The organism is Pandoraea bronchicola (genome assembly GCF_902459805.1).
Lineage (GTDB): Bacteria > Pseudomonadota > Gammaproteobacteria > Burkholderiales > Burkholderiaceae > Pandoraea > Pandoraea bronchicola.
In genome coordinates this window covers 115343-169925 of record NZ_CABPST010000014.1, presented here as the reverse complement: position 1 = coordinate 169925, position 54583 = coordinate 115343, and the positions used below count along the sequence as shown (strand labels likewise).

Below are 54583 nucleotides of genomic sequence, written 5' to 3'. Positions count from 1 at the left end.
CGGGGCCCCTTTCTGAATCGAGTTGGGTTTATGTCTGAGAGGCGGAAAGGGGCTCCGGTCCGTCTGGAGGGCGGTGTCAGGGAGTGCGCGGCACGGCGCGGCGCCGCCTGACCTCAGTGACCACTCACAAACAAAAAGGCCTCAAGCGGCGGGCACGACGGCTGTCACTTCGATCTCCACCTTGGCTTCGTCCTCGATCAGATCGGCCACTTCGACGGCGGTCATTGAGGGAAAGTGTCGTCCGATGATGGCACGGTAGTGTTCACCGATGGCGCGATAGCTCTCCACGTACTCGCGTTTGTTCTTGACGTACCAGGTCATGCGCACGATATGTTCTGGCTTGGCATTGCCTTCGGCGAGAATCGCCACGATGTTCTCGAGCGTCTGGCGCACCTGGAGTGCGAAATCATCTGTTTCGAAACGTTGCTGTGCGTTCCAGCCAATTTGACCGCCGACAAACACGATGCGGCTGCCTGCCGTCATCTCGAAAGCCATGCCGTTCGCGTAGCCGCGCGGTTTCGCCCATTCGGGTGGTTGCAGAACTTGCAGCATCAGGACACTCCTTCAATTACAGAATCGGGTGCGGCAAAGCGCACGATTGCCTCGCGTTGGGCCGGGGGTATGGCGATCGGGGCGGGCTTGCCGCCCTTGCCTTTCGCGACCCAGACCAGTACCAGCGTGGCTTGTAGACGCGTCTCGTCGTTCGCACCGGCGAACCGGATACGCAGCGTCATTGACGAGCGGCCGAGACGCGTAACTTCCAGCGAGCGCAGAAGCGTCTCGCCCAAAAAACTGGGTGCGCTGAAGCGACATTCGATGTTCGCTGTCGGCACGCCCATGCCATCGCGCAGATGCATCTCGCCGAACGACAGGTTGAGCCCTTCGGCGCACCAGTCTTCGACCAGATCGTTGATCATCTCGAAATAGCGGGGATAAAACACGATGCCCGCTGGATCGCAATGTTTGAAGCGCACCAGCAGCGGCTTCACGAATGCGTGCGCGGGCACATCGGCCTCCGACATAGTTCTTTCTCCCCTGCGTGCAGGATCGTGTCAACGTGAGTGGGCGCCCACTGGAGCGCCCCCCCCTCCTATCTCACTGCCCCAATTGCCGGAGCTTGAAGCGTTGCAGTTTGCCTGTTTCCGTTCGCGGTAGTGCGTCGACAAACTCAATCGACCGCGGATACTTATAGGGGGCGATGTTAGCCTTCACATACTCCTGAAGCGCCTTCACCATCGCGTCGTCGCGCGCTTCGCCGGCCTTCAGCACTACATACGCCTTCACGATCTGACCGCGTGCCTCATCGCTCGCGCCCACCACGCCGCACTCTGCCACTGCCGGGTGCTTCAACAGCGCCGACTCGACTTCCGGGCCAGCGATGTTGTACCCGGCCGAGACAATCATGTCGTCCGAGCGGGCCTGATAGTAGTAATTGCCCGCTTCGTCGCACATGAACGTGTCGCCCGGCAGATTCCAGCCGTTCTTCACGTAATTCGTCTGACGGGAGTCCGCGAGATACCGGCATCCGGTCGGTCCCTTCACTGCCAGCTTGCCCACCTTGCCCGGCGGCAGCGGCTGCATGTTCTCGTCCACGATCATTGCGATGTAGCCGGGCACCGGTTTGCCGATCGCGCCGGGAACCACGTCACCGTTCGCCGCCGAGATGAAAATGTGGATCATCTCCGTGCCGCCAATGCCGTCGATCATCTCGATGCCGGAAGCCTGCTTCCATAGCTGACGCGTCGCATCGGGCAATGCCTCGCCTGCCGACACCGTCTTCTTCAGGCTCGACAAATCGTACTTGCCCACAAGCGCCGCCATCTGACGATAAAACGTCGGCGCCGTAAAACAGATCGTCGCGCGATATTGCTCGATCGCCTGCAACAAACTGTCCGGCGTGAGTTTCTCGAGCAACACCGTCGCCGCCCCGACGCGCAACGGGAACGTCAACAAGCCGCCCGTGCCGAAAGTGAACGCTAACGGGGGTGTGCCGCAGAAGATGTCATCCGGGCCTGGCTTGAGCACATGGCGAGGGAACAGATCGCACATCGCGAGCACGTCACGATGAAAATGCATCGTGCCCTTCGGCTGGCCCGTCGTGCCGCTCGTGAACGCGATCAGACATACGTCGTCCACCGCCGTGTCACAGGCGTCGAAACTCGCCGGCTGACGCGCCATGCGCGCCTCCAGTGAGTCCTCACCCACATCGTGGAAATACACCACCTGCGTCAACGCCGGACAGAAATACTCGTGGCTCGACTGACGATTGAACTCCAGCTCCTCCTTCAGTCGGCCATCGCACAACGCCGCACCGACCTCCGCCTTGTCGACGATCTGCTTGAGTTCCTTCGCACGGAGCAGCGGCATCGTCGGCACCCCGACGAGTCCCGCCTTGATCACCGCCAGCCACGCGGCGGCCATGAACAGATTGTTCGGGCCGCGCAGCAACACACGATTGCCGGGCACCAACGCCATGTCATTGCGAAGCACATGAGCGATGCGATCCACCATCTCGCGCAAACCGAGATACGTCGTGACCGTCGGCGTGCCGTTCTCGACCGAATAAATCGCGGGTGCATCGCCACGCCCCTGCTCGATCACACGATCCAGCAGTTCGGCGGCGCAATTGATGCGCGCCGGGTATGCCACATCCGGATTGTCCAGCAGAAACTCGGGCCACTGCTCGGCGGGCGGCAGATTGTCGCGCGCGAAAGTGTCGAGATGTCCAGATCGTTCCATGTGCTTCTCCTTGCCCCCGGTAAGTCAATGACAGCGCTCAGCCGTCCTTGAGCAGTTCTCGCGCGATGATCAGCTTTTGCACTTCCGTCGCCCCTTCATAAATCCGAAGTGAGCGAATCTCCCGATACAGACGTTCCACGATGGCGCCCGACACCACGCCAGCGCCGCCGAACATCTGCAATGCGCGGTCGATGACCTGCTGCGCCGATTCCGTCGCAAACATCTTCGCCATCGCCGCCTCACGCGTCGTGCGCTGGCCCTGCACATCGCGTTGCCAGGCTGCGCGATACGTCAGCAAGGCAGCCGCGTCCACCGACGTCGCCATATCGCCCAGCGCGGCCTGCGTGATCTGGAAGTCGGCGAGCGTGTGGCCGAACATTTCGCGCGACTTCGCGCGCGCCAATCCTTCGTCGAGTGCACGGCGAGCGAAACCCAGCGCCGCCGCCGCCACCGACGCGCGGAAAATATCCAGCGTCATCATCGCGACCTTGAAGCCCTGCCCTGCCTCGCCCAGACGCTGCGACGCCGGCACGCGGCAGTTCTCGAACTTCAGGCGCGCAAGCGGGTGCGGTGCGCTCACATCGATGCGCTCTGCAATCGTCAGCCCGGGTGTATTCGCGTCCACCACGAACGCGCTGATGCCGCGCGCCCCCGGCGCTTCCCCCGTGCGCACGAAAACACAGTAGAAGTCCGCAATACCGCCATTCGAAATCCACGTCTTCTCGCCGTTGAGCACATAGTCGTCGCCATCCGGCGTAGCCGAGCAGGCCATCGCGGCAACGTCCGACCCGGCGTTTGGCTCAGACAGCGCGAACGCCGCAATCGCCTCACCCGATGCCACGCGCGGCAGATAACGCTGCTTGAGCGCGTCGCTGCCCGCGAGCGTAATCGCACCGCTGCCCAGCCCCTGCATCGCGAAGGCGAAGTCGGCGAGGCCGTCGTGGCGTGCGAGCGTCTCGCGCAGCACACACAGTGCCCGCGAATCGAGCTTGTCGAGCGCGCCGCCGTGAATTGCCGGCACGCAATACTTCAGCCAGCCCGCACGGCCCAGTTGCCGCACCAGCGACACACACGTTGCGTCGGTGTCCGCGTGGTGATCGACCTTCAACTCTTGCGAGCACCAGGCGTCGAGCGCTGCGCCCAGACGGCGATGCGCGTCGTCGAAAAACGGCCACGCCAGAAAGTCGGCGTTGCGCGCATTGTGGGGAGTGATATCGCTCATCGTCTCGCTCGCGTCAGTCGCCCTTGAATACCGGTTTCTGCTTCGCGACGAAAGCGTCGTAGGCACGACGGAAATCCTTCGTTTGCATGCAGATCGCCTGCGCTTCGGCTTCGGCCTCGATGGCTTCGTCCACGCCCATATTCCACTCCTGATGCAGCAGCTTCTTTGTCACACCGTGCGCGAACGTCGGGCCGCAGGCGATCTGATCGGCCAGCGCCTGCGCTGCCGAGAGCACCGCGCCACCGTCGTGCAGCGCATTGAAGAAGCCCCATTGCTGGCCCTCCTCGGCTGTCATCACACGACCGGTATAGAGCAGCTCGGAAGCACGTCCCTGCCCGATCATGCGCGGCAGCAGCGTGCAAGCGCCCATATCGGCGCCCGCCAGCCCAACGCGCACGAACAGGAACGCCGTCTTCGTCTGCGGCGTGCCCAGACGCATATCCGACGCAAGCGCCACCATCGCCCCCGCACCGGCGCAAATGCCGTCGATGGCACTGATGATCGGCTGCGGACAGGCGCGCATCGCCTTGACCAGATCGCCCGTCATGCGCGTGAAGTCGAGCAGCTCCGGCATGCTCATCTGCGTGAGCGGGCCGATGATTTCGTGGACGTCGCCGCCCGAGCAGAAATTGCCGCCCGCGCCGGTCACGACCACCGTCTTGATGTCCGTTGCATAGACCAGACCGCGGAACAGATCGCGCAGTTCGGCATACGAGTCGAACGTCAGCGGATTCTTCTTGTCGGGACGGTTCAGCGTGATCGTGCCGATGCTCGGACGCCCTTGCGCGTCGTTCGACACCGACCACAGAAAGTGCTTGGCTTCATAGTTCGCGAACGGGCGCTTGTGATGCGCCATCGTCAGTTTCACGTCACTCATTGGCCGATCTCCTTGGATGGGTTTTGCATGCGCGCTCAGCCGACGGTGACTTCACCGCCGGCGACCGCGATCGACTGTCCTGTTACGGCACCGGCGCCCGGCTGGCAAAGCCACAGCACAGTGTCGGCGACCTCTTGCGGCTGCACGAGACGCCCTTGCGGGTTGCGCTTGGCCAGCTCCGCGCGGGCCTCGTCTTCGCTGCGGCCCGTCTTGGCGACGATGTTCGCCACGGCGTCGCGCACGATGTCCGTCTCCGTGTAGCCCGGGCAGACGGCATTGACCGTCACCCCCTTCTTCGCCACTTCCAGCGCCAGCGCGCGCGTCAACCCGACGACACCGTGCTTGGCCGCGCAATACGCCGTGACATACGGATAACCGATCAGCCCGGCGGTACTCGCAACGTTCACGATGCGGCCCCAGCCTGCGGCCAGCATGGCGGGCAGCGCCGCAGAAATGCAGTGGAACGTCCCCGTCAGGTTGACGTCGATCATCTGCTGCCACAGTGCGCTGTCCGTCTTGCCGAACGGCGCGCTCACGGCTTGCCCTGCGTTGTTGACGAGCACCTGCACCGGGCCGAAACGCCCGGCCGCACGGGCGAAGGCCGCTTCGACCGCTGCGGCGTCGGAGATGTCAGCGCTGACCCAGGCAACTTCGCCATATGCGGCCAGTGCCTGCGCGCCGCTGGCGAGCGTCGCTTCGCTGCGCCCGAGCAGCGTCACACGTGCGCCCTGTGCCAGCAGCGACCGGGCCACGGCTTCACCGATGCCGCGCGCGCCGCCGGTGACGAGGGCGTGGACGCCTCGCAGCGATACCGGCAATACCGGTGACATGCCAGTCGAGGTTGTCGTTGACGTCATGAACTGTCCTTATTTACCGATCTGTTGAGCGTAGGCGGCAGCACGCTCCAGATTGGTCTCGTACTGCCGTTTGCCCGCATAGTACTGCGCCGGCCACGGCAAATCTTTGTAGCCGATTTTGGCAGCTTCATGCAGCGTCCAGAACGGATCGGCCAGATGCGGGCGCGCCAGCGCGCACAGATCGGCGCGGCCCGACGCGATGATGCTGTTCACGTGATCCGCCTCGAAGATCGCGCCGACGGCAATCGTCGGAATGCCGGCTTCGTTGCGCACGCGATCAGCGAACGGCGTCTGGAACATGCGGCCGTAGACCGGCTTCTCGGCCTTGCTGACCTGTCCCGACGAGCAGTCGATCAGATCCGCGCCAGCGTCCTTGAAAGCGCGGGCGATAGCAACGGCATCGTCAGGCGTGATACCGCCCTCGACCCAATCGTGCGCCGAGATACGCACCGACATCGGCTTGGCCGACGGCCAGACATCGCGCACGGCTTGGAACACTTCCAGCGGATAACGCAGGCGGTTCTCCAGCGAGCCGCCATACTCGTCGGTGCGCTGGTTCGTGAGGGGCGAGATGAAGCTCGAGAGCAGATAACCGTGAGCGCAGTGCAGCTCGAGCCAGTCGAACCCAGCTTCGGCGGCGCGACGCGCGGCTTGCACGAAGTCGTCCTTGACGCGATCCATGTCGGCACGCGTCATCTCGCGCGGCGTTTGCGACACATCCTCGATATACGGCAGCGGCGAGGCGGAGATCAGCGGCCAGTTGCCGTCGGCAAGGGGCAGATCGATACCGTCCCATGCCAGACGCGTCGAGCCCTTGCGACCGGCGTGACCGATCTGCATGGCGATCTTGGCATCGCTGCCCGCGTGTACGAAGTCGACGATGCGCTTCCACGCGTCGCGCTGCGTATCGTTCCACAGACCGGGGCATCCCGGCGTGATGCGCGCGTCCGGCGACACGCAGGTCATCTCCGCCACGATCATGCCTGCACCGCCCAGCGCGCGGCTGCCGAGGTGCACGAGGTGGAAATCGCCCGGCACGCCATCGACGGCCGAATACATCGCCATCGGCGACATTACGATGCGGTTCTTGAGCGTGAGCTCGCGCGCACGGAACGGGGTGAACATCGGCGGAATCGCATGCTGCCCTTCGGCACGTTTCACCCCCGCTTGCGCGGCAAGCCAGTCTTCATAGCCTTCAACGTAACCGGCGTCGCGCACGCGCAGGTTCTCGTGCGAGATGCGTTGCGAACGCGTGAGCAGGGAATAGGCGAACTGCTCCGGGGAAAAGCGCGCGTAGCGCTCGACCGTTTCGAACCACTCGGTCGAGTTGCGTGCGGCGTTCTGAATCTTGAGTACTTCGACGCTGCGTGCTGCTTCGTAATCGGTCAGCACGGCCGGCAGGGCATCAATACCTTGGGTGCCAAGGCCGTCGGCGAGTGCGATGGAGTCTTCCAGCGCGAGCTTGGTGCCCGAACCGATGGAGAAGTGCGCCGTGTGCGCGGCGTCGCCCATGAGCACGACCGGGACGCGTTTGCCGTCGATATCGCTCCAGTGAACCCAGTGCTCGCAGATCACGCGCGGGAAGCGAATCCAGATGGCCGAGCCGCGAAGGTGCTTGGCGTTGCTCATGAGTTCATGGCCACCGAGGTACTTCGCGAAGAGGTTCTCGCAGAACTTCACCCCCTCTTCCTGACTCATCTGATCGATGCCGTGGGCGCGCCAGACTTCCTCGGGCGTCTCGACGATGAACGTCGACGTGTCGGCATCGAACTGATAGGCGTGCGCCTGAAACCAGCCGTGCTCCGTCTTCTCAAAGGCGAACGTGAAGGCATCGAAGCGCTGATGCGTGCCGAGCCAGACGAAGCGATTCTGGCGCGTATCGATATCCGGACGGTACGTGTCGGCGTAACGGGTGCGGATGCGGCTGTTGAGGCCGTCGGAGGCAATCACCAGATCGGCCTGATAGCGGCGCGCGATTTCCTGATCGTCGGAGACGTCCGTCTCGAAGACCAGTTCGACGCCAAGCGCTTCGCAGCGTGCTTGCAGAATGTTGAGCAGCTTCTTGCGGCCGATGCCGATGAATCCGTGGCCGCCGGAGGTGATGGTGCGGCCTTGGAAGTGGATGTCGATATCGTCCCAGTGATTGAAAGCGTCGTTGATCTGCGCGGCGCTCACGGGATCGGCTTCCTGAAGGTTGTCCATGGTGGCGTCGGAGAACACCACGCCCCAGCCGAACGTGTCGTAGGGCCGGTTGCGCTCGACCACCACAACACGATGGGAAGGCTCGCGCAGCTTCATCAACAACCCGAAATACAGGCCCGCAGGACCGCCGCCGATACAGACGATATTCATCTCCAACCTCCGGATTCACAGATCGCTTCGCGCTAGCCGACCTTTGTTAAATCGTAAATAGTTTATGCCTAAAATACTAGCGAAAAAAATTCCCGGCAGCAAGGCCGGCAAGCCCCACCGCAGGAGGGGGAGGGAAAGTACTTAGTCAGCGGATATCGCCGCCTGCCGGCGAATGTCTCCGGAAACGCGAGTACCCGATTTAAGGCTCCCGGAAACCCGAGTGTCGGGTTCAAATTCCAAAACCCTCACGCCACCGATCCGACAGAATCGCCGCCGTCTCGTCATTTGCGTTTCGATTCGACCTCTGGCCTGACGCCAGGGTGTAAGCCCCCCCGGCTGTTGCATGTCCGCCGTGCTCACTGTTGCGCCCTTTTGCCGCATTCGCGCTCGCGTCCGCACCGATCCCCGCAATCGCGGACTCCGTTGTGGACGTGATTGCGCGATGCATCGTTTCGATCATCAACAAGGGCCGTGCAACCCGTGGCATATCGTGACCCTCAGGTCTCCCCCGCCTCTATCCCCCACCGCGTTGGCCGAGTCGCGCGTGACGTCCGCCACACCCGCCACGCGCGTCAGGCGCCGTGCATGCCGTACCTGCCGGCGATGCTGCGATCGGGCACGTTCGCGTGCGGGCTCGCTCTCGCTTGCACCACAGCCATAGCGCAAGAACACACCCGGCCGGCGGTCAGAGAGATCACCCGGCAAGGCGTCCAGGATGAACAGCTAGAGCGCCAGCGCCGGGAAGCCGGGGAGCGCGAACGTCGAGCAGACGCGCCGGACATTCGGCTGCCATCCGCGGCTGCAGCCGCATCGGGTGTCGATAACAACACCCTGCCAGTCGAATCGCCTTGCGTCGTGTTGCGCAGCGTGAGCGTGACCGGGCTCGACGGCACCCCGCCTGCGGCGTCGTTCGCGTTCGTCGAACCGACGCTTGCCCCGTTTGTCGGGCAATGCGCGGGCGCCGACGGGGTTGCGCAGATCGCCGCCGTGGCGACCGAGGCCATCCTCGCCCGCGGCTGGGTCACGACACGCGTGACCGTTCCCGAACAGGAATTGGCAGACGGGAACCTGAGGCTGCAACTCATTCCGGGGACCGTCTCGTCGGTCCGCTTCGCCGATCCTTCCGTGCGCGGTAGCTGGCGTTCTGCCGTGCCGCTGCGTGCCGGCGACGTGCTCTCGCTGACGGCACTGGAGCAGGGGCTTGAGCAACTCAAACGGATGCCGAGCCAGGACGCCGATATTCGTATCGAGCCCGGTGACGCACCGGGCTCGAGCGACGTCGTGATCGACGTGAAGCGGCAACGTCCGTGGCGCCTGCTGGCCTCCGTCGACAACAGCGGCACGCGCGATACCGGACGCCTGCAAGGACAGTTGGCCATCGGCATCGACAACCCGCTCGGGTTGAACGACCTTCTGGATGTCGCCGTTCAGCACGACCTGTCGACCGGCGACGACCGGTTCGGCACCAAGGGGGGCAGCGCCAGCTATTCAGTGCCATGGGGTTACAACACCGTCTCGGTCTTCGGGAGCACGCGCGCTTACTTTCAACGCATTGCGGGCGCCAACGAGTCGTTCGTGTCGAGCGGTCGCAATCAGACAGCAGAACTCCGGATCGAGCGGGTCGTCCATCGCGACAGCGTTGGCAAGACAGCGATCGATGCGCGGCTCGGACGCCGCTTCGGCAAGAGCTTCATCGAAGACTTCGAAATCTCGCAGCAGTATCGGAACAACACCTACCTTCAGGCCGGCGTCACCCACCGGCAATACCTCGGCACCGCGCAAGCCGACATCGCGCTGAACTACCGGCAAGGCGTGCCGTGGTTCGGCGCACAAGACGATCTGCGCGACCCCGTCACTCGCCAGCCGACGCGGCAAACCTATCGGTACCGCATGTTCACGGCAGATGTGCAGTGGTCCGTGCCATTACGGATATCGGCGTTCACCGCCACATACGTCGGCACGTTCCACGGCCAGACCACGGCGAATGCGTTATGGGCGGTCGACCAGATAGCCATCGGCGGACGCTACAGCGTACGCGGCTTTACCGGCGATCAGACCTTGAGCGCAGAGCGCGGGTTCTTCCTTCGCAACGAGTTACATGTCCCGATCGGCGCCAGTGCACACGCGGTGTATGCCGGCGTGGATTACGGCCGCGTGTTCGGTCCAAGCGCCCGCTTTCTTCCGGGCACCCAACTCGCTGGCGCGGTCATCGGCCTGCGCGGACAAATCGGGGCATACGGCGGCCCCTGGGGTAATGCCAGTTACGACGTCTTCATCGCCCGCCCCCTCTCCTCCCCCTCCCGGTTCCCGACCTATGCCGCTGTTGCTGGCATCTCGCTCGCCCTTCGCTACTGAGTCCCACCCATGAATACACGTTGCTTTCGTCTGATCTTCAGCCATGTCCGACGCCAGTGGGTTGCCGTCGGCGAAAACGTTCGCCGCGGGCGGACACCCGGCAGCGGGCGCAGTGCGCGCCGACGGCGGGTGGGTGGCGCGATACCGTCCACACCTCATCAACACCTGTTGCGCCCATTCAGTGCGGCCGTCATGTCCGCGCTGGTCGCCCTCGGCTTCCCGGTCACGGCGTCGTCGCAAATTGTCGCCGCCCCCGGGCCGCACGCGCCCGGTGTCAGTGCGACGCCCAACGGCCTGCCGCTCGTGAACATCACCACGCCCAGCGCGGCGGGGGTCTCGCAGAACCAGTATCAGCAGTTCGACGTGCCGACGCAGGGCGCGATTCTCAACAATTCGCACACCATCGTCCAAACGCAGATGGGCGGACTCGTGCCGGGCAACCCCAATCTCACTGGCGCCCCCGCACGCATCATCGTCAATCAGGTGAGCGGGGCGCTGCCGTCGAGTCTCACCGGCTATCTCGAAGTCGCAGGGCGTCGTGCCGAAGTCATCATCAGCAATCCCAACGGGCTGACGTGCGACGGCTGTGGCTTCATCAACACGTCTCGCGGCGTCCTCACGACCGGCATGCCGGTGTTTGGCGGCAGTGGATCACTCGAAGCCTTTCGTGTCACGGATGGCCTCCTGCGCATTACCGGCGCCGGCCTGAACGCCGGCAATCTGGAGCATGCCGCCCTGCTCGCCCGCGCCGTCGAGGTCAACGCCGCCGTGCATGCGCGGCAGCTGGACGTCATTGCTGGCCTGAACGACATCGACGCCGCATCATTCGATATCCGCGAGAGCCGGGCGTCGTCGAGCGGCGCGCCCGCGTTTGCGCTGGACCTCTCCCGACTCGGTGGCATGTACGCCGGAAAGATCCGACTCATCGGCACGGAAACGGGCGTGGGCGTCAATCTGGATGGGCAAGTCATTGCCCATCAGGGAGCGCTGACGCTTAACGCCGCCGGGCGGCTTCAGATTGGCGGCAAGCTGCAAGCGCCCGAGGACCTCCGCATAGCGTCCGCAGGCGACCTGTCAATCAGCGGCGATGTGGCGACCGACGGTCAATTGACGCTCGGCACCGGGCGGAATCTGTTTAGCGCGGGCAGCGTGCGTGGCGCGCGCGACGTGACGCTCGACGCCGCAGGCACGTGGCACCACACCGGCAAAGCGTCTGCGGGCCAGCATCTCGTCGCCAATGCTGCGGCGCTCGCCTCATCGGGCGTCATCGCGGCAGGCGCCAACGCTGACGGAACACAGGGGGCGACGGGGAACATTTCGCTCACGACGACCGGCTTGCTCCAAGCGGGAGGCAACCATGCCGCCACCGGCGACATCCGGTTGCTTGCAGACGCGATCGATCTGACCGGCTCGACGTCGACCGCGCTGCGCGGGCTCCGCATGAACGCGCGCAGCGGCGCCATCACGATGGCTTACGCAACCACGCAGATCGGCGGGATGACGCAGATCACCGCGCGCCGCGACGTGATTCACGAGGGTGCGACCCTGCGCACCTCCGGCCTCTTCATCGACGGCGCCGGGCTGCGTAACCATAAGGGGCGCATCGAGCAATGGGGAGCGACGTCCCCGCTCCGGATCACCCTCTCCGGTTCGCTGGGCAATCGTGAGGGCCACATACTCGTCAACAGCAACGACTTGTTGCTGAGGTCCGGCCAACTCGACAACACGGCCGGCAAGATCGAGCATGCCGGCACTGGCAAGTTCCATCTCGGCACCGGTACGGTCGAGAACGTGGGCGGAACCTTCGCTACCAACGGCGCCATGTCCATCGAGGCGAACGACTGGCGCAATGATCGAGGCACCCTCTCAGTCAAGCAATCGCTGACAGCAGCACTGCGTGGTGAGTTGACGAACACGGCCGGGCTGATGCAATCCGGCGGGCTGTTTTCGCTAAAGGCCGTCCATATCGAGAACCTCGGCGGGCGCATGCTCGCCCTTGGTAACGCCGACCTCCGCCTATACGCCGACAGAGGCATCGAGAACGGTCGTTTCGACACCGCAGTGGGTGAAATTGCCGGACGTGGCAACGTCCGGCTCGACGCCACATCACTCTTCAATCGCGGTAAATGGACCGCTCAGGAATCGCTCTTCGCAAACGCCGCAGGCGATTTGCTCAACGTGGGCGGACACGTCGTCGCGCGACACCGGGTCGCCGTTGCCGCTCGCGGGGCGTTCGACAACACGCGAGGCATCGTAAGCGCCGGCGAGGCGTTGACCCTTGACGCAGACGCCGTCGACAACTCCCTCGGCGAGCTTCAAGCGAGTTCGCTTGCCGTGTCTGCCCGGGCACTGACAAATCGCTCGGGAAAAATCATCCAGACTGGCACCGGCACCCGCGATCTGGCGCGTTTGCGCATTGCCAATCGCTTGAGCAATCACTCAGGCTCGATTCATCTGGCCACGCGCGACGCCACAATCGACGTCTCCGAATTCGAAAACGAGAAAGGCACGGTGGCGCACGCCGGAGACGGCGTTCTCTCCGTCAACGGGCAAACGGTCGATAACCGAGGCGGGCGCATCGGCACGAATGGCAACTTGCTGCTCGATGCCAAATCGGTGGACAACGCCGACGGGCGCATGACCGCCATGCGGACCCTGAAGTCAACTGTGGCGGAGCACTTGAGCAATGTGTCGGGAGAATTGGCCGCGGCCGCCGTAACGCTGAACGTTCGCGATACGTTCGACAACCGCGCGGGTTCGGTCGAGGCCAGCGACACGTTGCTTTTGCGCGCCGCTCGCCTCGACAACGCCAAAGGCAAGCTGCTGAACAGCGGTCATGCGAAAACGGTGGTCATTGTCCGGAACGCGTTGGACAACACGGGCGGCGGTTCCATTGCGGCGAACGCAAACATCTCGGTCGATGCCGGAAGTCTGGACAACACCGACGGCCGTTTGCATGCCGGTGATGCTCTCGCACTGAAAGTCGGCGCCGATGTCGCCAACCACGCGGGATACCTCGCAGCGGGCAGCCATCTGGACGTCGACATCGGCGGCAGCTTCGCCAACCGCGCCGGTCGGGTGAGCGCCCGCGACGTGTTGCGCATCAACGTTGCCGACCATTTCGACAATACCGACGGCAAGGTCGAGGTCAGCGACGCTCGCGGGCGGATGGACGTGTCTGCGCGAGCCTTGGATAACGCGGGCGGCAGCTTCGCCAATGCGGGAACGGGTGCCATCGACATTGCCGTCATTGAGCGGCTGCGCAATCGCGCGTCCTCGAGGCGCACGCCGGATCATGCGGGCAGCATCGCGGGTAATGGGGCCATCACCCTGCGGGCCAGCGGCATCGACAACATCGACGGCGCGCGAATCGCCGCCGGTACATCGCTCACGCTCACGTCAACCAAGGACGTCGACAACCAGCTTGGGCGGCTGCTGGCCAACGGCGCGCTTGCCATCACTTCGACCGGCGATATGTCGAACATTGACGGCCGCATCCATGCAGGCAAGGCCCTGAAGCTGGCGACGAACGGGAGGCTCGACAACACACGCGGCAGCATCGAAACCGCGGGCGATCCGTCGATTGGCGGGGACAACGACCTCAGCGTGCGCGCCGCAATGCTCGACAACACCGACGGCCGCATCGTCAACGGCACGCGCAGCGGCGGCGATCTGTCCATCACAGCCGAAGCAATTCTGAACGCGCTGACGCTCGACGCCACGCGAAATCGTCCTGTCGGATTGATTGGCGGCAACGGTGGCGTTTCGATTACAACGTTCGCATTGATGAACGGACCGAATGCGTACATCAGTGCCGGGACCGATCTTTTGCTGAGTGTGCGGGACAAGCTCGGCAACGCCGGCACGATGTTCTCCGGCACAGATATCCGCGTCACCTGGCAAGACACCGGACGAACCCGGGCGTTCGAGAACACGGGAAACGTGCAGGCGCGTCGCGACGCGTGCGTCGCAGTCGATGTACTGGACCATCGTTCGGGCGAAATTGCCGTCAATCAGCATCTGAAACTCCGCGCCGGCAGCTTGCTCGGCACCGCACGATTGCGCGCAGGAAATGATCTGAGCATTACGCTGCCGGGCGACTTCACCTATAGCGCCGATCACGGTTGGCAGGCGAACGGCAATCTGACGCTCGACGTCGGCGGCTTGCTACGCGTGCACGGCGCGTTAGGGGCGATCAAGCAACTCACAGTGAACGCCGCCCATCTCGTCAACGCGGAGCAAGGCCGTATGAGAGGCGGATCGGTTCACCTCAACGTGGCCGGCGACATCACCAACGAGACCCGCATCGACGGCGACGACGTCAGGCTGCACAGCGTTCGGTTTGTCAATACCGGGGCCGTTATCGGCGGTCGAATCCGCTTTGACGGCAAGCGCGTGAGCAACACGGGAGATCGTGCTGTGCTGGCGGCGACGCGACAACTCGACCTCTTCGCGACCGGCGATGTTCTCAACGAGAGCGGCGCAACGCTATACAGCCTTGGCGGCCTGCGCGTAGCCGCTGGCGAAGCGCGCGATGCGCAGGGCTTCCTGACACAGCAGTCGGCACGATTCATCAATCGGTCGGCCGTTGTGGAGGCCGGTGCAGACGTCGATATCGCGACACACGAGTTCGTGAACGATCGTAGCTTCGTCAACGTCGTGCGAGGTGCGCAGGAAGAGGAAACCCGGCAGGTCCGCGATCTGTGGATTGCCGGCTATGTGGCCATTCCCGACGCCGACAGCCGCGCCCGATGCGCTGCGGGTGGCGGCACGTGTGAAGAGCTACCGACGGTCCACGTGAGCCACAGTCTGAGCGTCGACGGCGAGCCCCCCATGATCGAGGAGTTCTATACGGAGACCGACGCGCGAGGCCGCAAATTCAAAAGCTCCCGAGAAGTGCCCAATCCCCGCAATCAGGTCTTCACGCAATGGCGTTGGTCCCGGGAAGAACGCGCCGCACTCTCCAGCGAGAAGCTAAATGCGGTTGGCAGCCCCATCAGAGTCACCATTCCGAAGCGCGGACTCACGGCGCTCGACGTCGAGGCCAGAACATTCTCGCTGGCAAAACCCATCGTCGAGGTGCATCTGGCCAATGGCTTCACGAGGGACTATCGCACCCGCAACATCACGCAGCGCGCCGTTCAGCATTTCGAGGCCATTCACGAGGACGACCAAGGCAACTGGGTCATTCAGTTCTGGCCCGACTTCGATCCGGCGGTGCATATCCGCCCGACGGTAGTCGATCAGTCGAGGAACACCATCACCGGTGCGCTCGACGAAGGTGCGCGCATCTTCCGTCGCGGATATGGCATTCCTGACAATCGCGACAACAACGAATTCCGCCGTCACATTACGACCCACAGCAAGACCGATGTCCTGGGCGACGTTGCCGACCCGGCCATCCTCACGTCGCAAGGCACGATTCGTCTGAACGTCGACAACGGCACCGCGTTGAATCATGCAGCGACGATCAGTGCCGGCGGCAACATTCACGTTCGCGGCAATGGCGCTCAGATTACGAGCCGCAGCATCGGGCTGGAGCGCGTGGAACGCATCGGGCAATCGTCCGATCTGTATTGGCACGAAAAGCGCGGAAACAGCAACAGTTCGATAATTTCGGTCAATTTCGATATCGCCGAACGCCGGTCTATCGTGGGCGGTCTTCAAAGCCTGATCTCGTCGAACGGGACAACCCACCTTCGTGGTCGCGACATCACGATTGAAACGGCTACCGTTGACGGGACCGTCATCGGTAGCCGTCAAACGGATAGCGATGTCGGTACGTCGCAACGCGTCGCCGTCGACGCCGGCCGGGCAACCGTCTCCACGGGCAAGCCAGTGCCCGTCGACACGCCGGTCGCCACGCCCGCCGTGCCCGATGTCTCGGGTGCCGTTCAGACCCTCGATACCGCTTCGGGCGGAATTCCTGGTCTGACGCTCCCGCGCAGCGCTCTCTTCAGCGTTGTTGAGACACCCGGCCACCCGTACCTCGTGGAGACTGACTCCCGATTTACCGACCGTGGCACCTTCGTCTCCAGCAACTACATGCTGGATCTTCTCGGCATAGCACCTGCCCATGTCGAGCGCCGCATCGGCGACGGCTTCTACGAAGCGAAGCTGGTGCGCGAGCAGATTCTGGAACTGACCGGGCGCGCCTCACTGAACGGTCGCGACAGCGGCGCATCGGCGGCCATTGACGCGGAATTCCGAACGCTTCTCGCGCAAGGGGCGAGAGCGGGCCGCGATCTGGAACTGCGCGTGGGCATTCGCCTGACGCCCGAGCAACTGCGGGCCCTCACCGACGATATCGTTTGGCTGGTCCGCCAGACGGTGACACTGCCCGACGGCACGTCCGCCACAGTGCTTGTGCCGACGGTATACCTCGCGCATGGCAAACGCGTCGTGATGCAACCCGGCGGTGCGTTGGTGACGGGGCGCGACGTCATCGTCGAGGCAACGAATCAAGTCAGCAACAGCGGCCAGATCGTTGGCGATTCAAGCACGCGAATCCGCGCGTTCGACGTTGAGAATCGCGGTGTGATCGGTAGCTCCGGCGGTCTCGGTGGTTCTGCGGAACAAGGCAACGCTGGCATGGTCGATGTCGTCGCGGAGCGCGATTTCCGGAATATCGGCGGCGAGATCGCGGGCGAGCGGGTTCACGTCACAGCGGGACGCGATGTTGTTGTCACGAGCCAGAGCCGCACCAACGAATGGGTAAAGAACGCCCAGAGCGGCAAGACCACGGCCATCGAATCGCCCGGCCACATCGATGCACGAGATGCCGTGGTGATTACCGCGGGCCGGGACCTCTCGGTCACCGGTGCGGCCATCGACGCCGGGGGCAATGTCGATCTCGCCGCCGGGCGTGACTTGTTGCTGGGAACGATCGCGTCGGGCCGCGAGTTCGGCGGCGGATCGAGCGAGAGTCATAGTCGTACCCAGGTCACGCAAAACGTCTCGTCCGCCATTCATGCGGGAGGCGACGCGACGTTCATGGCCGGACGCGACGTCTCTGGCACTGCTGCCAACGTCGATGCTGGCAAGCGTGTCGTTATCGCCGCGGCGAGAGATGTCGAGATCGGAGCAGCGATCGACACCGTCACCGACACGGGGCGCGTGAACGGCGACACGTACGCGGCGACGGTCGATTCCTATGCGGAAAGCGTACAAGGCAGTCGAATTCACGGGCAAGGCGGCATTGGCATTGCCGCAGGGCAAGCCGAGGCGATTGGGCGACTACTGGATGAGCGCGGTGTCACCGCTTATGTCACGAGCGGCGAAGGCACGCCCGGCGATGTCAGGATTCTCGGCGCCTATCTGAGCGCCGGGGCAAGCGATGACGCGGTGCCCGGCACAAAGCGACCCTCGACCGCGGCGGGCACTTCGGACCTCAAGATCATCGCGACAGGGGACGTGACCGTCGGTGGCGCCTCAGCCCGATATGACGACACACGCTGGTCGCAAAGCACCCGCAACGGCCTGCTCTCGTCCACGACGGAGGAAAGCTATCGCGACAGTCACGGCACCCGCACAACGGGCAGCACGCTCTCAGGCGACGCCGTCACGATTGCCGCAGGCCGCGACGTCACCATCACCGGGTCGCAAGTCGTCGCGGATGGCGACATGACCATCGGCGCGAAACGCAACGTGACGATTGCGTCTGCCGCCGACGAAAGCAACTCACTGAGCGTGACGGAAAAGACGACGACCGGTGTCTTTGGCAGTGGCTTCAGCGTCACGATCGGCAGTCGATCCGAGAAGGATAAACAACGTCGCGAGGAGGTTAGCCAGACGGGCAGTGTCATTGGCTCGGTCAGTGGCGATGTAGCGATTGGCGCAGGCAACGACTATCAGCAGGAAGGCAGCACGGTCGTTGCGCGCGACGGCGACGTGAATATTGCGGGAAAACGCGTTTCGATTGCGGAGAGCGCGGAATCCGAGCAGCGCGTGCATGAGCGGGAGGTGAAGCAGACGGGATTGACGATCGCCGTATCCAATCCGCTGCTGAACGCGGCCCAGACCGTCGCCCAGATGGGTAAGGCCGTGGGCAAGGTCGACGACGCTCGCATGAAGGCCCTCGGTGTCGCGGCGGGCGGACTCGCGGTGAAGAACGCTGCCGATTCGGTCAAGAACCTCAAGGATGCGGCCAGCGTCAACGTCTCGGTCACGGTGGGTGGATCGAAGCAGACGAGCCGCGAGACCAACGACAGCACCGCGTCTAACGGCTCTACCGTCCGCGCTGGCGGCAACGTCACCGTCGCGGCCACCGGGGACGGCGATCAATCGTCGCTGCTCGTTCGCGGCAGTGAGATCGCTGCCGGGCAGGACGTCAAGCTCACGTCCGACGGCACGCTCGACATCCTTGCGGCTACCGACACCTCAGAGCACCACCGCACATCCTCCGGCGTGTCCGGCGGTATCGGGCTGGGTATTTCCCTGGGCGCCAATGGCTCACCGACGATGGGGGTGACGGCCAACGCCAGCGCGTCGCGTGGCAAGGCGGATGGGAAGGACGTGACGCAACGCAACAGCCACATCGTGGCGGGCGGCGTGGCGGAGATCGTGTCTGGTGGCGACACCAATATTCGCGGTGGCACGGTGGTCGGCGAGCGGGTCGTTGCCAACATTGGCGGTGACCTGAACATCGAAAGCCTGCAGGACACGAGTGCGTACGCGTCCAAGGATCAATCGATCAATGGAAGTGCGACGGTCGGGGTTGGCGGCGCGTCCGGCAGCATCAACGTCAGCCATCAGCAGATCAATAGCGATTTCGCGAGCGTGACGGAGCAGTCGGGGATCAAGGCGGGCGATGGGGGTTTCGACGTCACCGTCAAAGGCAACACCGATCTGACCGGCGCCATCATCGCGTCGACCGATAAGGCGGCTGATGAGGATAGGAACCGTCTGAAAACCGGCTCGTTGACGACGCGCGATGTGGAAAACCACGCAGAGTACGACGCCTTCGGCATCAGTCTGGGTGGCGGTTTCAGCACGGGCGGCGGAGAGAACGCCAAGGTTGGGACAGACCAAAAGGGAGACGCGCAGACTGGCGCGAACGCCACGCCCGGCAGCGACCTGCCGAAGACGGGGCCGGTGAGCATCGCCCCCCCGGTTGTGGTGGCGGCGGGCGATAGCGCGTCGAGCACAACGCGCAGCGGCATCAGCGCAGGCGTTATCGAGATTACCAACGAAGCCAGCCAACGCGAGCGAACCGGTCAGACGGCAGAAGAGACGGTCGCTGCCGTCAATCGCGATGTGTCGTCCGACAAGGACGGCAGCGGCGCCCTCGCCAACAAGTTCGACAAGGAGCAAATCGAAACCAGCTTCGAAATCATGCAGACGCTGCAACGCGAGGTCAGCACTTTTGTGGGGAATCGGGCTAAGGAGGCTGAGGCCATCGAGGCCCAGTTGAAGAAAACCACCGACCCCGAGCAACGTGCGCGGTTAAACCAGCAACTCGCCGATGCAAAGAAGTGGGGACCGGGCGGCGACTATCGCTTAATCGTCAGCGCCATCACAGCAGGGATCAGCGGCAACGTCACTGGCGCTGCCGGAGAGATGGCAACGCGCGCAACGGTGAACTACCTGCAAGGTCTCGCTGCCAAGGAGATCAAGGCGCTGGGCGAAAACCTTGATCCGGCATCGAAGGCAGCATTACATGCAGTGACAGGTTGTGCAGGTGGCGCGGCTTCTAGCGGGAACTGCGGCGCGGGCGCGATGGGCGCTGCGGCAGGATCGCTGCTGGGTAGCCTGCTCGCAGCCGGTGACAAGTCCGGACAGGATCTCTCCCAATCCGAGCGCGAGGCAAGAGTCAATCTCATCACCTCCATCGTCGCCGGGGTGACTGCAGGCGTCGGAGGGGACGTTGCCACTGCGTCTATCAGTGCAAAGACAGAGGCCGAGAACAACACCTTGGGGATCAGGGTCGCCCCGCCCCACCCCGTCAGACGGGCGGCGTGCCGAACCCACAAGGCAGTAAGCGCGGCGGGCGTGATGGCGACGAGCTTGATCCAACGTCTGCGGGCGGAGCCACTACGGCCTCTGAAGGCGGCAATGTCGCTGACCAGTTGAAAGACTCGCTGACAAAAGCCGCGTGTGCGATCTCAGGACTCGCTTGCTCGAATCAGTTGATCGTTGAAGGCGTCGCACGAGTGATCGGCGACGGTGCAAACGGCGAAAACGTCATCGGCACGCCCAACGAAGGTCCACGCGGCGTCACCGTCATAGGGACGCCAGACACTGGGGAGAAAGGGCCTAGCATTATTGGCACGCCGGATGAAGGGATGCGCGGGGCCACGGTGGTTTCGACACCGGATATTGGTGAGAAAGGGATAAACGTTATTGCAACACCCAATAACGGCCCCTTGGTATCTGATCCGTTGCTAGACAAACTTCACGTCAAAGATCACTACGCCCACCATAACGAAATGGTCAATGACATAAAAGCACAGCTTGTTGAACTTGGCTACCGGGTTAGTAGAAAAGAAATTTCGTTTGGCGAATCGTGTGGCAGTGGGCGCTGTCGCCCCGACATTGTGGTCGAGTCGCCGGACGGTCAGATGAGAATCATCGAAGTCAAGACCGGAGATGCGGACCTAAGTACTCGACAGTTAGAAATATTTCCACAAATCCAGGACGGAAGCTCAATTCCTCGCGGACGCGTCGCCAGAGCCTTCGGCTTCGACAGCGAGCGCCCATTGAAAGATCAGGGTTACCCAAATGGGATAAGAATTGACGTCATCAGATTCCCAGGAGCAAAGAATGAATGAATCTACGGCAGTTGGAATACTCAAAAATAACGGCTGGAAATTAGAAAAAGACGAGGTTGGCGACAACGTTCTTTTCATTGTGCTTGAAGAAAAGCTAATAAACATAACACCAACAATAAAAAGACTTAAATGCAAATACACAATCTCATTCATTCCAACATTATCAACAATATGCTTTTCAAATATTGCAAACAAAATAAACAAATCAAGCAGCATTTCACCGTTAGCATGCATGCCGGGAGACTTCTACGAAACCATTAACATCGAAGAAGAAACCATAATCTCCATCGCCAACGGAGTCATCAATTGGGCAAAAGGTGTTGACATCAACACTGAGATACATCGGCACGCGCAGTTACCTACGAATTCGAAGGGCGCCATGCCGCTGCGCCACTTGGCTGCACTCGCACTGCTTGGTGACACGGAGAAACTAGAGATGTATAGGACGTCGTTCGAACTAGGAGATCGGCTCGATTTTGTTCCCTACATCTCTATCGAAATGATCGGGCGAGCCTTGGAAATCGCCCATGCGAAGAATGCCCATCTCCCGCGGTAGGTATTTCAGCTTAGTCTGAACCGAGTTGCCCGCGTTAAACAGCCAATCGGGGCAGACCAAAAGGGAGACGCGCAGACCGGCGCGAACGCCACGCCTGGCAGCGACCTGCCGAAGACGGGGCCGGTGAGCATCGCACCACCGGTTGTGGTGGCGGCGGGCGATAGCGCGTCGAGCACAACGCGCAGCGGCATCAGCGCAGGCGTTATCGAGATTACCAACGAAGCTAGCCAACGCGAGCGAACCGGTCAGACGGCAGAAGAGACGGTCGCTGCCGTCAATCGCGATGTGTCGTCCGACAAGGACGGCAGCGGCGCCCTCGCCAACAAGTTCGACAAGGAGCAAATCGAAACCAGCTTCGAAATCATGCAGACGCTGCAACGCGAAGTGGGGACGTTTGTGGGGAATCGGGCTAAGGAATACGAAGCGCTGAAGGCAGCTCGCAAGAACGAGACTGACCCGGTGAAGCTGGCGGAGTTGGATCGGCAACTTGACGATGCGGCCAAGTGGGCACCCGGCGGACGATACCGCCAGATCGTCACCGTGATTGCTGCCGCAGCCGGTGGGAACGTGACTGCTGGCACTGGGGAATTTCTACAGCGTGCCGCTGTGGGCTATTTGCAAACGCTCGCGGTAGAGAAGGTTAAAGAGATCGCGGACGAACTCAAGAGCGAGACCGCTCGCACCGCCCTGCATGGCATCGTGGGCTGTGGCGGCGCCACTGCGCTCGGAAGCAATTGTGGTGCCGGGGCGATGGGCGGTGCTGCCAGTGTGGTTCTTGGCAATCTGCTTAATGCGGTAGCAAACACAAGCAACGAAAACCTCCCGCAACATGAGAAGGAGGCCCGGATAAACCTGATTGAATCGGTCGTCGCGGGCATTACCACTGGAATCGGTGGCGACGCGACTGCGGCAAGCGTCGCCTCGCGACTTGAGTTGGAAAACAATCAAGTCAGCCTACCGCAGGGCGTTGTCAAGATTGGGGCTGCGGCAGCCTCACTTGGCCAGTTCATGGCCGAAAACGGTGCTTCATATGAGGACATTCAACAGGCACAAACGGATCTGATCGAAATGGTGGGGACCGAGGCACGTCAACCCGCGTCGGAGCTTCTGAAAAGTTGGGCAATCGTTATGGGCGCGGCACCTGCGCTAAGTGCAGGGGGGGCTGCGACTGCGGCCAGCATCGCAGCGGGTGGCGTGATCGGCGGAACGTCGAATGCCTTGGTTCAACTGACGCTTAACGGCAAGCAGGAAATGAGTACGACAGACGTGCTCATCGCCATCGCGACGGGCGCAGCAACGCAAGGGCGAGGCATCATCGCGACGACCTCTATAAGTGCAAGCGGAGCCGCTTTAGGTGCGGTAATCAAAGGGGCCGAGACTGATGAAAGTGTCATAGGTGCTGCCATTGGAGCCGCTGCTGGCGCGCGGGCTGGCACCGCTATCGGCGGGTTGGTAAAAAGCGTCGCGACAACCGCCGTATCAGACGCCTTTGGGGTGGTGGCTGGATCGCTAATTTCCGAAGGAACAACTGCAACCATCCAGAAAAAAATGGATGAGGCAAAAGGAAAATGAATGAAAAAAAACGCAATCCAAATAGCGATTTTTGTTACAGGATCCTGCGGAACACTCGCAGCAATGGTGCTAATTCTTCGATTAGTTATTTCGATATACGTATTCACCATCAAAGGAAAATTTATTTTTGGAGTCGAAGATTTAGTTTACTCGTCAAAGGCCGGCTTAGCCGCAGGAATTCCACTCGGAATAGGATCCTGGGTCCTAACAAAAATAGAAGAATACAATAATCAAAAGTGACTCAATGGGCCGCACAATTACAGAATATCAACGAACCAAAACCACCGAATTCCACACAAAAATCAGATGCATACCGCAAAAATACGATGCTTACGACATTTTTAATTATATTAAATTACACAGCTCCGCAACGACTCAATGCGACAAGCGTCGGCCAAACGGGCAAAGCGGTTGGCAAGGTCAGCGCCCCTCGAAAGAAGGCGTTAGGTGTCGCCATAGGCAGACTCACAGTGGCACCAATGCTTGGCGTTATCGAGAATACCAACGAAGCGGCCCAACACGAGCGAACCGGCCAGACGGCAGAAGAGACGATTGCCGCCGCCAATCGCGATGTGTCGTCCGACAAGGACGGCAGCGGCGCCCTCGCCAACAAGTTCGACAAGGAGCAAATCGAAACCCGCTTCGAAATCATGCAGACGTTGCAACGCGAGGTCGGCACTTTTGTGGGGAATCGGGCTAGGGAATACGAAGCGCTGAAGGCAACCCGCAAGAACAAGACTGCCCCCGTGAAGCTGACGGAATTGGACAGGCCACTTGGCGATGCGGCCAAGTGGCACCCGGCGGCCGATGCTTCCAATGTCAGTGTGGTGCGTGTCCAGCCAGCGTTTCCCGCGTCACCCCCCCCAACATCAAGTGCGATTGATCGACACTCCTCCGTCAACCAATAGCGCCGTGCCGGTCATGAATGACGAGGCGTCCGAAGCCATATAGAGGACCGACCGCGCAAGCTCCTCGGGGCTAGCGATGCGTTTGAGAGCGTGCAGTCCAGCCACGTGAGCCATTGCTTCGGGCGACGCACTCATAGCTCGCCCCATGGGCGTGTCCACCCCACCAGGAAGGATGGCATTGACGCGAATGGCCTTCGGTCCAAACTCCGCAGCGAGTGACTGCGTCAACCCGATCAAACCTGCCTTGCTCGCGGCATAGGCTGCGACACCCGGGAAGCCGACCGTATACCCAACAAAGGTCGATGTGAAAATGAGGCTTCCGGAGCCACGAAGCACCATCGCGGGAATCTGATACTTCGCGCCAAGAAAAGCGCTGGTGAGGTTGGTGTCAATGGTCTCGCCCCAACCCGCCGCAGATATTTCCGGGGTGGGACCCATTTCGCCGAGCGTCCCCGCGTTGTTGAACGCAATGTCCAACCCGCCGAAACGGTCCACGGCCGTCTGAACGAGCGCCCGTGCGTATGCTTCCTCTCTGACATCGCCCGCGACGTATGTGGCCGTTCCACCGTTCCCCGTGATTTCCCTCACCAGATCTTCCAACTCAGCCTTGCGACGAGCGGCAACGACCACCGCTGCACCCTCCCGCGCAAAAAGCAGCGCGGTCGCACGTCCAATTCCAGAACTGGCGCCGGTGACGATGGCGACTTTGTTTGCTAGCCCGTTCATGCTTATTCCCTCTGATTCGAATTGACTGGCCGTCAGTCTGCTCGCCTCGCGACGCGCAGAAACTCCGTTTTTTGTCATTGAATTCAGAAGGGATCAGCATGCAGTGGAGTGGCGCCTGAAATGCCCCCAAAATCGGCCCCTCCCCCATCACCACCAAACTGCAACACACCACAATTGCCTCATCGAAGGCCGCACCAGCAAGAAGGCGCCGCGACAGCCTCGCATGTCATCCGCACATGCGACACCGTCGGGCGCCTCTTCGCTCCCCCACCCACCGCCTGTCTCAGCGCGCCCCCATCCGCGCCCTCGCAATCAGCAACGTCGTCAGACTGATCACCGCTCCCACCATCAGATACAGCCCCGGCGCCAGCTTATTGCCCGACGCCGCAATCAGCCATGCCACCGCCAGCGGAGTAAAGCCGCCGAAGATCGTCGTACCGAGGTTGTAGCCGACCGCCATGCCCGTTGCACGCGTGCGCGTGGGAAACAACGACGACATCAGTGCCGGAATCGGCGCAAAGTACACCGCCTTCAGCGTGCCAACCCAGAGCATCACAACCATCATCGTCGCCAGCGACGCATGCGCGTTCATGAACGCAAATGCCGGATACACCGTACACAGGAACAGCACGCCCGCCACCAGCATGATCCGGATACGTCCGACCTTATCCGACCAATGACCGACGAACGGCGTCAGCGTCATGATGACGAAGCCCGTCACCAGCGTCGCAATGAAGCCCTGTGACGGCGGCAACCCAAGCTGTTTCGTCGCATACGTCGGCATGTACAAGATCATGTAGTTTGCCGTCGTCGTCAGGACCAACGCGCCGATGGACACCAGCAAACGCGACTTCTGCGTCGCTAGCACCTCCCACACCGGCGACTTGCCCGCGTCAGCGTCTGCTGCCCGTGCCGCCTTCTTGCGTGCGATGTCGCGCTCGAACGCAGGCGTCTCATCCATATACTTCCGGATGTAAAGCCCGATCGGCCCCACCAGCATCCCGAACAGGAACGGAATACGCCACCCCCACGATTCGAGTTGCGGCTGCGTCAACGCGCCCGTAAGTACCGCCCCAAACGCCGACGCCAGCAGCGTGCTCGCGCCCTGACTCGCAAACTGCCAGCTCGACATGAAGCCAGGACGATTCGGCACGTGCTCGACGAGGAACGCCGTCGAACTGCCAAACTCCCCCCCCGCCGAGAACCCCTGCATCAACCGCGACAGGAAAATACCGATCGGCGCCCACACGCCAATCACCGCATACGTCGGCATGAACGCGATCAGTCCCGTGCCCACGGTCATCATCGCGATCGACAGCATCAGCGAAGCCCGACGCCCACGACGATCCGCATACGCCCCCAGCACAAACGCTCCCAAAGGACGCGCGAGATACGACAGCGCAAATGTCCCCAACGCCATTAGCAGCGACACCGTTTCGTCGTGCGCAGGAAAGAACAACTTCGAAATCGTCACGGCGAAGTAACCGTAGACGATCAGGTCATACCATTCGAGCGCGTTGCCGATGGACGTCGCGACAATCAGCTTGTAGACAGGCACATCCGTACGCGCGCCCTCCTTGCCGGCGCTGGTCGCGCCGTCCGTGCGATCCGCCCCGGCGGCGGCAGCAGAACTGTTCATCGCGGCTTCCCCTCTTTCAGGTTCACATCCCCAAGATCCCAGAACAGCCCCGCCATGATCTGCAACGCCTCGCGCGCCACCGACCCGAGCAGATGCTCGTCCGGCGCGTGCTGCGAACAGGCCGGGTACGAGTGCGGCACCCACAGCGTTGGCAGGCCGAGCACGTCGGCGAACACGTCGTTCGGCAGCGTGCCGCCCAGATTCGGCAATAGCACCGGCGGCTTGCCCGTCGTCTCGCGCATCGACGCCAACGCCCACAACACCCACGGATCTTCCGGATCAAGGCGTGTCGCCATCACGCCGCGCTCGACCTCAACTTCGACCATCGGGAAACCGTGCGCGTCCAGATGCTCACGCAAGATCTCACCCAGCCGCTCCCAGTCGGTGCCGACAACAAAACGGATCTGCATGTGCGCGTAGGCATACGGAGGAATCGCATTGACTGGCTTCTCAGGATTGCCCGTCTTGAACGCCAGTACCTCGATGTTGTTCCAGCCGATCACTCGCTCGGTCGGTGTCAGACCCGGCTCGCCATAGTCGACGTCGACCTCGGGATCGTTCGGTCCGCCGCCCACCTCCAGCCCCGCAAGCGCACGACGCACCGACACCGGCAACGCCGGCGGACGCAAGCCCTCCACGAGAATCTTGCCGTTGCCGTCGACAATCGATGCAATCGCGTTCGCGAGCACGACCCCCGGATTGCGCAACAGCCCGCCCCAGTTGCCCGAGTGATGGCCGCCGTCGCGCAAGTTCAGACTGAGCTTGAAATTGACCAGACCACGCGAACCGAGAAACACCGTGGGACGTTCAGCCGCCAATCGCGGCCCGTCGGAAGCGATCAGCACGTCGGCACGTAACTCGTCGCGCAGTTGCTCGCAAATCGCGTGCAGACCCGGCGAGCCCATCTCTTCGCCCATCTCCACGATCATCTTCACGTTGTATCCGAGCTTGCCGCCGCGCAGCGCCAGCACCTCCGCCAGCGCCGCCAGATTGATGGTGTGCTGGCCCTTGTTGTCGGCCGTGCCGCGCCCGTACCAGCGATCGCCTTCCACCACGATCTCCCACGGCTTCAGCCCGTCACGCCATTGCGCGTCGTAACCTCGCACCACGTCGCCATGTCCGTAAGTGAGGACCGTGGGCGCGTCGTCACTTTCGTGACGTTGCGCGATCAGGAACGGACCGCCCCCCGGCACCGGATTGGGCACAACACGTGACGTGAAACCGAGCGCCGCAAGCGCGGGCGCCATTTCGTCAGAGAGATAGGCGTGCAGAATGTTACCGCTGTCCGCCTCCTGACTCTCGGTCTTGTAGGCTACGCGGCGGTTGAGGGTATCGAGGAACGCGCCCGAATCGTATTGGGCGGTGGCTTGGGAAATCGCTGCGCTACGTGTCACTGCTCGTCTCCAGATGGCTTGTGAGGGCACGGCGGCCTGTCTCGCACATCACTGCGACGCGTGTCGGCAGCACGCTGCGGCACAACCGTTCAGGCCATTCTAGGAGCGTGTATTTTTGACAACAATGATAATATTTCGAACGTTTCGTTGCCGTTTCGGCAAAGCAAAAATGGGGATCAGATCACACTCGACCACCCCGCTCCGCCTTCGTTATCCGGCCCCTCGCCCATGCAAACTCACGCGCTACGGTACTTTCTTGAAGTCGCCCGCACCGGCTCGCTCAGTCGCGCCTCCGAGCGCCTGCATGTGGCGGTCTCAGCGCTGAGTCGTCAGATCGCGAAGCTCGAAGAGGATCTCGGTACCCCTCTGTTCGAACGCAGGCCGCGTGGCATGGTACTAAGCGAGGCGGGGGAGTTGCTTGCCGATCATGCGCGTCGCGTACTGCTCGACGCAGAGCGCGTAACGTCGGAAATTCGGGGACTCACGGAAGTGGGACGCGCGACGATTCGTGTCGCCAGTGCCGAGGGAGTTGCACGGGATTTCCTGCCGCAGGTCTTCGCGCGTTTTCGCGAAACCTATCCCGGTGCACACTTCCTGCTCGACGTCGTGTCGCCATTCGAAGCCACAGTGCGCGTGCGCGATGGCGAGGCCGATATCGCCGTGTGCTTTAGTGTCGCGCCGGAAAAAGGGGTGCAGGTCGTTCACACCCAGCCGGCGCCGATCTATGCCCTGATGGCCAAGCGGCATCCCCTCGCCAAGCGACGCGACATCGCGCTGGCCGATCTGCTGCCCTATCCGCTGGCGTTGTCGAACGCCGGTGTGACCATCCGGCAAATGTTCGATCTTTGCTGCACGCTCGAGGGCCTGCTGTTCGAACCGGTGTTCGTGAGCAACTATCACGCTGCGTTGCACAGCTTCGTTCGCTCAGGTAATGCGGTGACGCTCACTGGCCTGCTGACGGTGCGCAGCCGTCTGGCGCCCGAAGGGCTCGTCGCCATTCGCATTCGCAATCCGGCGCTGCATCAGCGCTCGCTTCAAGTGCAGACGATGGCCGGCCGCACGCTGCCCGCCCCCGTCGAAGCCTTTCTCGGCTTGCTGATCGACGCCATTCGCGCGCCCGAGATTCTCGACAAACCGTTTGCCTGACGAGGAGGAAGCCCCTAAGTGTCATGGCTCCCCCCTCGAATCATCCGGAGCGCAGAATCCGCTTGCGCAGCTTCCCGCCCCATTACACGCCCTTCACGGCGTCACGCACCTGTTCAAGTGCCGCCGGGTCCTCCAGCGTAATCAGATCGCCCGTCTCGCGGCCCTCGCAGATCGCCTGAATCGCGCGGCGCAGCAGCTTGCCGGAGCGCGTCTTGGGCAGCATCGTGACGAAGAACACCCGCGCCGGACGCGCCACGGCCCCCAACTGCTTGTCGACCGTCTTCATGACATCGCCCTCCAGCGCCAGACGCGCCTCGGGCGTCGCCACCAACTCCGGTTGACGCAGCACCGCAAACGCGATGGCCACCTGCCCCTTGAGTGCATCCTGCGCACCGATGACCGCCACTTCCGCCACCGCCGGATGGCTCGCAATGCTCTCCTCGATCTCGCGAGAGCCGAGGCGGTGACCAGCAACGTTGATGACGTCGTCGGTGCGGCCAAGAATGAAGTAATACCCATCCTCGTCGCGCACGCCCCAGTCGAAGCTGGAGTAAAGCATGCGGCCCGGCACGGTCTGCCAATAGGTTTTGACGAAGCGAGCGTCATCGCCCCAGACCGTGCTCATGCACCCTGGCGGCAGTGGCCCTTCAATGGCCAGCACGCCCTTCTGGTTCGGCCCGCAGTCCTCGCCTGTGGCCTCATCGACGAGCTTCACGTCGTAGCCATACACCGGCTTGCCCGGCGATCCGAGCTTGCCCGGCAAGACTTCGACACCCCGCGCCATCCCGAGAATCGGCCAGCCGGTCTCCGTCTGCCAATAATTGTCGACGACCGGCTTGCCGACACCGTCGGTGAGCCAGCGCGCTGTCGGCTCGTCGAGCGGCTCGCCCGCGAGGAAGATCAGCCGCAGCGACGACAGGTCGTACTGCGTCAGATACTTCGGGTCCTGCTTCTTGAGCACGCGAATCGCCGTCGGCGCAGTGAAAAGCTGCGTCACCTTGTACTTCTCGACGATGCGCCACCAGATCCCGCCATCGGGCCGGATCGGCGTGCCCTCGTACATCACTGTCGCAATACCGGCGAGCAACGGCGCGTACACGATGTAGCTGTGCCCGACCACCCAGCCGATGTCCGATGCGCAGAACATCGTGTCGCCCGGCTTCGCGCAGAAAATATGCTGCATCGACGACGCCAGCGCGACCGCATACCCGCCCGTGTCGCGCTGCACGCCCTTCGGCTTGCCCGTCGTGCCGGACGTGTAAAGCACGTAGGACGGCTCGCTCGACTCAAGCCATTCGCACGGAATGAAGGCGTCGAGATGTTGTTCGCGCAACGCCGCGTAGTCGACGTCGCGGCCTTCCACACGCGTCATCGGCGCCAGCTCCCGGTCGATCAGCAGCACGCTCGACGGCTTGTGCTTCGCCAGTGTGATGCCTTCATCGAGCAACGGCTTGTAGGGCACGACCTTGCCATTGCGCGAACCGGCGTCGGCCGAGACGATGACTGTCGGTTGCGCATCGTCGATGCGGGCCGCCAGATTGACGGAAGCAAAGCCGCCGAACACCACCGAGTGAATCGCGCCGAGACGCGTGCAGGCGAGCATCGCGAACAGCGCTTCGGGGATCATCGGCATGTAGATCAGCACTCGCTCGCCGCGCGCAACACCGAGCGATTGCAGCGACGCCGCCATGCGATTGACTTCCGCCGCCAGTTCGTCGTACGTATAGACACGCTCCTGTTCGGTCTCCGTCGACACCCAGATCAGCGCGTTTTGCGTGCCGCGCGAGGGCAAATGACGATCGACGGCGTTGTGACAGAGATTCGTGCGACCGCCGACGAACCAGCGCGCGAACGGCGGCTTGTCGTAGTCGAGCACCCGGGTGAAGGGCGTCTCCCAATCGATCAGCCGGGCCTGCTCCTCCCAGAAGGCCGAGCGCGTATCGGGGTGAATCGAGCGGGCGTGAAACGACGCGTACGAAGTCATGGTGTCTCCTTGCATATATTGACTGGCTCGCGCGCCCGTTATGCCATCCCGGCGGTGCCGGGGAATGGGGAAACGGGGGCTGGCGCGGCGCCGGATCGGGCCGGCAGGGTCGAGTGGCGTATCGCCACCGACCGGCAATGCGTTTCGGTGCAATGAAATCGTCGGACACGAGTGCCGTGCCTCGCGCTCAGTGTGCGCGTTGACGCTTACGGATGGCTTACCGGACAGGCCCGCCCGTTGCTCGAAACGCTAAGGGATTACGCTGAGTCAGGCAGGATCGGCGACGGGAACGGCCAAGGCGGCCGGGGCGGCCTGGATGTCGGCTTGCGGCACCAGCCAGGTCATGCCGCAGCCTCCCGGCTCCGGCTCGTCCCCTGCCGCCACCCGCGCACGAACGTCTCGAGGGCATAGAGCCGACGGATCGTCGTCATCGATTCGAGATGATGATGCGCGATCCCGCCGATGGCGCGACGGCAGGTGTCGCGATCGATCCACCCCGACGCCGCACAGTATCCCTCCAGACACACCTCCTCCACATGCCGGAGATTGGCGGCGACTCCCGCGCCGGCGATGCCCGTCATCATCCCCTTGTCGAGACGCCAGAGATTGGGCAAGCCGCTCGCGAGATAGGCAGCGCGGCGCAGCGGCAAACGGTTGTGAATCGCATTGAAGAGCCGGTAAGCCGGCATCGCGAAACCGGCTTCGACGACCGGCTGCGTCAGGAATGGAAACATGGTGCCGTCGGCGGCCAGCGATACAGACACCTCGATGTCGCGAAGGTTGGCGAGTGTGCCCAGAATCTGCGCGCGCTTGCCCGGACGCAAACGAAGCGGCCATTGTGCGAGCCACGCCTGGGCGAGCGGCTCCATGCGCCCGGCCACGCCATCGCATGCGGCCATCGTGAGCAGCCCGCCCGCGCGCGTGGCCCTGGGGTTGGCCTGACGCAGCCCCAATTGGGCGAACGCGCCCTGCAACACCCGCCACAGTGGCATGCGTTGCATCACCGCCAGATCACGCCATGCGCCGAATGCCCGCCGCCACTGGCCGTCGGCGAAGGCGTCGAGAAACGCGCCGTCAGGTGGTGAGGCGAGGAAGATGGCGTCGCCGCCGTGGCCGTTGACGAGCCGGTGGCCGGGGTACGACGTCAGCCGTTCGCGTACGGCATCGAGCCGTGCCAGCGTGCACAGATGCATTGCGGGACGCGGCAGACGCGGGATCGTCGCGGGCGGTGAAAACGCCGCACACTCGATGTCGAAGTGCTCGAGCGCCATGCCCACATGCCGCGCGACGCTGTGCGCATGATGCGACGCGTCACTCGATGGCGATGCAGGGTCGCGATGATTTACCGCAGTGCAGGTGCCGGCACGTCCCGACTCGGCAAGCGCCAGGGCGAGCGATGTCGATTCGACACCGCCCGACAATTCGAGCACCGCAGGTCTGTCACCGAGACAGCGCTCGGCCGAGCGTCGCAGCAATCCCAGCAGCCCCTCTCCGGATGACGCCTCGCCTATCTCGCTCGTCCCTGCGCGCGACCGCCACGATGGCCACCACACGACGCGTGTCTTCGGCGCGCCGCGCTCCGGAATCCACAGCGCATGGCCCAGAGGCAGACGCTCCACGTCGTAGAGCGCACACGGCGCACCACCAAGGTCACCATGCACCAGAAATGATTTGAGGGCTGCGCTGTCGAACGTCGGGCTGGCGTCGGCGATCGATGCCGGGTCCGACGCGACATGCACCGCGCCGTCCCGGCAGAAGCGGTAGTACGTCGGGCAATGACCGCATGGGTCGCACAGGACCAGCGTCGCACCGCACCAGCGGTCGTGCACGATGATCCGGTAATGTCCCCAATAGCGCTCGACGAAGCGCTCCGGCGACTCGATTGCCATGCGGGCCAGTTCGAGCCCCGGCGGCACTTCGTTGCCATCGCCCTTGCGGAACACGCGGCCGCTCACATACCACGCGAGCAATTCGCTCTGCCCGCTCGAGTGCTGGCGATCGCCACTCCCTTCAGGGCGAATACGGGCCACAGGCTGGCCATCCAGACCGCGCAGCACGAGGGCGCCGGGCAGCGGCACGTAACGCTCGGCCGGTCCTGGTCTCAGGCGGGCAAGTTTCATGACCGGCTCCGTTTGATTCGCGTCGAATTTGCCACTTCAGGCATGACGCCCGCTCACCGGAGGCCGGGCCGGAATGCAATTCGGCTTGAAGCACAGCGGCGGCACCGTGACGCCTTCCACGTCGCTGCCACGCACACCGCGCGTGGCGTGGGTGGCATCAACCGAGGCGAACACATCAGGTTCGGTCGCGTCTCTCACGGCTCGAATTTCCCCATTCATTCAGGACTCCTTTATGAGCGAAAACGAACGGAATCGTCCGCGCCTTCATCATAGGAAACGTGAGCCCGTCCATTTGTGGGAATTTTCCGAAGCAAGGGTAAAGCCAGTCCGGAGACGCGGGAGACATCGGCAACCCGCAAAACAAAACGCCCGTGAGGGACATCCTCACGGGCGTTTTGTCTGACGCCGGCGATGCGGTGATCGCCGGGCGAAACGCAAGGGTGACGCTTAGCGCTGAGCCGTCTTGGTGACCTTTGCAGGGGCCTTGGCGGCGGGCTTCGAAGCCGTCTTCGTGACTGCCTTGGCCGAGGCCTTCGCGGGCGCTTTCGACGCCACCTTGGCCGGGGCAGTCTTGCCGCCGGCGACGGCAGCCTTGGCCGGGCTGGCGGCCGGGCGACGGTCGACCACGCGAATCATCTTGCCGTTCTTACCACGCACCATACGCGTACGCGGTGCCTCGTCGTCATCCTTGGCGGCTGCGGCCGGTGCAGCGGAAGCGGCCATCACGCGCGAGGCGTCTTTGACCGGCACATGCAGCACCAGCAGTTGGCCCGACGTGAGCGTATCGCGACGCAGACGGTTCCAGCTCTTGATCTGGGCCACACTCACACCGCTGCGCGACGCAACGCTGGCGAGCGTATCGTGCTTGCGCGCACGCACCATGACCTTGCGCGTATCGGGAATATCCGGCTCGAGCGCCAGCACGGCGTTGCTGGCCACCGATGCGCTGATGTCCTGATCAATGTCGTCAGAACGCGGCACCAGCAGCGTCGAGCCAGCCTTCAGACGCATGCGCGGCGCAATGTTGTTGACCGAGCGGATGACCGCAGCGTCGACACCCAGCTTACGTGCAACGTCCTCCGGAAGCTCACGCGATGTCGAGGTGTACGTCGTCCAGCTCGACAGCGGCTTGTCGTAGCCCTTCAATCGGCGCTGGAACACCTCGGCGCTGTCGAACGGCAGAAGAATCTGCGGTTGCGCGGCACCGAGAATCACCGGCTTGCGGAACGACGGGTTGAGTGCGCGGAATTCGTCGAGCGGCAGATCGGCCAGCTTCGCAGCCAGTGCCACGTCGATGTCGCGCTTGGTCGTCACGCTGACGAAATACGGGTGATTCGGAATCTCCGGCAGCTTCACGCTGTAGAGGTCCGGGTGCGCAATGATGTTTTTGATCGCCTGCAGCTTCGGCACGTAGTAACGCGTCTCGGTCGGCATGCGCAGGCTGAGGTAGTCGGTGGGCAGACCTTGTGCCTGATTGCGGTCGATCGCGCGCTGCACGTTGCCCTCGCCCCAGTTATAGGCAGCGAGCGCCAGATGCCAGTCGCCGAACATCGCATAGAGCTTCGAGAGGTAATCAAGCGCGGCGGTCGTCGAAGCGAGCACGTCGCGGCGCTCGTCCTGGAACATGTTCTGCTTGAGGTTGTACGTCTTGCCGGTGCTCGGAATGAACTGCCACATGCCGGCGGCCTTGGCCGTCGAGAGCGCCTGCGGGTTGTAAGCGCTTTCCACGAACGGCAGCAACGCCAACTCCGTCGGCATATGACGGCGCTCGAGTTCTTCAACGATGTGGAACAGATACTTGTTCGACCGCTGGATCATGCGCTCGACGTACTCAGGACGCTGTGCGTACCACTGCGTGCGGTCCTGTGCGAGGTCGGTATCCAGATCGGGGATGGCGAAACCGTGACGAATGCGTGACCAGAGGTCGGCGTCGCTGCCGTAGGCCAGATCGCCTAGCGAGTCGTTATCGAGATCGATGGTCTGATCGCTGGAGACTCGCTGCTTGCCTTTGGCGCTCGACGCGAGAGGCGGTTTGCCCTGCGCTTCGGGGGTGGAATTCGACGCACCTGTGGTCGGCGCCGTGCTGGCGCAAGCCGCTAGAAGCAGCGTCAGTAGCAAGCTAACGATAAGTCGCATTGATCGGGCTCGAATTGGGTGACATCTTCATGAAATTGGCAAGGATGGTAAGGAAACCCTTCGGATGCGTCAACCTTTCTGCCTAATTTTTTTGCAAAATTTACGCCAAAACGCCCTAAATTTAGGGGTTATCCCTGAGTTCGGTTTCCAGTAATGTGGCCGAAGGGACACACCCTAGTTGCGTATACGATGCCATCGAAACGACACCGAAACTTCACAGCCGAGGCGATCTGACAAGGTTGAGCAGGCGCGCACGAAGATGTCAACGCCCGCGCCCGGGCAGAGGTCATGACGCGTCACGCTATTGACAGCATGCCGGGCTCACGATTAGCGGAAGGTATCTTTCCAGCCACGCACGGTCGCGAATACCGCCTCGCGGGAAAGCGCTGTGCGGCCGGCGTGTGCTTGAGCGGCGGCGATGACGGCTGGTGCGTCGCTGCGCAGGAACGGATTCGTTGCCCGCTCCTGGGCGAGCGTCGTGGGCAGCGTGGGACGGCCGGCAGCGCGAAGCGCGGTCGCCTCCTGATGCCACGCGGCGAGGGCCGCGTTATCCGGATCGACCGCCAGCGCGAAGCGAAGGTTCGAGAGAGTGTACTCGTGCGCGCAGTGCACAAGCGTGGCGGCCGGGAGCGCGGCGAGCGCATCGAGCGACGCGAGCATCTGCGCGGGCGTGCCTTCGAACAGGCGGCCACAACCGCACGAGAACAGCGTGTCACCGCAAAACAGACGCGGCGCACCTGCCGCACCGGCGCCGAGGAAGTAAGCGATATGCCCCGACGTGTGGCCGGGCACGTCGATCACTTCCAGCACCATGGCCGGGGACGCAATATGGACCGTCTCGCCACCGTTATGCGGGTGATCGACACACGCGATCGCTTCGCGGGCGGGACCGTGCACGGGAACGTCGAAATGCTGGAGCAGCGCATCGACGCCACCGATGTGGTCGGCATGCTTGTGCGTGATGAGAATGGCGCGCAGCGTGAGGCCGCGCGTTTCGAGATAGGCGAGCACCGGGGCGGCCTCGCCCGGGTCGACGACTACGGCATCTTTGCCGTTATCGACGACCCAGAGATAATTGTCCTGGAACGCGGGGACGGGAAAGACGGTCAGTGTACCGGTCGACTGCTTACCCGCCGCATCTGCGTGCGCATCCATATATACTCGCCACCATGTCAGAACGTCCAATTATAGACTGGCCCGTCTGGCTCGTCTCACCGCCAGGCCGCTACGCGCTCGCATGGGAACAGGCCCTCTTCGACCAATGGGTCGGGGATCTGTTCGGCTATCACGCGCTGCAACTCGGCCGTCCCGAGCTGGATACGCTGCGCGAAAACCGCATGCCTTACCGGGGTCTCATTCTTCCCGCCGCACGCGGCGCCGAAGCGCCGCCGCTCATGACCAAGGCCGCCAGCGACACGACTGGCGGTATGCCGTCGTGCGACGGTGCTGCCGTCATGGTGGCGCGCGACATCCTCGTGAGCCGGTTCGACGAGTTGCCCATCGCCACGGCAAGTACCGATCTCGTGGTGCTGCCGCACGTGCTTGAGTTTGCCGAGAACCCTCACGACATCCTGCGCGAGGTCGAGCGCATTCTCGTGCCGGAAGGACAGGTCATCATCACCGGTTTCAACAATCTGAGCCTGTGGGGCGCGCGCGAGGAGTTGGGCAGACTCGCCGGTGCGCCGTTCCTGCCGCCGGGCGCGGATCTCATCGCGTTCACACGCCTGAAAGACTGGCTCAAGCTACTGTCCTTCGACATCGATCGCGGACGCTTCGGCTGCTATCGCCCGCCCCTGCGCGGCGATCACTGGTTGCAACGCTTCGAGTTCATGGAGCCGGCGGGCGACCGTTGGTGGCCGATCTTCGGCGCGCTGTATGCGGTGCGCGCCGTCAAGCGCGTACGAGGCATGCGCTTGGTCGGCAAAGTCCGCAAGCGTATACTCGGCCTCCAGCCGGCGGCGGCACCGGTGGCCACACCCAACACCACGCATCGCCAGCTGGCGGAAGCGACCGATGTGCCCGATTGATTGTTTGAGAGATGACCTTGCCGCAAGTTGAGATTTATACCGACGGTGCCTGCAAAGGCAATCCCGGCCCCGGCGGTTGGGGCGCCCTGCTCGTCGCGGGCAAACACCGCAAGGAAATGTTCGGCGGCGAAGCCAACACCACCAACAACCGCATGGAGCTTCTTGCCGTCATTCGTGCGCTCGAAGCCCTGAACAAGCCTTGCCACGTTGTGCTTCACACCGACTCGCAGTATGTGCAAAAGGGCATCAGCGAGTGGATTCACGGCTGGAAGGCGCGTGGCTGGAAGACGGCCGCCAAAGAGCCGGTGAAAAACGCCGACCTTTGGCAGACGCTCGACGTCGTCTCGCAGAAGCATGAAATCGACTGGCGCTGGGTGAAAGGCCATGCCGGACACGAAGGCAACGAAGCGGCCGACCAGTTGGCCAATCGCGGCGTGGAGAGTCTGCGTCGCGGTTAGCACGGCGGCCGGTTCCCTGAGCACCCTCCGCGCGTTGCGTGAAGCGTCATGCCTCGCAGCGCGCCAATTCCGAAAGCACACGAGACTCACCGAACATCATGCGACAACTGATCCTCGATACCGAAACCACAGGCCTGAATGCCAAGACGGGTGACCGTCTGCTGGAAATCGGTTGCGTCGAACTGGTCAATCGCCGCCTGACCGGCAACAACCTGCACTTCTACATCAACCCCGAACGCGACAGCGATCCGGGCGCATTGGCAGTGCACGGGCTGACCACCGAATTCCTCTCCGACAAGCCCAAATTCGCAGACATCGCGGAAGAGTTGCGCGAATACTGCCGCGACGCCGAGATCATCATCCATAACGCGGCGTTCGACCTGGGCTTTCTCGACATGGAGTTCGGCCGCCTCGGCTGGCCGCCGTTCATGCAACACTGCTCGGGCCTGATCGACACGCTGATGCGGGCCCGTGAGATGTTCCCCGGCCGACGCAATTCGCTGGATGCCCTTTGCGAGCGTCTCGGCGTGAACAATGCGCACCGCACGCTGCACGGCGCCTTGCTCGACGCAGAACTGCTTGCCGACGTCTACCTGGCGATGACGCGCGGTCAGGAAAGCCTCGTTATCGACACGAGCGATGGCGACGATGGCGAAGCCGGCGCGAATCGCGAGAAGATCTCGCTGCGTCAGTTCGATCTTCCTGTCATCGCCGCCGCGACCGACGAAATTGCGCTGCACGACGATGTGCTGAACGGCATCGACAAAGGCATGAAGGGCACGTGCGTGTGGCGCAAGGAACCGCCTCCGCCCGAGAGCGATGTGGCCTCAGCCGCGTGAGCCCGCGCAGAACGATCCGGGACTTTGCGAAAATTTCGCACGAAGCCCTTCCCAAGTGAAGAAAACATCCCTATAATCGCTGTCTTTGCTGCTTGCGAGTCATCGCAAGAAACGGCGTGAAGTGATCGAGAGATATCGTCACGGCGGCAGCAAAAAAAGAACAAAAGAAAGGTTGCAGGCTTCTGCGAAAACAGTTAAAGTTCTGCTCCTGATTGCGAAACGAAAGCTTCAGCAATCAGCACTAAATCATTGATTTAGTTAATGATTTGGGTGGTTAGCTCAGCGGTAGAGCACTGCCTTCACACGGCAGGGGTCACAGGTTCAATCCCTGTACCACCCACCAGATTCGAAGGGCCGACGATGCGTCGGCCCTTTTTGCTTTCGGCGTTCTCTTTCAACACATCGCTGCTTCGCCTCAACGACAGGGGATGCCATCTCCGCCCCTCCCCCGTCGTCGCCTCTCTCAGCGCTTGAAGCCTGCCGCCCCCGTCACACGCACATCCGGTCCCGTGAGCGAATAAACGATCCCGGCATTGTTCGCCGCCGCTCCCGTCAGCACTCCTTGCGTCGAGAATGTGCACGAGCTGCCGGCACACGCGCCGCCTGTCACGTTTTGCGTCACGGTGCTGAAGGTGGCGCGCGCACCATCCGGTCCGACCTGCGTCATGCCCGAGCCGGTAACGTAAGTCGGCCCGGCGGCCATCGCCACATTCAGATTCGGCGTGACGTTGTATCGCGCGTTCTGGAAGTCGATGGTCAACGATCCCGACAACGTGCCGACCGCGCCTGTCGCCATATCGATGGCTTTCGTCGCACCGGCGAGCGAATACGTCATCGATCCTGACACCGGTAGGTTGGCATCCGTTGTCGGCCGCCCCACAACGTACGGCATGCCCGACTTCCACGTCGACACATCGAAGGCCTCGCCGTGATCCGAAATGCTGCCCGACGTCCAACGCCCCCACCCCAGATCGTCAAGCTGGCCGACGTCCGCCACCGTCACCGCCGAGTTCACCGAGAACGGCATGGCCGAGCCCGTGAAATTCGTCAGCCAGCTCTGCGCATTGAACGTAGCGTTTCCCACGCCGAGATAACCGAGACCGTCAGAGCCCCAGTTGAACAAGGCGTAGCGCGGCCCGCTCTTGAGCGGATCGGGAGTCGTGGCCACAGGCGGCGTGACGACCGGAGGGGTCGGCGCAACGACGGAGATCCCTGGCGGCCCCGCAGGCGTTGAAGGTTGCTGAAAAATCGGCGGTGGCGTGAACACCAGCCCCGGATTCACCGGCACGACGACCGGCGGCGCCAGTGCCAACACCGGCATGAAGCCGAACTGCCCAGGAGTAAATTGCTGTGTGCCGCCCGGGTTCGAGAGCTGGATCAGGCCGTCGGTCACTTGAACATAGAGCCCTGGCGCCATACCACCGGGCGCATTGCTCCCCGGCGACGATGGCCCGGTGAACCGGCCGAAGTCAGTGGGAACGCCTTGCGCAATGGCCGTCATCGGACCGAGGGCCAGTATCCCGGGCAATGCGACCAACAACCTGGCAACGCGCCGGACAGATTTACGCGACGCGCGACGCGTCAGCAACGGCTTGAGCATCATGATGTCTCGCTCCGGATTGGGACGGTGAAACTCGGCATCGATCAAAGGGGCAAGCGCCCGGGCGTGGTCAGCGGAAGTCATAGCGAGCCACGATTTCGTACACACTGCGGTGATAGTCATACAGCGTCAGGGTGGAACGATTGCGGGTGAAGCTGTACTGCGGCGTGATCGAAAACGCCTTCGTCACGAAATACGAATACCCCGCGCGCACATCGAGCTGACGATCGTGACGTTCGACGAGAAACATACTGTCGAGCGTGTCGTAATTCCGCCGCTCGAAGCTCACATTCGAGAACAGCACCTGATCGGGCATCACATGCCACTCCCCGCCGACGCGCCCACCCCATAGGTGATTGCCGAATGCGTCAGCATTGCTGTCCTTGGGACTCTCCCGCCCCGCGTACATCGACGCATACACCACAGGTGCGCCGTACGCCGACGCGAACCCCTTGACGAGCGAAGCGCCGCCAAGCGCCCGGTTCACATCGCGCGAGTTCGTGCCCATGTAGCGCAGTGGGGTGTATTGCGTGAAGACGGCAGCCTGAAGGCTGTCGCCGAGGTCGCGCGTCCACTGCGCCGTGAAGCCGTTGAGATTGCGATAGCTCTCGGCATCCAGCCACATGTGCTGATTGGCATATTGCAGGCCGAAGTTGTTGGGCCCCGACAGCCAGTTCGCCCCGAGCTGGAACATATAACTGCCCTGGTCGAACGCACGAGCGTTACCGCCGTAGCGACGCATGTCGATATCGGCCCCCCCCCCCGAGATAACAAGGTTGTCCGTCACTGCGTGACGCACCGAAAGCCCGCCGCTCACATCGCCAAAGTTGGCAGGCGTGCCTCGCGCGTTACCGTCGAGCACGAAGACCAGACCGCCAAGCGCCGGAATCGCGATCGACGAGTTGGTCGTCGCATTGTTGGCATTGGTGTCACGTCCGAAATTGCCTTGTACGTACCCCGACCACGCCGTGCGCACGCCCACCGGCGCATCGATCGCATTCAGATAGGCCTGAATCACCGGACGGACGCCTTCCGGCACGTCGCCTGCGGCCACGCGCTCGAATTCGCGTCGCGCATTCTCGCGCTGCCCAAGCAAGAAATAAGTGCGCGCGAGCTCGAGGTGGGTCGGCCCGTCTCCGGGACGCGCCGCCGCGCTACGTTTCAACGCTCGCTCGGCAACGTCGAGATGACGGCTGTCCGCAGCCACAATGCCAAGCAGATAGTCGTACTCGGAATCCCCGGACAGACGGCCCTCCAGCGGAGCCAGCACGGCATAGGCCTCCTCGGGCGACTTCGCATGCATGAAGGCGCGCGCCCGGCGGATCGCCGCATCTCTTGCGTTACGCGAGTCGAACTGGTCAGACGGAAGGGAGGAGCGCGCCTCGGCAGCGGGAGGCCCATTACCATCCGAAGCGTACGCGCCACCCGTCAGGACAGCAGAAAGCGCCGCTGCGGCGAACGCACTCCGGCAAAGCGATAGAACGGACATGCTATGAATCCCCGATACGAGGAAGCCCCGAGCGTGCCGGTAGCCTCTTGCTGGTCTGACTATTAGTTTTGCTTTGTGCAGCCGATAGCACTGCCTGACGTCTCTCTGTTCCGTGACGGCAACGGCAATGAACGCGCGGCAGACTGCTGGGGGGGAGGGAGACACTGAGCCCGGGACAGAAGCACCTCGGGACCGACGCGTGGGCGCCATTAGAGCGCAACGCCCGACGCCTGGGAAGCGAGAAATCAGGGTGTCGCGCCCCCGCCTCATGCGCAGAATGGTTCGCCCGCCAGCCTCAACTTCACCATGCCTTTCGATAAATTTATTCTATTCAAAACATATATCCATTGAAATTCCCATCTCATCACCGCCCTCTCGCCACCCCGTCTGAGCGAAGCCCTGCCCCATGCTGCGGGGTTTTCCACGAATTTATGCGGCCTACAGAGCCGGTCTTATATAAGACCCAAGCATTCACATTACGAAAAGGCATTTCAGTTTTGCCCCCGACCCGTGTCACAATCAGGGAAATTTGTCATGGCTAGCGGACTGTCACCTCAGTCAGCGGCGTTCCCCCACCTTTCCCTGCTTCTTGAATCCGAGACCAGCGATGAGTACGCAGCAACCCAGCATCATCTACACCCTGACCGACGAAGCACCGCTTCTGGCCACCGGCTCCTTCCTTCCGATCATCCGTACGTTCACGGCACCGGCGGGCGTGTCGGTCGAGACGAGCGACATCTCGGTCTCGGGCCGTATCCTCGGTGAGTTCCCCGAATTCCTGACCGAAGAACAGCGCGTGCCGGACAACCTCGCCGAGCTGGGCCGTCTTACGCAAGACCCGAACACGAACATCATCAAGCTGCCGAACATCAGCGCGTCGGTGTTCCAGCTCCAGAGCGCCATCAAGGAACTGCAATCGAAGGGCTACAAGATTCCGGACTATCCGGAAGATCCGAAGACCGACGAAGAGCTGGCCATCCAGAAGCGCTACTCGAAGTGCCTGGGCTCGGCTGTGAACCCGGTCCTGCGCGAAGGCAACTCGGATCGTCGCGCCCCGCTCGCCGTCAAGAATTACGCCAAGAAGCACCCGCACAGCATGGGCGAGTGGAGCATGGCTTCGCGCACGCACGTTGCGCACATGAAGCATGGCGACTTCTACCACGGCGAAAAGTCGATGACCCTCGACCGCGCCCGTGACGTCAAGATGGAACTGGTCACGAAGAGCGGCAAGACGATCGTTCTCAAGCCGAAGGTCTCGCTGCTCGACGGCGAAATCATCGACAGCATGTTCATGAGCAAGAAGGCGCTGTGCGAGTTCTACGAAGAACAGATGGAAGACGCGCGCAAGACCGGCGTGATGTTCTCGCTGCACGTGAAGGCCACGATGATGAAGGTCTCGCACCCGATCGTGTTTGGCCACGCCGTGAAGATCTTCTACAAGGAAGCCTTCGAGAAGCACGGCAAGCTGTTCGACGAACTGGGCGTGAACGTCAACAATGGTCTCGTGAACCTGTACGAGAAAATCGAATCGCTGCCCAGCTCGAAGCGTGAAGAGATCATCCGCGATCTGCATGCCTGCCACGAGCACCGTCCGGAACTGGCGATGGTCGACTCGGCCAAGGGCATCTCGAACCTGCACGCCCCGAACGACGTGATCGTCGATGCCTCGATGCCGGCCATGATCCGTATCGGCGGCAAGATGTGGGGCGCTGACGGCCGTCCGAAGGACACGAAGGCGGTGATCCCGGAAAGCACGTTCGCTCGCATCTATCAGGAAATCATCAACTTCTGCAAGACGAACGGCAACTTCGATCCGACCACGATGGGTACGGTGCCGAACGTGGGCCTGATGGCGCAGAAGGCAGAAGAGTACGGCTCGCACGACAAGACGTTCGAAATCGCCGAAGACGGTGTGGCGAACATCGTCGACATCGCCACGGGCGAAGTGCTGCTCTCGCAGAACGTGGAAGCCGGCGACATCTGGCGTATGTGCCAGGTTAAGGACGCACCGATCCGTGACTGGGTGAAGCTCGCCGTGAATCGCGTGCGCAACTCGGGCATGCCGGCCGTGTTCTGGCTCGACCCGTACCGTCCGCACGAAGCCGAACTGATCAAGAAGGTCGAAACGTACCTGAAGGATTACGACACCAACGGTCTCGACATCCAGATCATGTCGCAAGTGCGTGCCATGCGTTACACGCTCGAGCGCGTGATCCGCGGTCTGGACACCATCTCGGTGACCGGCAACATTCTGCGCGACTACCTGACCGACTTGTTCCCGATCATGGAACTCGGCACCAGCGCCAAGATGCTCTCGATCGTGCCGCTCATGGCCGGTGGCGGCATGTACGAAACGGGTGCTGGCGGCTCGGCACCGAAGCACGTGAAGCAACTGGTGGAAGAGAACCACCTGCGCTGGGACTCGCTGGGTGAATTCCTGGCGTTGGCCGTCTCGCTGGAAGACCTGGGCATCAAGACAGGCAACCAACGCGCCAAGATTCTTGCCAAGACGCTGGACGCTGCCACCGGCAAGCTGCTGGACAACAACAAGAATCCGTCGCCGAAGACCGGTGAGCTGGACAACCGTGGCAGCCAGTTCTACCTGGCCATGTACTGGTCGCAGGAACTCGCCGCTCAGACGGAAGACGCCGCTCTGGCCAAGGCCTTCGCACCGCTGGCCAAGCAACTGACCGAGAACGAGAAGACCATCGTGGGCGAACTCGCCGACGTGCAGGGCAAGCCGGCCGATATCGGCGGTTACTACAAGCCGGACTTCGAAAAGCTCGAGCAGGTCATGCGTCCGAGCAAGACGTTCAACGCTGCGCTGGAAAGCGTCGCGAAGGCGTAAGCAAGGAAAGGGGTTCGACGACGTCAGTCGAACGCGCCTGGCGGTCTGTAAGGACCGCCAGGTAGCAACCAACAGAAAAGCTGGCATATGCCAGCTTTTTTGTTGGCTTCAAATCGATGGCGCGAGAGCGGACCACGCCGCCCTTCTCCCCATCCGGTCAATACTTGGCGATTGACCTGTTCCTTCGATTGCGAGAGTGCACGCACGGCGCCGAGCGCCAGCGCTGCCGACACGCAGTGCATCCCCGCGTTGGTGCTTTGCGTCACGTCCTTGCACCAGCCGATGAAGAACGGACTCACGAAGCCTGCGAGTTGACCGATCGAGTTGATCATGCCGATGGCGGCGGCTGCCGAACCACCAACGAGCCGCGCGCTCGGGTAGGGCGAGAACACCGGCATTGTGGCGAGCACGCCGGCCGTGCCGATCCCGCTGCCTTACCTGCTCGACCGCTCGGAAAGACCTCACGATTCTCCTTGTACAGAACCGATCACGCGGAGTCCGGATGCCTTGTCTTCGGACGTCGCCCCGGCCGGCGGGCCGTTGTGCGACGCTTCTCACCCTGCCATCCCCTTTCATCATTGGGAGGCCGGCGCGAATGCAGACCATAGGACACCGCTGCATTTCGAACGCTTCTTCGGTCGTTGGTCACATTCCGAAATCACACGCCACGGAAATGTCGCATCGACACGACGTTCATCGAGAACTGACACGGCGTAACGTTGCGAGCGACGTCAACTTCGCAACACCGCACGGCACGGTGCGATCCACCGCTGACATGCGCATGCGAACCAGGTTGCATCCGAAAAGCGATGGGAGTTTCATGACGCAGACACCTGACAGTCGCATGCCTTAGCGCGTAATCTTGACGTTTTCAGGACGCGTCAAACGGTGCATTGCAATGCCGCTCGAGATTGACGGCATATGTTGCCGAGCCTCCTTTCACCCCATTTTCCGAGCCCACGATCACCATGACGTCACCCGCTCCGCTGTCCCTTCCCGCTCCGGCAACGGTCTCAATGGTGAGTGTCTTTCCGGCGGGTGAGAACGGCGGCAATCCTGCGCCCATCGTGCTCGACGCAGACGCCATGACCGCAGAGGAGATGCGCGCCGTCGCCGCGCACTATGCCCATGAAAGTGCGTTCGTCATGGCCCCGGAACACCGTGGCAACGCCTGGCGCTTTCGCTTCTTCGTCCCGAATCACGAGATGGAGATGTGCGGCCACGCGACGCTGGGGGCGTTGTGGGTGTTGCGTCGTGCCGGACGATGGGACGGCAGCCCCGTGGCGATCGAGACGCTTAGCGGGCACGTCGAGGGCCGGCTCGCGGCCGACGGCGAGCATGTCGAAGTGAGCCAGCCGCCCGGACGCACCGAGCCGGTCATCGATGCCAGCGCGATCGCCGCCGTTTGCGCAGCACTACGGATTTCCCCCGGCGACGTTGCCCTCGAAGGTATCTGCAACGCCGCGACCAGCCGTGTGAAGACGCTGGTGCCGCTGCGCAGCGTTGACCAGTTGCAAGCGTTGACGCCCGACTTCACGTCTGTGCTCACCACCTGCGACGCCATCGGGTCTACGGGTCTGTACCCGTGTGCCCGCGAAGACGTTGGGGACGGGCGCGCATTACCGGTACTGCAAGCGCGTCAGTTCCCGCGTTCGTCGGGCTATCCGGAGGATGCGGCGACCGGCATTGCCGCCGCCGCCCTGCTCTACGGGGCGCGCCGCTACGGCTGGCTGGCCCCGGGCGAGCGTGGCGTCGTCGTCCGTCAGGGTGTGGCGATGGGTCATCCCTGCGCCATCACCGTCACGCTGCGCGATCCGCTCGATGCTGGCGCCGGCTGCTGGATCAGCGGTGACGTGCACGCAGTGTAACGACCACCATGGCACCGAGCATGGCGGCCACGGCACCGCACAGGAACACGGCGCGATAGCCGAACGGATTGGCCACGGCCCCGGCAAGCGGGCCGGTCAGCAGAATGGCGATGTCCTGAAACGCGGCATACGTGCCCAGGCTCGTGCCGCGGCTCGCGGCGGGCGCGCGCTTGACCACCTCGATCCCCAGCGACGGAAAGATCAGCGACGCGCCGGCACCGGCAAGCGCCGTGCCGAGCAACGCCAGCCATGCGACCGGCGCCTGCCAGACGAGCAACAGTCCGATCGCCTCGACCACCAGCGAGACTTGTGCGACGCGCAGATTGCCAAAGCGCTCCGGCCAGCGTCCGCCGATCAGGCGCATCAATACGAACGCCAGACCGAATGCCGACAGCGCGATAGCGGCCCCCGACCAGCGCGATGCGTCGAAGTACAGCACCACGAATGCACCGATCACGGCAAACCCTACGCCTTGCAGCGCGAGTGCGAGTCCTGGCAAGAAGACGATGCGAAGCACCTGCGAATACGGCAGCGCGCCGCCAGCGTGGTGAGCGGGGGCGATACCGGGAATGCGTGTGATCACTGTCCAACCGGCCAGCGGCAGCAGGCAGATCGCCACGGCTACGCCCACAAGCGCCGTGCCGCTGTAGAGTGCCAGTCCCAGCGGCGCGCCGACGGCAAAACCACCGAACACGGCTGCCCCTGTCCAGGACATCACGCGGCCTGACTGCGAAGCGCCGAGGCTACCGATGGCCCACGTCAGCGTGCCGGTAATGCACAGGCTTTCGCCCACGCCGAGCAACAGGCGGGCGAGCGTCAGCACGCCAAGTCGCGGTGCAGGAGCAAACGTTACGAGACCGGTGGCGAGCAACGCAATGCCGGACAGACCCACGAAAATCAAGCCACGTGTCAACGCAACGCGTGCGCCGCGCTGATCGGCCGTACGTCCGGCGAACTTACGCGTAAGCACCGTCGCGAGCGACTGAATACCCACGGCGAAGCCGACAACGACATTGTGATACCCGAGCGTGTCGTGCACGAACAGAGGTACGACCGAGAGCGACATGCCGATGGTCAGGCAGGCGAGAAATACGTTAAGTGAGAAACGCACCAGCAACGCCGTGGCGTTGGCGGGCGCGGCGACCGCTTGGGGGGCCGCTTGTTTGGCTGAATCAGCCGATGCAGCAGAAGACGACATGCGAGAAGACTCCATTGGGGGTGCCGGAGGGCGCAAAACGACAGACGCGAACCGGCAAATGAACGACCGCGACGAGACGTCGGCGTCAACAGGCAGTACGGGCAGATCGGGGGAGAAGGCGCTTGTGGCGCGTGGAGAACCGGGGGATAGCGCTGAATGGGCTCCCGGTGGTTCACTTACGAACGCACGCCCCTCGACCGACCGACCGGATTGACCGGCCCGCTGTCGCGGAGAATGCGTTGGTTCACGTGAACGCTTACGTGGCATCGGCGGAAAACCCCGCCGCATACCAAAAATCAGCTTGCATTCTAGCGACGCCCATAACGTTACGCAAGATACGTTCACGCGCCGTATCGACGTAGCAAATCGCCTGCCGGTCGATCAGATCGGCCCCTTTGCATGACGAGTGCTGGCCCTGACGTCGCGCTGGAACGCGCCGCCGACTTAGCCGTCTGCGCGCAGCAGCCCCCAGCACAACCGGTAAAGCTCATCTTCGAACTCGGGAGTCCCAAGCAACGGAGAGTCTTCGAGCGCGGCCGAGCGCAGCGTGCCCATGACAGCACGCGTGAGCACGAAGATGGTGGCGGCGGTGGGCGGACGCATCTCGGGCGCGTCACGTCGCGACATGGCGACGGCGATATGTTCGGCCGCCTCGCGCATGGCTTGCATGATGTTCTCGTGGTGATCGAGTTGCCAAGCCATCTTGATGAGCGAGCGCTTCACGCGACCGCCTGCGCCGAACGCTTCGATGAGCACTCGCAACCGTTCGCGAATCACGCGCTCGGGATCGGCTCCCTCTTCGGCAGCACGCGCGATGCGTTCGTTAAGCTCATCCATCACGCGCCGGCGTTCGCGCGCAATCATCGCCAGCAGAATTGCCTCTTTGGTCGGGAAGTACTGATAGAGCGTGCCGATGGAAAAACCGGCCTTACGGGCGATGCGATTGGTGGTGAGCGCGGCTTCCCCTTCTTCGTCGAGAACCTGAGCAGTCGCCTCGAAAATGGTCTCGACGGTGTGTTGCGCGCGTGCCTGCATCGGCCGCTTTCGCATGGCGGACGGGGCATTCGGGGCTGCGGGCGGCTTGGGTGTGGACATATCGAAAAACCTGAGCGGGAAGCGAGTTGCGGCAAGATGCCTGAAAAATGAATAATGCTCACATTCGCGATGAAACTCAAGTGACGGCGACACAGCGGGTCCTCCGCATCCCCCGACCTCGCGAATTCGCCAATTCCGCCGGAGAGGCATGACACCATGAGCAACGACATTTCTGCCCTGACCGTACGCAAGCTGACTGTCGATCTGGCCAGTGGCTTCGACCGTCATTGGCATAGCGGCGATGCGTACCGCACGATGTATTACAACGCACTATCCATGAGCTTCCCGGTTGGCGAGCAGTCGTTCATCGACTCGGTACGCGACACGATGGATCGTCTGCCCGACGATGCCCGCTACGACAAGCTGCGGGCCGATATCGCACAGTTCATTGGACAAGAAGCCACGCATCGTCATCTGCATGGCCAGTACAACGCACAGTTGGCCAAACAAGGGCTGGTCAATCACTGGGAGAACTGGGCAACCACACGCATTCAGTGGGCGCACCGCCGTAAGCTCTCGCCGATGTACATGCTCGCTGTCACAGCAGCGTACGAACACTGCACAGCGGTATTCGGCGATGGCGCACTTCGCTACGACCGCTGGCTCGCGAAGGCAGAGCCTAAGATGCGTCTGATGTGGCGATGGCACGCAGCCGAGGAAACGGAGCACAAGGCCGTAGCGTTCGATCTGTATCGCGCACTCGGGGGCAGCGAGCGCCAGCGCGTCCTCACCTATCTCTACGTGCTATTCATGTTCGCGCTGGAAAGCCACGCTCAGACGATCAACAATCTCTGGCACGACGGCTCGCTCTTCAAGCCCCGCACGTGGTGGGGATTCACCACGATGTTCTTCGGCCGCGATGGCGTCGTCTGGCGCAGCACCGGGCCGATGCTCAAGTACCTCGCCCCCTCATTTCACCCGAACCGTCACGGCGATCCGAAACTCGCCGAAAACTGGCTCGAAGCGCATAACGCCAGTTGGCGCGCGGTTCGTTGATTTGCTTTGCCTGCTGCTGATCGCTGACCCACGCATCCCTTAGCGGTCGGCCGTCGGACCGGTCCCCGTTTTCGTCGCTCCACGAAATTCGCTTTGGAAAACGGGGACCGGCCCGACGGCACGAAACACTTCGTCGCATCGTTGCAACCCATCCCCCTCCCCGCCTCGCGTATCTCGCCTTCTCCCTCATGGCGACGACACCGCCTCTTCATGCGCCCAGGCTCTCGCCGATCGTCCCCACGTGCTTCGCAACTGCTGGGGCCCGATCGGCGAGAGCCTCGTTACCCCCCAAGCACCTCTTGACTCCCGGTTCGCCAGTGTCGTCGTGAAATGTGCGATGCGCCAAAGTTACCGGGTGGCCTTCAGCTCTGTACGTAGCGTACGGCCCGTGTGGACTGGGCGATGGTGGCACTGACGCGATGTCGAGGGTCTCGCCGTCCGGGCCCCAGCAGTTGCGAAGCACGTGGGGACGGGCGGCGAGACCCTGGGCGCATGAAGAGACGGTGTCGTCGTGACGGTGAGGTGGGGGAGTGCGCCGGTGGGAGTGTTGGGGGAGGTTGCGTCGGAATGGTGGCATGGAGATGGCCGTCGGCGCGGTCCCCGTTTTCCAAAGCGAATTTCGTGGAGCGACGAAAACGGGGACCGTGCCGACGGCAGACCACAGAGGCATGCAAGAGGTTAACCGCCGGTGTTAACCCGAAAATTGTGCCGTCAACAACGGAATACCGAGTATCAAAGCCAGGTGATATGTCATGTGAGGCAACTTGATAATAATGATCAAGCCTCAAAGCAGCACCGATAACTGCGCAATGCGAAGTCAGTGTGTCAATGACTCAGGCGTGCCCCCTTGCACTCTTCGGTGAAAAGAGAAGTCCAGAGGCACGCACAAACTAAAACGAGACGGAGACACATTCATGAGCAAGGCAGCAGGTTGGCTGCGGGGCACGCTCGCCCTCGCGGTCTGCGGCGCGGCGGGCGTCGCCCACGCACAATCGAACGTATCGCTCTACGGTCAGGTCGACGCCTGGGTCGGGGCCGCCAAGGCACCGGGCGGCGAACGCGCGTGGACGCAAGCCGGTGGCGGGATGTCCACCTCATACTGGGGCATGAAAGGTTCGGAGGACCTCGGCAACGGCCTTAAGGCGATTTTCACGCTGGAGGACTTCTTCCTGCCGCAGAGTGGACGTTACGGACGCTTCACCGGCGACAGTTTCTTCTCGCGTAATGCCTATGTCGGACTGCAATCGAACTCTCTGGGTACGGTCACGATGGGGCGTCTCACAACGTCCTATTTCGTGTCGACGATTCTGTTCAACCCGTTCGTCGACTCCTATACGTTCAGCCCGATGGTCTATCACACGTTCCTCGGCCTCGCGGGTCAGGGGATCGTCGGCGATTCCGGATGGAACAACGCGGTGATGTATGCCACGCCGGATTACAAGGGGCTAGGCGCCAGCTTCTCGTATGCCTTTGGCAACAAGGCCGGCGAAATGGGCCAGAACAAGTGGAGCGCCGCCGCGATGTATTTCCACGGCCCGCTCGCTGCCACCCTCGCCTATCAGCAGGTAAAGTTCGATTCGACACCTGACGATCAGGCCGGCATCACCGGCTTTCGCAATCAGCAGGCCCTGCAAGCGGGTCTGACGTACGATTTTCAGGTGGTCAAGCTCTACGGTCAGTATCAGTACATCAAGAACACGATCACCGGCGGCAACCTGGCGTCGAACGGCGGTCAGTTGGGCGTCTCGGTGCCGCTCGGCGGGGGCAATGTGATGGCATCGTTTGCCTATACGAAGAATTCGGGCATGAACGACACCGGCCGGAGCACCTGGGCGCTCGGTTACGACTACAACCTCTCGAAGCGTACGGATCTCTACGTGGCCTACCTGAACGACAAGGTATCCGGGCTCGAAGCCGGCAATACTTTCGGGGTGGGCATGCGCACCAAGTTCTGACAAACTCGGCTGCACGGGCTCGCGCGCAGTACAATGCGCGCGCCCCCGCTGCACACGGACAACGGCATAACAAAGTCACAAGGAGAGCACGTTGCTGACCAAATTCTTCAAACTCGAGGAGCATGGCTCCAATGTACGGACAGAAATGGTGGCAGGTCTCACGACCTTCCTGACCATGTCCTACATCATTTTCGTCAACCCCAACATCCTCGGCACGACCGGCATGGACAAGAGCGCCGTGTTCGTGGCGACCTGTCTTGCGGCCGCCATCGGCTCAGTGGTGATGGCGTTCGTCGCGAACTACCCGATCGGTATGGCACCGGGCATGGGGCTGAACGCCTTCTTCGCCTTCACAGTCGTGGGTGCGATGGGCTACACATGGCAGCAGGCGCTGGGGGCGGTGTTCATCTCCGGGTGCCTGTTCATCATCCTGACGATAACGGGTGTGCGCTCATGGCTGATTGCCGGGGTTCCCAAATCGTTGCGATGTGCGATTGCGGCCGGTATCGGGCTGTTCCTCGCGATCATCGCGCTCGGTAACGCCGGCGTCGTCGTGGCAAACCCGGCAACAAAAATCGGTCTGGGTGACCTCCACTCGCCGCAAGCGCTGCTCGCGATCTTCGGCTTCTTCCTGATCGCCGTGCTCGACGCCCTGCGCGTACGCGGCGCGATCCTGATCGGCATTCTGGTAGTCACAGTTCTCTCGATGGTGCTGGGCCTGAACCAGTTCCAAGGCGTCTTCGCCATGCCGCCGAGCCTCGCACCGACGTTCCTCCAGCTCGACATTCTGGGCGCGCTGCACGCCGGTTTCATTCAGGTGATTCTCGCATTCGTGCTGGTGGAAGTGTTCGACGCAACCGGCACGCTGATGGGCGTGGCAAAGCGCGCCGGTCTGCTCGAAGGTACGCACTACAAAGGCCTCGGACGCGCGCTGTTCGCCGATTCGATCGCGATCTTCTTCGGCTCGCTGCTGGGCACGAGCAGCACGACGGCCTACGTGGAAAGCGCCTCAGGCGTTCAAGCCGGCGGCCGCACGGGCCTCACCGCGCTCACGATTGCCGTGCTCTTCATTCTCGCGCTGTTCATCGCACCGCTGGCGGGTTCGGTTCCCGCCTACGCCGCCGCCCCGGCACTGCTGTATGTCGCCGGTCTGATGCTGCGCGAACTTCTCGACGTGGAATGGGACGACATCACGGAAGCCACCCCGGCTGCATTGACCGCACTGGCGATGCCTTTCACGTACTCGATCGCCACGGGTCTGGCATTCGGTTTCATCTCGTACGCCGTGCTCAAGCTGTTCACGGGCCGCGCGAAGGAAGTTCACCCGGCCGCCTGGGTGATCGCTGTCCTCTTCGTGCTGAAGTACGTGTTCTTCCCGGGTTGATCGTTTCGACATCCCCATGACAAAACGGCCCGCCGGAGGATTCCCCGGCGGGCCGTTTTGCTTTTTGATGCGACGCGGTGACTTGCGATAGCCACCCTGCGCCCTATCCTGCACTCACGCCTTCGCGGCCGAAATCAATGCGGCCAACCCCGCGCGATGCTGACCCTGCGCATCGAAGTTCTCAGGCGACAGCCATTGCTCGAATCCACGGCTGATCGCCGGCCATTCGCCATCCGTAATCGAGAACCACGCTGTGTCGCGGCTGCGGCCCCGGTAAACAATCGCCTGACGGAATACGCCCTCAAAGGTGAAGCCGTATCGCGCCGCCGCTCTGCGCGACGGGGCATTCAGGGAATCGCACTTCCACTCGTAACGGCGATAACCCAATTCGTCGAACGCACGACGCATCAACAAGTATTGCGCCTCCGTACCCGCACGCGTGCGCTTGAGCAACGGCGAATACGCCACATGCCCAACCTCAACGACACCGTTCGCCGCGTCAATGCGCATCAGCGCCAATGTGCCCACCGCCTTGCCCGTCTCCCGATCAATGATCGCGTGATGCAACGGGTCCGTAGATGCCGCCAGCTTGGTCGCGTAAGCGTAGTAGCTGTCGAAGTCCGGGAACGGGCCAGCACTCATGTACGTCCAGTCGCGACCATCCGCCGCGCTGGCATACGCATCGTACAAATCCTTGGCATGACGCTCCACGTCAATCGGCTCGATCCGGCAGTAACGCCCCTCGATCGGCGTACGGGGCGGCTGGGCACGCGGCCTCCAATCCGGCAGCGCCGCGCCTATGGGTTGGTCGTACTCGTTGAAGTTTGGTACGTCAGTCATGTCCTTCTCTCTCCGGGAATAGGGTCGGCATTTCGTTCATGACGCTCAAAGTATCGCTTCAGTGGTACGATTAAAAGCACCACCTCAGAAGAATCTCATGGTGCCATAATCTTCGCAGCACCCTTCGCAAGCCAGACCGGAGCCCCATCCCGCCACTCAGACAGTGACCCAACTCGCAGCAGGATGGGGCTCCGGTCCGGCCGCACACGTTCTCGGTCATTCCTTTTCACCCTTCCCCCCTTCTCCATCCCTGCGCGTCGCCATGACCACCGCCCCGAAAAGCCGTCCCGCTACCCACGATAACTCGCCAGAGAACGTCGCCGCACTCTTCGATAGCCCCCTCATCATCGGACCCGGCCGCGCAACCTCACTCCAAAAACAACTCCTCTCCCGCCTCAAGCACGCCATCCTCGAAGGCCGCCTGCCCGCCGGTGCCCGGCTCCCCGCCTCCCGCACCCTCGCCGAAGACCTCGCCGTCTCCCGTAACACGGTCTCGATCGTCTACGATCAACTCGCCGCCGAAGGCTTTATCGTCCCCCATCGTCTCGGCACCCGCGTCGCCCAACTCTCGCTCGACCCTCACTTTGCCGCCAAACACACCAGCCAGGCCCTGACGCCCCCTCCCCCGGCTGAC

At 62.6% G+C, this 54583-nt stretch carries 38 protein-coding genes, 1 tRNA gene and 1 pseudogene (1 of these 40 only partly in view); 19 read left to right on the top strand and 21 right to left on the bottom strand.

The window, feature by feature from the left end; genetic code table 11:
• Positions 1-141: 141 nt before the first annotated feature.
• The 7 genes from PBR20603_RS21255 to PBR20603_RS21225 form a co-directional block, all read right to left on the bottom strand.
• Positions 142-549, bottom strand: coding sequence for a RidA family protein (locus PBR20603_RS21255; protein WP_150561447.1), 408 nt, complete (start codon positions 547-549; stop codon positions 142-144).
• Positions 550-551: 2 nt separating this feature from the next.
• Positions 552-1022: an acyl-CoA thioesterase gene (locus PBR20603_RS21250; RefSeq protein ID WP_150561435.1), complete on the bottom strand. Its 471-nt coding sequence runs from the start codon at positions 1020-1022 to the stop codon at positions 552-554.
• 73 nt (positions 1023-1095) lie between these two features.
• Entirely contained in the window at positions 1096-2739 is a 1644-nt protein-coding gene (locus PBR20603_RS21245) for an AMP-binding protein (protein ID WP_150561434.1), read from the bottom strand.
• Between the two features lie 37 nt (positions 2740-2776).
• On the bottom strand, positions 2777-3961 hold the full coding sequence (locus PBR20603_RS21240) for an acyl-CoA dehydrogenase family protein (protein ID WP_150561433.1): 1185 nt from the start codon (positions 3959-3961) through the stop codon (positions 2777-2779).
• Positions 3962-3974: 13 nt separating this feature from the next.
• Positions 3975-4838, bottom strand: a complete 864-nt coding sequence (locus PBR20603_RS21235; protein ID WP_150561432.1) for an enoyl-CoA hydratase family protein — start codon at positions 4836-4838, stop codon at positions 3975-3977.
• 35 nt (positions 4839-4873) lie between these two features.
• Entirely contained in the window at positions 4874-5695 is an 822-nt protein-coding gene (locus PBR20603_RS21230) for an SDR family NAD(P)-dependent oxidoreductase (RefSeq protein ID WP_174978010.1), read from the bottom strand.
• Positions 5696-5704: 9 nt separating this feature from the next.
• Positions 5705-8047: a bifunctional salicylyl-CoA 5-hydroxylase/oxidoreductase gene (locus tag PBR20603_RS21225; RefSeq protein WP_150561431.1), complete on the bottom strand. Its 2343-nt coding sequence runs from the start codon at positions 8045-8047 to the stop codon at positions 5705-5707.
• Positions 8048-8632: 585 nt separating this feature from the next.
• Between PBR20603_RS21225 and PBR20603_RS21220 the strand changes: the two genes are divergently transcribed.
• The 8 genes and pseudogenes from PBR20603_RS21220 (at position 8633) to PBR20603_RS21190 (ending at position 24207) form a co-directional block, all read left to right on the top strand.
• Positions 8633-10402: a ShlB/FhaC/HecB family hemolysin secretion/activation protein gene (locus PBR20603_RS21220; RefSeq protein WP_174978009.1), complete on the top strand. Its 1770-nt coding sequence runs from the start codon at positions 8633-8635 to the stop codon at positions 10400-10402.
• A 9-nt stretch (positions 10403-10411) separates the two neighbouring features.
• Positions 10412-10531 (top strand): annotated as a pseudogene (locus tag PBR20603_RS24635) (ESPR-type extended signal peptide-containing protein); the annotation flags it as partial.
• Positions 10532-10594: 63 nt separating this feature from the next.
• Positions 10595-20473 (top strand): hemagglutinin repeat-containing protein, encoded by a 9879-nt coding sequence (locus tag PBR20603_RS21215; RefSeq protein ID WP_246174905.1) that lies wholly within the window; start codon positions 10595-10597, stop codon positions 20471-20473.
• Positions 20470-21171, top strand: coding sequence for a hypothetical protein (locus PBR20603_RS21210; protein WP_174978008.1), 702 nt, complete (start codon positions 20470-20472; stop codon positions 21169-21171). Before PBR20603_RS21215 ends, PBR20603_RS21210 begins: the two co-directional genes overlap by 4 nt.
• Complete coding sequence (locus PBR20603_RS21205) at positions 21164-21727, top strand: DUF6990 domain-containing protein (protein ID WP_150561428.1); 564 nt, start codon at positions 21164-21166, stop codon at positions 21725-21727. Before PBR20603_RS21210 ends, PBR20603_RS21205 begins: the two co-directional genes overlap by 8 nt.
• Before the next feature lie 123 nt (positions 21728-21850).
• Positions 21851-23299 carry a hypothetical protein gene (locus PBR20603_RS21200; RefSeq protein ID WP_150561427.1) on the top strand — a complete coding sequence of 483 codons (1449 nt, stop codon included), beginning with the start codon at positions 21851-21853 and terminating at the stop codon, positions 23297-23299.
• On the top strand, positions 23300-23539 hold the full coding sequence (locus PBR20603_RS21195; RefSeq protein ID WP_150561426.1) for a hypothetical protein: 240 nt from the start codon (positions 23300-23302) through the stop codon (positions 23537-23539).
• The gene (locus PBR20603_RS21190) at positions 23536-24207 is read left to right on the top strand and encodes a hypothetical protein (protein ID WP_150561425.1); all 672 of its coding nucleotides are present in this window, start codon (positions 23536-23538) and stop codon (positions 24205-24207) included. Before PBR20603_RS21195 ends, PBR20603_RS21190 begins: the two co-directional genes overlap by 4 nt.
• On the opposite strand, the gene PBR20603_RS21185 is transcribed toward PBR20603_RS21190, so the two are convergent.
• The 3 genes from PBR20603_RS21185 to PBR20603_RS21175 all read right to left on the bottom strand — a co-directional run bounded on the left by PBR20603_RS21185 (position 24169) and on the right by PBR20603_RS21175 (position 27966).
• Complete coding sequence (locus PBR20603_RS21185) at positions 24169-24933, bottom strand: SDR family oxidoreductase (RefSeq protein ID WP_150561424.1); 765 nt, start codon at positions 24931-24933, stop codon at positions 24169-24171. The genes PBR20603_RS21190 and PBR20603_RS21185 overlap by 39 nt on opposite strands.
• 283 nt (positions 24934-25216) lie before the next feature.
• Complete coding sequence (locus PBR20603_RS21180) at positions 25217-26572, bottom strand: MFS transporter (protein ID WP_246174904.1); 1356 nt, start codon at positions 26570-26572, stop codon at positions 25217-25219.
• The gene (locus PBR20603_RS21175; protein WP_150561423.1) at positions 26569-27966 is read right to left on the bottom strand and encodes a M20 family metallopeptidase; all 1398 of its coding nucleotides are present in this window, start codon (positions 27964-27966) and stop codon (positions 26569-26571) included. Before PBR20603_RS21175 ends, PBR20603_RS21180 begins: the two co-directional genes overlap by 4 nt.
• A gap of 228 nt (positions 27967-28194) precedes the next feature.
• Between PBR20603_RS21175 and PBR20603_RS21170 the strand changes: the two genes are divergently transcribed.
• Positions 28195-29112 carry a LysR family transcriptional regulator gene (locus PBR20603_RS21170; RefSeq protein ID WP_150561422.1) on the top strand — a complete coding sequence of 306 codons (918 nt, stop codon included), beginning with the start codon at positions 28195-28197 and terminating at the stop codon, positions 29110-29112.
• 82 nt (positions 29113-29194) lie between these two features.
• Here PBR20603_RS21170 and PBR20603_RS21165 read toward each other — a convergent pair whose 3' ends face one another.
• The 5 genes from PBR20603_RS21165 to gloB form a co-directional block, all read right to left on the bottom strand.
• Positions 29195-31096: a propionate--CoA ligase gene (locus PBR20603_RS21165; protein ID WP_150561421.1), complete on the bottom strand. Its 1902-nt coding sequence runs from the start codon at positions 31094-31096 to the stop codon at positions 29195-29197.
• A gap of 341 nt (positions 31097-31437) precedes the next feature.
• Positions 31438-33216, bottom strand: coding sequence for an asparagine synthase-related protein (locus PBR20603_RS21160; RefSeq protein WP_150561420.1), 1779 nt, complete (start codon positions 33214-33216; stop codon positions 31438-31440).
• A 36-nt stretch (positions 33217-33252) separates the two neighbouring features.
• Complete coding sequence (locus PBR20603_RS21155; protein ID WP_150561419.1) at positions 33253-33435, bottom strand: hypothetical protein; 183 nt, start codon at positions 33433-33435, stop codon at positions 33253-33255.
• 228 nt (positions 33436-33663) lie between these two features.
• A complete protein-coding gene (locus tag PBR20603_RS21150) occupies positions 33664-35352 on the bottom strand; it encodes a transglycosylase SLT domain-containing protein (protein ID WP_150561418.1) in 1689 nt (562 codons plus the stop codon).
• A 327-nt stretch (positions 35353-35679) separates the two neighbouring features.
• Positions 35680-36507: a hydroxyacylglutathione hydrolase gene (gene gloB, locus PBR20603_RS21145; protein WP_150561417.1), complete on the bottom strand. Its 828-nt coding sequence runs from the start codon at positions 36505-36507 to the stop codon at positions 35680-35682.
• Between the two features lie 14 nt (positions 36508-36521).
• On the opposite strand from gloB, the gene PBR20603_RS21140 reads away from it, so the two are divergent.
• The 4 genes from PBR20603_RS21140 to PBR20603_RS21125 all read left to right on the top strand — a co-directional run bounded on the left by PBR20603_RS21140 (position 36522) and on the right by PBR20603_RS21125 (position 39019).
• A complete protein-coding gene (locus tag PBR20603_RS21140) occupies positions 36522-37379 on the top strand; it encodes a methyltransferase domain-containing protein (RefSeq protein WP_150561416.1) in 858 nt (285 codons plus the stop codon).
• Positions 37380-37390: 11 nt separating this feature from the next.
• Positions 37391-37837 (top strand): ribonuclease HI, encoded by a 447-nt coding sequence (gene rnhA, locus PBR20603_RS21135; RefSeq protein WP_150561415.1) that lies wholly within the window; start codon positions 37391-37393, stop codon positions 37835-37837.
• A 98-nt stretch (positions 37838-37935) separates the two neighbouring features.
• Positions 37936-38676, top strand: a complete 741-nt coding sequence (gene dnaQ, locus PBR20603_RS21130; protein WP_150561414.1) for a DNA polymerase III subunit epsilon — start codon at positions 37936-37938, stop codon at positions 38674-38676.
• Positions 38677-38944: 268 nt separating this feature from the next.
• A tRNA-Val gene (locus PBR20603_RS21125) sits at positions 38945-39019 on the top strand.
• Between the two features lie 120 nt (positions 39020-39139).
• On the opposite strand, the gene PBR20603_RS21120 is transcribed toward PBR20603_RS21125, so the two are convergent.
• Both PBR20603_RS21120 and PBR20603_RS21115 read right to left on the bottom strand, forming a co-directional pair.
• Positions 39140-40360 (bottom strand): hypothetical protein, encoded by a 1221-nt coding sequence (locus tag PBR20603_RS21120; RefSeq protein ID WP_150561413.1) that lies wholly within the window; start codon positions 40358-40360, stop codon positions 39140-39142.
• Positions 40347-41765, bottom strand: a complete 1419-nt coding sequence (locus PBR20603_RS21115; protein WP_174978007.1) for a surface lipoprotein assembly modifier — start codon at positions 41763-41765, stop codon at positions 40347-40349. Before PBR20603_RS21115 ends, PBR20603_RS21120 begins: the two co-directional genes overlap by 14 nt.
• Before the next feature lie 607 nt (positions 41766-42372).
• On the opposite strand from PBR20603_RS21115, the gene PBR20603_RS21110 reads away from it, so the two are divergent.
• A complete protein-coding gene (locus tag PBR20603_RS21110) occupies positions 42373-44613 on the top strand; it encodes an NADP-dependent isocitrate dehydrogenase (protein WP_150561411.1) in 2241 nt (746 codons plus the stop codon).
• Between the two features lie 23 nt (positions 44614-44636).
• Here PBR20603_RS21110 and PBR20603_RS24520 read toward each other — a convergent pair whose 3' ends face one another.
• The gene (locus PBR20603_RS24520; protein WP_150561410.1) at positions 44637-45023 is read right to left on the bottom strand and encodes an MFS transporter; all 387 of its coding nucleotides are present in this window, start codon (positions 45021-45023) and stop codon (positions 44637-44639) included.
• A 558-nt stretch (positions 45024-45581) separates the two neighbouring features.
• Here PBR20603_RS24520 and PBR20603_RS21100 point away from each other — a divergent pair.
• Positions 45582-46481 (top strand): PhzF family phenazine biosynthesis protein, encoded by a 900-nt coding sequence (locus PBR20603_RS21100; RefSeq protein WP_150561409.1) that lies wholly within the window; start codon positions 45582-45584, stop codon positions 46479-46481.
• Here PBR20603_RS21100 and PBR20603_RS21095 read toward each other — a convergent pair.
• Positions 46456-47679: an arabinose transporter gene (locus PBR20603_RS21095; RefSeq protein ID WP_150561408.1), complete on the bottom strand. Its 1224-nt coding sequence runs from the start codon at positions 47677-47679 to the stop codon at positions 46456-46458. The genes PBR20603_RS21100 and PBR20603_RS21095 overlap by 26 nt on opposite strands.
• Positions 47680-48123: 444 nt before the next feature.
• Positions 48124-48774, bottom strand: a complete 651-nt coding sequence (locus PBR20603_RS21090) for a TetR/AcrR family transcriptional regulator (RefSeq protein WP_246174902.1) — start codon at positions 48772-48774, stop codon at positions 48124-48126.
• Between the two features lie 156 nt (positions 48775-48930).
• On the opposite strand from PBR20603_RS21090, the gene PBR20603_RS21085 reads away from it, so the two are divergent.
• The 3 genes from PBR20603_RS21085 (at position 48931) to PBR20603_RS21075 (ending at position 53109) form a co-directional block, all read left to right on the top strand.
• Positions 48931-49770, top strand: coding sequence for a metal-dependent hydrolase (locus tag PBR20603_RS21085; protein ID WP_150561407.1), 840 nt, complete (start codon positions 48931-48933; stop codon positions 49768-49770).
• Positions 49771-50684: 914 nt separating this feature from the next.
• Positions 50685-51725, top strand: coding sequence for a porin (locus PBR20603_RS21080; RefSeq protein ID WP_150561406.1), 1041 nt, complete (start codon positions 50685-50687; stop codon positions 51723-51725).
• 91 nt (positions 51726-51816) lie between these two features.
• Positions 51817-53109, top strand: coding sequence for an NCS2 family permease (locus PBR20603_RS21075; RefSeq protein WP_150561405.1), 1293 nt, complete (start codon positions 51817-51819; stop codon positions 53107-53109).
• A gap of 114 nt (positions 53110-53223) precedes the next feature.
• Here PBR20603_RS21075 and PBR20603_RS21070 read toward each other — a convergent pair whose 3' ends face one another.
• Entirely contained in the window at positions 53224-53949 is a 726-nt protein-coding gene (locus PBR20603_RS21070) for a GNAT family N-acetyltransferase (RefSeq protein ID WP_150561404.1), read from the bottom strand.
• Positions 53950-54211: 262 nt separating this feature from the next.
• On the opposite strand from PBR20603_RS21070, the gene pdxR reads away from it, so the two are divergent.
• A protein-coding gene (gene pdxR, locus PBR20603_RS21065; RefSeq protein ID WP_246174901.1) for a MocR-like pyridoxine biosynthesis transcription factor PdxR crosses the window boundary here: on the top strand, positions 54212-54583 show its 5' portion. 1188 nt of this gene lie beyond the right edge of the window; only the first 372 of its 1560 coding nucleotides appear in the window; it begins with the start codon at positions 54212-54214; the stop codon falls past the right edge of the window.

Coding starts and splice junctions, on each gene's coding strand:
- PBR20603_RS21250 (WP_150561435.1), bottom strand. CDS start 1,022: ATGTCGGAGGCCGATGTGCCCGCGCACGCATTCGTGAAGCCGCTGCTG.
- PBR20603_RS21245 (WP_150561434.1), bottom strand. CDS start 2,739: ATGGAACGATCTGGACATCTCGACACTTTCGCGCGCGACAATCTGCCG.
- PBR20603_RS21240 (WP_150561433.1), bottom strand. CDS start 3,961: ATGAGCGATATCACTCCCCACAATGCGCGCAACGCCGACTTTCTGGCG.
- PBR20603_RS21235 (WP_150561432.1), bottom strand. CDS start 4,838: ATGAGTGACGTGAAACTGACGATGGCGCATCACAAGCGCCCGTTCGCG.
- PBR20603_RS21230 (WP_174978010.1), bottom strand. CDS start 5,695: ATGACGTCAACGACAACCTCGACTGGCATGTCACCGGTATTGCCGGTA.
- PBR20603_RS21225 (WP_150561431.1), bottom strand. CDS start 8,047: ATGAATATCGTCTGTATCGGCGGCGGTCCTGCGGGCCTGTATTTCGGG.
- PBR20603_RS21220 (WP_174978009.1), top strand. CDS start 8,633: ATGCCGTACCTGCCGGCGATGCTGCGATCGGGCACGTTCGCGTGCGGG.
- PBR20603_RS21215 (WP_246174905.1), top strand. CDS start 10,595: ATGTCCGCGCTGGTCGCCCTCGGCTTCCCGGTCACGGCGTCGTCGCAA.
- PBR20603_RS21205 (WP_150561428.1), top strand. CDS start 21,164: ATGAATGAATCTACGGCAGTTGGAATACTCAAAAATAACGGCTGGAAA.
- PBR20603_RS21195 (WP_150561426.1), top strand. CDS start 23,300: ATGAAAAAAAACGCAATCCAAATAGCGATTTTTGTTACAGGATCCTGC.
- PBR20603_RS21185 (WP_150561424.1), bottom strand. CDS start 24,933: ATGAACGGGCTAGCAAACAAAGTCGCCATCGTCACCGGCGCCAGTTCT.
- PBR20603_RS21180 (WP_246174904.1), bottom strand. CDS start 26,572: ATGAACAGTTCTGCTGCCGCCGCCGGGGCGGATCGCACGGACGGCGCG.
- PBR20603_RS21170 (WP_150561422.1), top strand. CDS start 28,195: ATGCAAACTCACGCGCTACGGTACTTTCTTGAAGTCGCCCGCACCGGC.
- PBR20603_RS21165 (WP_150561421.1), bottom strand. CDS start 31,096: ATGACTTCGTACGCGTCGTTTCACGCCCGCTCGATTCACCCCGATACG.
- PBR20603_RS21160 (WP_150561420.1), bottom strand. CDS start 33,216: ATGAAACTTGCCCGCCTGAGACCAGGACCGGCCGAGCGTTACGTGCCG.
- PBR20603_RS21155 (WP_150561419.1), bottom strand. CDS start 33,435: ATGAATGGGGAAATTCGAGCCGTGAGAGACGCGACCGAACCTGATGTG.
- PBR20603_RS21150 (WP_150561418.1), bottom strand. CDS start 35,352: ATGCGACTTATCGTTAGCTTGCTACTGACGCTGCTTCTAGCGGCTTGC.
- gloB (WP_150561417.1), bottom strand. CDS start 36,507: ATGGATGCGCACGCAGATGCGGCGGGTAAGCAGTCGACCGGTACACTG.
- PBR20603_RS21140 (WP_150561416.1), top strand. CDS start 36,522: ATGTCAGAACGTCCAATTATAGACTGGCCCGTCTGGCTCGTCTCACCG.
- rnhA (WP_150561415.1), top strand. CDS start 37,391: ATGACCTTGCCGCAAGTTGAGATTTATACCGACGGTGCCTGCAAAGGC.
- dnaQ (WP_150561414.1), top strand. CDS start 37,936: ATGCGACAACTGATCCTCGATACCGAAACCACAGGCCTGAATGCCAAG.
- PBR20603_RS21120 (WP_150561413.1), bottom strand. CDS start 40,360: ATGACTTCCGCTGACCACGCCCGGGCGCTTGCCCCTTTGATCGATGCC.
- PBR20603_RS21115 (WP_174978007.1), bottom strand. CDS start 41,765: ATGTCCGTTCTATCGCTTTGCCGGAGTGCGTTCGCCGCAGCGGCGCTT.
- PBR20603_RS21110 (WP_150561411.1), top strand. CDS start 42,373: ATGAGTACGCAGCAACCCAGCATCATCTACACCCTGACCGACGAAGCA.
- PBR20603_RS21100 (WP_150561409.1), top strand. CDS start 45,582: ATGACGTCACCCGCTCCGCTGTCCCTTCCCGCTCCGGCAACGGTCTCA.
- PBR20603_RS21095 (WP_150561408.1), bottom strand. CDS start 47,679: ATGTCGTCTTCTGCTGCATCGGCTGATTCAGCCAAACAAGCGGCCCCC.
- PBR20603_RS21090 (WP_246174902.1), bottom strand. CDS start 48,774: ATGTCCACACCCAAGCCGCCCGCAGCCCCGAATGCCCCGTCCGCCATG.
- PBR20603_RS21085 (WP_150561407.1), top strand. CDS start 48,931: ATGAGCAACGACATTTCTGCCCTGACCGTACGCAAGCTGACTGTCGAT.
- PBR20603_RS21080 (WP_150561406.1), top strand. CDS start 50,685: ATGAGCAAGGCAGCAGGTTGGCTGCGGGGCACGCTCGCCCTCGCGGTC.
- PBR20603_RS21070 (WP_150561404.1), bottom strand. CDS start 53,949: ATGACTGACGTACCAAACTTCAACGAGTACGACCAACCCATAGGCGCG.